The organism is Pseudomonas sp. CAM1A (genome assembly GCF_047501685.1).
Classification (GTDB): domain Bacteria; phylum Pseudomonadota; class Gammaproteobacteria; order Pseudomonadales; family Pseudomonadaceae; genus Aquipseudomonas.
In genome coordinates, this window is sequence record NZ_JBFNXP010000010.1 from 115343 (window position 1) to 173013 (window position 57671).

General features: G+C 64.1%; 49 protein-coding genes (2 of these 49 running past the window's edge). 15 read left to right on the forward strand and 34 right to left on the reverse strand.

Features of this window, described 5'->3' with window-relative positions; translation table 11 throughout:
- Positions 1-1010 carry the beginning of a UvrD-helicase domain-containing protein gene (locus ABZO33_RS21495; protein WP_414537687.1) on the reverse strand. It extends 1495 nt beyond the left edge of the window, so only the first 1010 of its 2505 coding nucleotides appear in the window; its start codon is at positions 1008-1010; the stop codon falls past the left edge of the window.
- A gap of 187 nt (positions 1011-1197) precedes the next feature.
- On the opposite strand from ABZO33_RS21495, the gene ABZO33_RS21500 reads away from it, so the two are divergent.
- On the forward strand, positions 1198-1896 hold the full coding sequence (locus ABZO33_RS21500) for a pirin family protein (RefSeq protein ID WP_414537688.1): 699 nt from the start codon (positions 1198-1200) through the stop codon (positions 1894-1896).
- A 107-nt stretch (positions 1897-2003) separates the two neighbouring features.
- Entirely contained in the window at positions 2004-2738 is a 735-nt protein-coding gene (locus tag ABZO33_RS21505; RefSeq protein WP_414537689.1) for a hypothetical protein, read from the forward strand.
- A 189-nt stretch (positions 2739-2927) separates the two neighbouring features.
- On the opposite strand, the gene ABZO33_RS21510 is transcribed toward ABZO33_RS21505, so the two are convergent.
- On the reverse strand, positions 2928-3392 hold the full coding sequence (locus ABZO33_RS21510) for a sterol desaturase family protein (RefSeq protein WP_414537690.1): 465 nt from the start codon (positions 3390-3392) through the stop codon (positions 2928-2930).
- Positions 3393-3465: 73 nt separating this feature from the next.
- Here ABZO33_RS21510 and ABZO33_RS21515 point away from each other — a divergent pair, with 73 nt between their 5' ends.
- A complete protein-coding gene (locus ABZO33_RS21515; protein WP_414537691.1) occupies positions 3466-4236 on the forward strand; it encodes a class I SAM-dependent methyltransferase in 771 nt (256 codons plus the stop codon).
- Between the two features lie 336 nt (positions 4237-4572).
- Entirely contained in the window at positions 4573-5286 is a 714-nt protein-coding gene (locus ABZO33_RS21520; protein ID WP_414537692.1) for an MgtC/SapB family protein, read from the forward strand.
- Here ABZO33_RS21520 and dksA read toward each other — a convergent pair.
- The 3 genes from dksA to ABZO33_RS21535 all read right to left on the reverse strand — a co-directional run bounded on the left by dksA (position 5283) and on the right by ABZO33_RS21535 (position 7680).
- On the reverse strand, positions 5283-5690 hold the full coding sequence (dksA, locus tag ABZO33_RS21525; protein WP_023633185.1) for an RNA polymerase-binding protein DksA: 408 nt from the start codon (positions 5688-5690) through the stop codon (positions 5283-5285). The two genes, ABZO33_RS21520 and dksA, sit on opposite strands and share 4 nt — an antisense overlap.
- Before the next feature lie 89 nt (positions 5691-5779).
- Positions 5780-7117 (reverse strand): dihydroorotase, encoded by a 1338-nt coding sequence (locus ABZO33_RS21530; RefSeq protein ID WP_414537693.1) that lies wholly within the window; start codon positions 7115-7117, stop codon positions 5780-5782.
- A 2-nt stretch (positions 7118-7119) separates the two neighbouring features.
- Positions 7120-7680 carry a carbonate dehydratase gene (locus ABZO33_RS21535; RefSeq protein WP_046855480.1) on the reverse strand — a complete coding sequence of 187 codons (561 nt, stop codon included), beginning with the start codon at positions 7678-7680 and terminating at the stop codon, positions 7120-7122.
- Positions 7681-7814: 134 nt separating this feature from the next.
- Between ABZO33_RS21535 and ABZO33_RS21540 the strand changes: the two genes are divergently transcribed.
- Positions 7815-8333: a GNAT family N-acetyltransferase gene (locus ABZO33_RS21540; RefSeq protein ID WP_414537694.1), complete on the forward strand. Its 519-nt coding sequence runs from the start codon at positions 7815-7817 to the stop codon at positions 8331-8333.
- 99 nt (positions 8334-8432) lie between these two features.
- On the opposite strand, the gene ppk2 is transcribed toward ABZO33_RS21540, so the two are convergent.
- Positions 8433-9242 (reverse strand): polyphosphate kinase 2, encoded by an 810-nt coding sequence (gene ppk2, locus ABZO33_RS21545; RefSeq protein WP_414537695.1) that lies wholly within the window; start codon positions 9240-9242, stop codon positions 8433-8435.
- A 241-nt stretch (positions 9243-9483) separates the two neighbouring features.
- Between ppk2 and ABZO33_RS21550 the strand changes: the two genes are divergently transcribed.
- The 3 genes from ABZO33_RS21550 to ABZO33_RS21560 all read left to right on the forward strand — a co-directional run bounded on the left by ABZO33_RS21550 (position 9484) and on the right by ABZO33_RS21560 (position 11094).
- Positions 9484-10116, forward strand: coding sequence for a hypothetical protein (locus tag ABZO33_RS21550; RefSeq protein ID WP_414537696.1), 633 nt, complete (start codon positions 9484-9486; stop codon positions 10114-10116).
- 97 nt (positions 10117-10213) lie between these two features.
- The gene (locus tag ABZO33_RS21555) at positions 10214-10426 is read left to right on the forward strand and encodes a hypothetical protein (protein WP_414537697.1); all 213 of its coding nucleotides are present in this window, start codon (positions 10214-10216) and stop codon (positions 10424-10426) included.
- A gap of 86 nt (positions 10427-10512) precedes the next feature.
- Positions 10513-11094: a LysE family translocator gene (locus ABZO33_RS21560; RefSeq protein ID WP_414537698.1), complete on the forward strand. Its 582-nt coding sequence runs from the start codon at positions 10513-10515 to the stop codon at positions 11092-11094.
- 43 nt (positions 11095-11137) lie between these two features.
- Here the strand turns inward: ABZO33_RS21560 and ABZO33_RS21565 are convergent, their stop codons facing one another.
- Together ABZO33_RS21565 and ABZO33_RS21570 are read right to left on the reverse strand one after the other, a co-directional pair.
- Positions 11138-11914, reverse strand: a complete 777-nt coding sequence (locus ABZO33_RS21565) for an AraC family transcriptional regulator (protein WP_414537699.1) — start codon at positions 11912-11914, stop codon at positions 11138-11140.
- 10 nt (positions 11915-11924) lie between these two features.
- Entirely contained in the window at positions 11925-12467 is a 543-nt protein-coding gene (locus ABZO33_RS21570; RefSeq protein ID WP_414537700.1) for a helix-turn-helix domain-containing protein, read from the reverse strand.
- Positions 12468-12621: 154 nt separating this feature from the next.
- On the opposite strand from ABZO33_RS21570, the gene ABZO33_RS21575 reads away from it, so the two are divergent.
- Both ABZO33_RS21575 and ABZO33_RS21580 read left to right on the forward strand, forming a co-directional pair.
- Positions 12622-13404 carry an aldolase gene (locus tag ABZO33_RS21575; RefSeq protein WP_198755041.1) on the forward strand — a complete coding sequence of 261 codons (783 nt, stop codon included), beginning with the start codon at positions 12622-12624 and terminating at the stop codon, positions 13402-13404.
- A 33-nt stretch (positions 13405-13437) separates the two neighbouring features.
- Positions 13438-14328 carry a dihydrodipicolinate synthase family protein gene (locus tag ABZO33_RS21580; protein WP_414537701.1) on the forward strand — a complete coding sequence of 297 codons (891 nt, stop codon included), beginning with the start codon at positions 13438-13440 and terminating at the stop codon, positions 14326-14328.
- Between the two features lie 416 nt (positions 14329-14744).
- Here the strand turns inward: ABZO33_RS21580 and ABZO33_RS21585 are convergent, their stop codons facing one another.
- The 16 genes from ABZO33_RS21585 to ABZO33_RS21660 all read right to left on the reverse strand — a co-directional run bounded on the left by ABZO33_RS21585 (position 14745) and on the right by ABZO33_RS21660 (position 41639).
- A complete protein-coding gene (locus tag ABZO33_RS21585) occupies positions 14745-14948 on the reverse strand; it encodes a hypothetical protein (RefSeq protein ID WP_414537702.1) in 204 nt (67 codons plus the stop codon).
- A gap of 86 nt (positions 14949-15034) precedes the next feature.
- Positions 15035-15574, reverse strand: a complete 540-nt coding sequence (locus tag ABZO33_RS21590) for a hypothetical protein (RefSeq protein WP_414537703.1) — start codon at positions 15572-15574, stop codon at positions 15035-15037.
- A gap of 183 nt (positions 15575-15757) precedes the next feature.
- Positions 15758-16090 (reverse strand): hypothetical protein, encoded by a 333-nt coding sequence (locus ABZO33_RS21595; RefSeq protein WP_414537704.1) that lies wholly within the window; start codon positions 16088-16090, stop codon positions 15758-15760.
- Complete coding sequence (locus tag ABZO33_RS21600) at positions 16090-31344, reverse strand: filamentous hemagglutinin N-terminal domain-containing protein (protein ID WP_414537705.1); 15255 nt, start codon at positions 31342-31344, stop codon at positions 16090-16092. Before ABZO33_RS21600 ends, ABZO33_RS21595 begins: the two co-directional genes overlap by 1 nt.
- A gap of 326 nt (positions 31345-31670) precedes the next feature.
- Complete coding sequence (locus ABZO33_RS21605) at positions 31671-31943, reverse strand: DUF3077 domain-containing protein (protein WP_062360275.1); 273 nt, start codon at positions 31941-31943, stop codon at positions 31671-31673.
- Between the two features lie 27 nt (positions 31944-31970).
- Positions 31971-32234, reverse strand: coding sequence for a hypothetical protein (locus ABZO33_RS21610; RefSeq protein ID WP_414537706.1), 264 nt, complete (start codon positions 32232-32234; stop codon positions 31971-31973).
- A 378-nt stretch (positions 32235-32612) separates the two neighbouring features.
- Positions 32613-33071, reverse strand: a complete 459-nt coding sequence (locus ABZO33_RS21615; protein WP_414537707.1) for an Imm42 family immunity protein — start codon at positions 33069-33071, stop codon at positions 32613-32615.
- Positions 33072-33414: 343 nt separating this feature from the next.
- On the reverse strand, positions 33415-34014 hold the full coding sequence (locus ABZO33_RS21620) for a hypothetical protein (protein ID WP_414537708.1): 600 nt from the start codon (positions 34012-34014) through the stop codon (positions 33415-33417).
- 167 nt (positions 34015-34181) lie between these two features.
- Positions 34182-34412, reverse strand: coding sequence for a hypothetical protein (locus tag ABZO33_RS21625; protein WP_414537709.1), 231 nt, complete (start codon positions 34410-34412; stop codon positions 34182-34184).
- A 485-nt stretch (positions 34413-34897) separates the two neighbouring features.
- Positions 34898-35494 carry a hypothetical protein gene (locus ABZO33_RS21630; protein WP_414537710.1) on the reverse strand — a complete coding sequence of 199 codons (597 nt, stop codon included), beginning with the start codon at positions 35492-35494 and terminating at the stop codon, positions 34898-34900.
- A 307-nt stretch (positions 35495-35801) separates the two neighbouring features.
- Complete coding sequence (locus ABZO33_RS21635) at positions 35802-36122, reverse strand: hypothetical protein (RefSeq protein ID WP_414537711.1); 321 nt, start codon at positions 36120-36122, stop codon at positions 35802-35804.
- 438 nt (positions 36123-36560) lie between these two features.
- The gene (locus ABZO33_RS21640; protein ID WP_414537712.1) at positions 36561-36779 is read right to left on the reverse strand and encodes a hypothetical protein; all 219 of its coding nucleotides are present in this window, start codon (positions 36777-36779) and stop codon (positions 36561-36563) included.
- Between the two features lie 23 nt (positions 36780-36802).
- Complete coding sequence (locus ABZO33_RS21645; RefSeq protein ID WP_414537713.1) at positions 36803-38512, reverse strand: ShlB/FhaC/HecB family hemolysin secretion/activation protein; 1710 nt, start codon at positions 38510-38512, stop codon at positions 36803-36805.
- Between the two features lie 180 nt (positions 38513-38692).
- Positions 38693-40111 carry a short-chain fatty acid transporter gene (locus ABZO33_RS21650; RefSeq protein ID WP_414537714.1) on the reverse strand — a complete coding sequence of 473 codons (1419 nt, stop codon included), beginning with the start codon at positions 40109-40111 and terminating at the stop codon, positions 38693-38695.
- A gap of 137 nt (positions 40112-40248) precedes the next feature.
- Positions 40249-40905, reverse strand: a complete 657-nt coding sequence (locus ABZO33_RS21655) for a CoA transferase subunit B (RefSeq protein WP_414537715.1) — start codon at positions 40903-40905, stop codon at positions 40249-40251.
- 35 nt (positions 40906-40940) lie between these two features.
- The gene (locus ABZO33_RS21660) at positions 40941-41639 is read right to left on the reverse strand and encodes a CoA transferase subunit A (protein WP_102685418.1); all 699 of its coding nucleotides are present in this window, start codon (positions 41637-41639) and stop codon (positions 40941-40943) included.
- A gap of 120 nt (positions 41640-41759) precedes the next feature.
- Here ABZO33_RS21660 and ABZO33_RS21665 point away from each other — a divergent pair, with 120 nt between their 5' ends.
- Together ABZO33_RS21665 and ABZO33_RS21670 are read left to right on the forward strand one after the other, a co-directional pair.
- Complete coding sequence (locus ABZO33_RS21665) at positions 41760-42665, forward strand: LysR family transcriptional regulator (protein ID WP_414537716.1); 906 nt, start codon at positions 41760-41762, stop codon at positions 42663-42665.
- Positions 42653-43474, forward strand: coding sequence for an aldo/keto reductase (locus ABZO33_RS21670; protein WP_414537717.1), 822 nt, complete (start codon positions 42653-42655; stop codon positions 43472-43474). The genes ABZO33_RS21665 and ABZO33_RS21670 overlap by 13 nt, the downstream gene beginning before the upstream one ends.
- Before the next feature lie 3 nt (positions 43475-43477).
- On the opposite strand, the gene ABZO33_RS21675 is transcribed toward ABZO33_RS21670, so the two are convergent.
- From ABZO33_RS21675 to ABZO33_RS21710, 8 genes are all read right to left on the reverse strand, one after another.
- The gene (locus tag ABZO33_RS21675) at positions 43478-46552 is read right to left on the reverse strand and encodes an error-prone DNA polymerase (protein ID WP_414537718.1); all 3075 of its coding nucleotides are present in this window, start codon (positions 46550-46552) and stop codon (positions 43478-43480) included.
- Entirely contained in the window at positions 46549-47967 is a 1419-nt protein-coding gene (locus tag ABZO33_RS21680; protein WP_414537719.1) for a Y-family DNA polymerase, read from the reverse strand. The genes ABZO33_RS21675 and ABZO33_RS21680 overlap by 4 nt, the downstream gene beginning before the upstream one ends.
- Positions 47968-47973: 6 nt before the next feature.
- Positions 47974-48594 carry a translesion DNA synthesis-associated protein ImuA gene (imuA, locus tag ABZO33_RS21685; protein WP_414537720.1) on the reverse strand — a complete coding sequence of 207 codons (621 nt, stop codon included), beginning with the start codon at positions 48592-48594 and terminating at the stop codon, positions 47974-47976.
- Positions 48594-49211, reverse strand: a complete 618-nt coding sequence (gene lexA / locus ABZO33_RS21690; protein ID WP_217869498.1) for a transcriptional repressor LexA — start codon at positions 49209-49211, stop codon at positions 48594-48596. The genes imuA and lexA overlap by 1 nt, the downstream gene beginning before the upstream one ends.
- Positions 49212-49272: 61 nt before the next feature.
- Positions 49273-50871, reverse strand: coding sequence for a hypothetical protein (locus ABZO33_RS21695; protein WP_414537721.1), 1599 nt, complete (start codon positions 50869-50871; stop codon positions 49273-49275).
- A 3-nt stretch (positions 50872-50874) separates the two neighbouring features.
- On the reverse strand, positions 50875-51636 hold the full coding sequence (locus ABZO33_RS21700; RefSeq protein ID WP_414537722.1) for a hypothetical protein: 762 nt from the start codon (positions 51634-51636) through the stop codon (positions 50875-50877).
- 147 nt (positions 51637-51783) lie between these two features.
- Complete coding sequence (locus tag ABZO33_RS21705) at positions 51784-52311, reverse strand: thioesterase family protein (protein ID WP_414537723.1); 528 nt, start codon at positions 52309-52311, stop codon at positions 51784-51786.
- A 267-nt stretch (positions 52312-52578) separates the two neighbouring features.
- Positions 52579-52989, reverse strand: coding sequence for an acyl-CoA thioesterase (locus tag ABZO33_RS21710; protein ID WP_414537724.1), 411 nt, complete (start codon positions 52987-52989; stop codon positions 52579-52581).
- Between the two features lie 194 nt (positions 52990-53183).
- Here ABZO33_RS21710 and ABZO33_RS21715 point away from each other — a divergent pair, with 194 nt between their 5' ends.
- Positions 53184-53849 (forward strand): HAD family hydrolase, encoded by a 666-nt coding sequence (locus tag ABZO33_RS21715; RefSeq protein WP_414537725.1) that lies wholly within the window; start codon positions 53184-53186, stop codon positions 53847-53849.
- Positions 53850-54306: 457 nt separating this feature from the next.
- Positions 54307-55035, forward strand: a complete 729-nt coding sequence (locus ABZO33_RS21720) for a DUF899 domain-containing protein (RefSeq protein WP_414537726.1) — start codon at positions 54307-54309, stop codon at positions 55033-55035.
- A gap of 13 nt (positions 55036-55048) precedes the next feature.
- Here the strand turns inward: ABZO33_RS21720 and ABZO33_RS21725 are convergent, their stop codons facing one another.
- Positions 55049-55930 (reverse strand): LysR substrate-binding domain-containing protein, encoded by an 882-nt coding sequence (locus ABZO33_RS21725; RefSeq protein WP_023631572.1) that lies wholly within the window; start codon positions 55928-55930, stop codon positions 55049-55051.
- A gap of 158 nt (positions 55931-56088) precedes the next feature.
- Here ABZO33_RS21725 and ABZO33_RS21730 point away from each other — a divergent pair, with 158 nt between their 5' ends.
- The gene (locus ABZO33_RS21730; protein WP_414537727.1) at positions 56089-56751 is read left to right on the forward strand and encodes an ankyrin repeat domain-containing protein; all 663 of its coding nucleotides are present in this window, start codon (positions 56089-56091) and stop codon (positions 56749-56751) included.
- Between the two features lie 8 nt (positions 56752-56759).
- Here ABZO33_RS21730 and pobA read toward each other — a convergent pair whose 3' ends face one another.
- A protein-coding gene (pobA, locus tag ABZO33_RS21735) for a 4-hydroxybenzoate 3-monooxygenase (protein ID WP_414537728.1) crosses the window boundary here: on the reverse strand, positions 56760-57671 show its 3' portion. It continues 276 nt past the right edge of the window; 912 of the gene's 1188 nt are visible here — the last part of the coding sequence; its start codon lies beyond the right edge, outside the window; it ends in the stop codon at positions 56760-56762.

Genomic DNA, 57671 nt, shown 5'->3' on the forward strand with positions numbered 1-57671 from the left:
ATCACATCGCTCAGTTCCTCGTCGCGCTGGGCGGCCAGCTGGGTTACCTGCACGCGCTTCTGCACATCCGGGTGGTCCGGGTCCAGCGGCTTGAGCAGCAGCGCCTCCTGGCGCAACGCGCCGACAAGCTGGGCGAAACGCGGGCTCTGGCCCAGCAGGTCGCTGTAGCACTGGTTGAGGTGCTGGCGCTGGGCATCGTTCAGGCGCAGGTCAAACGGGTTACTGTCAGCGTTCGCTTCGCCCCCTGCGGGCATCTCGTTGCCCAGTGTCTCGAACGCCCGCACCTGGGCAAAGCCCGGCAGGCTGCGCACCAACGGCAGGATGCGCGAATGGAATGTACGCACCAGCTCCCGACCCTGGGCAGGCGACAGTTCAAGCTGCCACAGGGCGAACACCTGCAGCAGGCGCCGGATGAAATCACGGCGCGACTCGCGGGTGAAGGTCACCACGGTCAGGGCATCGAGCTCGAAGCCCAGGTAGTGACGCAGCAACAGGATGCGCAGCACCAGCGAGGTCGACTTGCCGGCACCGGCACCGGCCACCACGCAGGTCGAGGGTGTGTCGCTGAAGATCAGCTTCCATTGCGCGGCGCTCGGTTGCGCTTCGGCAGGCAGGCGCCTGGCGACATCAGCCTTGAAGCGCTTTTTCAGCTCGGCGGTCAACGGCAGGCGCCAGTCATCGAACAGGTTGTCGTCCTGCCCCGGCACACCGGCATGCTCCGGGCGTGTATCGCGAATCACCAGGACCTGGCGCCCGGCCTCGAAACCAGCGACCCGGCCCTGCTCGTAGCCCTCACGCAAGCCATCGGCATGGCCGTTGCGCTGCCCCGTGGCGTGGCCGAGGAACCAGGAGTCGCGGTGCTGCGCCTGCAGGCGCGACAAGCCTCGGCCCAACAGACGGGCGGCCAGGCGGCGCAGCCAGGGCAATTGGGCGGGAGGGGTCAGGTCGGCCGGGGCCCGGGGATGCTCGTGCGGCACGGTCACTCCATTGAAAATCAGAACAGCCGGCATGTTCGCCTCATCCGCGTAAAAGTGCCAGCGAATGCTTATGGATCATGGGATTAGGCGATGAACCGCATGCGGAGTCGCATAATTAAATATCGTATTTATAGATGGTAACGAGCCGATATTTACGCTTTTTATCGATACTTAACACGCACATCATGGCCTCATTCCAGCGAATCAGAGGAGCACCACCATGCTGCAACTGCGACCCTTCGAAAGCCTTGGCCACGCCAACCACGGCTGGCTCGACGCCCATCATCATTTCTCCTTCGCCGAGTACCATGAACCGGCACGCATGCACTGGGGCAACCTGCGTGTGTGGAACGACGACCTGATCGCCGCCGGTGCAGGCTTTCCACCGCACCCGCACCGTGACATGGAGATCATCACCTACGTTCGCGAAGGCGCCATCACCCATCAGGACAGCCTGGGCAACAAGGGCCGTACCGAGGCCGGCGACGTGCAGGTCATGAGCGCTGGCAGTGGCATCGTCCACAGCGAGTACAACCTGGAGAAGGTCGACACGCGGATCTTCCAGATCTGGATCATCCCGGAAAACGTCGGTGACGCGCCCTCCTGGGGTACCCGCCCGTTCCCCAAGGGTGAACGTGGCGAAGGCTTCGTGACCCTGGCCAGCGGCCGCGAAGGCGATGACGACAGCCTGCGCATCCGCACCGACGCCCGCCTGGTAGCCGCGACCCTGCGCGCCGGTGAAAGCGCCGAGTACCGCCTCGATGAGGGGCGCCGCGGCTACCTGGTGCCGGCCAAGGGGCGGATCGAGGTGAACGGCTTGCAGGCCAATGCCCGCGATGGCGTGGCGATCGAGCAAGAGACGCTGCTCAAGGTGACAGCGTTGGAAGACAGCGAGATCGTGCTGGTCGATGTGGCCTGATCGGCTTGCCGACGCATGGCGATATCGCACTTTTTCGCGTTTGTACGCTCTATGCATGGCCAGGTCCCGCCGATCCCCGGTGGGACCGACTTTTCCAACCGGTGCCGATGGCCGTACGAAGACGTCTTCCTTTTCCTCGCCAACTGCTGCTGGCCGGCAGCCTGGCCTGCCTGGTCGCCTGCACCCAGCAGCAGGGCCGCGACATGCTCACCCAGTTTGGCAACGGCAAGCCCGACGAGCTGTTTCAGACCAGTGTCGACCGCATGGCCACCCTGGCCATGCGCGACAACCTGCAAAGCCTGTACCTGTTGATGAACAAGCTGTACCTGCGCAACCCCAACCAGTGGCGGCAATCGGGTTACCTCGACGCCACCACGGCGGCGCGGCAGATCCGCATCGCCATCGAACAGCGCCAGCCCCTGGCGCAGTTGGGCGAGCGCCGCGACCTGGCGGCCTTGAGCTACGCCCTGAGCCCGGAGTTTCGCGGCGACCGGGTGGGCGCGTTCATCTATGCCATCGGCAGCATGCTGGTCACCGCCCACGGCGGGCGCACCGAGTTCTACATGACCGACACCCTCGACCCGTTGTTCATCCACAACGCCGCGCGCAACATCGAAAAAGCCACCTGGATGCTCGGCCAGCGCCAGGATGCCAATGGCGTGCTCCTGCTGTTTTCCAACGAAATCTCAGAGCAAGGCAGCAACCTCAGCTTCGCCGTGGAGTTCGGCAAGGTCGTCGCCCGCCTCGACCTGCTGGCGCAGATGCTTGACGAGCGTTATCGGCGCATCGGCCTGAATTACGCGCAAAGCCTGTTGTTGATGAATTTCCTGCCGGTGCAATGAGCCACCAACAGTGCGCGGCTGCGCCGATCTAGTGTGGTGTTTTGCAAATACGACCAATAAATCGCGAGCGTTTTTTGCGCTCAGGCAAGGCGTCGCGACGAGTCGTAGCCCAGCTACGGCGAGGAGCGACAACGCCGCATGAGCGCAAAAAGCGCCGCGAGTTATGGTCGTTATTTGTGAAACACCACACTAGCAACCCCGCCGCCGTTTCAGCTGCTGCTTCAACACCCGCAACGGCGGCGCATAGAAGAACCCGAACGACACGCTGCCCTGGCGGCCCTGCACCGCATGGTGCAGGCGATGGGCCCGGTACAGACGCTTGAGGTAGCGGTTGACCGGCTTCGGCGCCCGCGGCCAATGGCGGTGGAAGAATCCGTCATGGGCCAGCACGTAGGCCAGCCCATAGCCCGCCACGCCGCCACCGACCCATTGCAGCGGCGCGTGCCCGGCCTTGCCCAGCATCACCAGGGCAGCGGCGATCAGCCCGAGCGCCAGCAGGTAGAGGTCGTTGGTTTCCAGCATGCCCAGCTGCGGTTCATGGTGCGAGCGGTGCAGCCACCAGCCCCAGCCGTGCATGACGTACTTGTGGGCCAGCGTGCCGACGCCCTCCATGGCCACCAGGGTGCCGAACAGCACGGCGAGATTGAACAACATGTATCGGTCCGGGGGGTTGGCAACGAAAGGCGCAAGCGTACCATTGCCGTCAGGTCATTCAGAGGGATTTTCCATGAAGGATGTACACGCCTCGGCCAGCACTGGCTACACCCGCCAGTCGAACAACTACGAGCAAGGTCGTCCGGACTACCCCGTCGCCTTGCAGGACTGGTTACGCGACACCCTGGGCATCGGCGCCGATACCCCGGTGCTCGACCTGGGCGCTGGCACCGGCAAGTTCACCCGCTTGCTCAGCGCACTGGCACCGCGCCTGACAGCAGTGGAACCGGTGGCCGCCATGCGCGCTCGCTTGCACGAACGGCTGCCCGACATCCCCGTGCTCGAGGGCACCGCACAGCACATCCCGCTGGCCGAGGCCAGCCAGCAGGTGCTGGTCTGTGCCCAGGCCTTCCACTGGTTCGCCGATGCCGCCGCCCTGGAGGAGATGCACCGGGTGCTGGCCCCCGGCGGCCGCCTGGGACTGATCTGGAACGTGCGCGACGAGACAGTGGACTGGGTGGCGCGGATCACCGACATCATCACCCCCTACGAGGGCGACACGCCACGTTTCCACACCGGGCGCTGGCGCGAAGCCTTCACCGGCAGCCGCTTCAGCACCCCGCAGCTGACCACCCTGCCCCATGTCCATGAGGGTGACCCACAGACCGTGATCCTCGAACGCCTGCGCTCGGTGAGCTTCATCGCCGCCCTGCCCCAAGCCGAACAAGACAAGGTGATGGACCAGTTGCAAGCCCTGATCGACAACCATCCTGACCTCCGGGGCCGTGAGCGCATCGCCTTCCCTTACCGCACCCAGGCCTACGTCTGCCAGCGCCTGCCGTAACAGGATTGTCATGATTCATGCCTTGACCCCACGCGGGTCGAGGCGTATGGTCCGCCGCGCATTCAAGCATCCCTCACCCAGGAGACCCCTGCATTGGACAGTAGCCCCAGTCGATTGCGACAGGCCCACACGGCGAGCTAGTCCGGCAGCGTTCCTGCCACTGTCTCGCCGTACACGGTAGACGGTGGTTTCATTCGGCCCTCCCTGGCTGAACATTCCTCCTCTTCTCCCAGCCCTGCCACCCGGCATGGCGCGTGGTCCTGCGCATTCCTCGTTTGCAATCGCGCCGTCAAGTCGGCGCCCATGCGGGCCATCGCCCGCAGAACGGAGTTCGCTATGGATTGGAAAATCTTCCTGCTGCGCGTCAGCGTGGCCCTGCTGCTCGGTGCCCTGATCGGCGCCGAGCGTCAACTGCGCCAGCGCCTGACAGGCCTGCGCACCAACGCCCTGGTCAGCACCGGCGCCTGCCTGTTCGTGCTGATGACCCAGGCCGTGCCGGGCATGGCGCCCACCGATGCCTCGCGCATCGCCGCCTATGTGGTGTCGGGCATCGGCTTTCTCGGCGGCGGCGTGATCATGCGCGACGGCTTCAACGTACGTGGCCTGAACACCGCCGCCACCCTCTGGTGCACTGCCGCGGTCGGCGTGCTGTGCAGCCTCGGGCTGTTGCTGGAGGCGTCACTGGGCAGCCTGGTGGTGTTGTGCGCCAACATCCTGCTGCGCGATCTCGCCCAGCGCCTCGACCGCCAGGACGTGCTGCCGGCCAGCGAAGTCGAGCAGCGCTACGAGGTGCGCATCGTCTGCCGCGCCGAGGACGAGATCCAGGTGCGCAGCCTGATGCTGCACAGCCTCAGCGACCCGGGCCTGCGCCTGCAGTCGCTGCACAGCGAGGACCTGGCCGACCCGGCGCGCCTGGAAGTACGTGCCGAACTGCTCGGTACACCACAGGCGCCGACCCAACTGGAGCGCCTGGTCGGCCGGGTAAGCCTGGAGAAAGGCGTCAGTTCGGTGCGCTGGCAGTTGCAGGCGCAGGGGCTGCCCTCTGATTAGACGTCGTCACGCACGTGCCGCTCGCGCAGCTCCTGGCGCTCCTTGGCCTCGACGCACAGGGTGGCAGTAGGTCGCAGCAGCAGGCGGCGCAGACCGATCGGCTCACCGGTTTCCTCGCACCAGCCGTAATCACCGCGGGCCAGACGCTCCAGCGCCTGGTCGATCTTGTCCAGCAGCTTCTTTTCCCGCTCCAGCGAGCGCAGTTGCCAGTGGCGCTCTTCTTCGGCGCTGCCGATGTCGGCGAGGTCGCTGTGCACCTCCTGCTCACGCAGGGCGCGGAACTCCTGTTCGATACGGCCCTGCAGCTCACCGCGCTGGGCCAGCAGCAGGTTACGGAAGAATTGCCGCTGCGGTTCGTTCATGTAGGCGGCGGCGGGTTGTTGCAACAGTTGCTCTTCAGTCATGGCAAGGTTCCGAAATGCTCGGCGCGCGTCGCGCCCCTTTCGCTGGCAAGCCAGCTCTCACAGGGGCTGCGCAGCGGCCCCTGGCTCAATCAACGGTCGAACATCAAGGGCAAGCCCTGGCATGGGTCACGCACCTGGCCCTGGTGCCAGGCCAGTTGCCCCGACACCACCGTGCTACGTACCACATGGTGAAAGGCGCGCTGCTGGAACGGCGTCCAGCCGCAGCGCGCCAGGATCGGGTCGTCCGCCACGGCCCGTGGCCTGGCCAGGCGCTCGACGATGGCGAAGTCCGCCCAGTACCCCTCACGCAGGAAACCGCGTTCGCGAATGGCGAACAGCTCGGCCACCGCGTGGCTGGTCTTGGTCACCACCTGGGCCATGCTCAGCACCCCTTCGCTGACCAGCTCCAGCGCCGCCGGCAGGGCATGCTGCACCAGTGGCAGGCCCGCTGGGGCACGGCTGTAGACCTGCTGTTTCTCCGCCAGGGTATGCGGCGCATGGTCGGTACCGATCACATCGATGCGGTCGCGGGCCAGGGCCTTGCGCAGGGCGTCGCGGTCGGTGCCGGTCTTGATCGCCGGGTTGCACTTGATCAGGTGGCCGAGGCTGGCGTAGTCGCTGTCGTCGAACAGCAGGTGGTGCAGGCACACCTCGGCGGTGATGCGCTTGCCGCTCACCGGGCCGGGCGTGAACAACGCCAGCTCGCGCACTGTGGTCAGGTGCAGCACATGCAGGCGCGTGCCGAAGCGCCGGGCCAGTTCCACGGCCAGGCTCGAGGAGCGGTAGCAGGCATCGGCATCGCGGATCAGCGGGTGCGCGGCCGGGGGGATGAACTCGCCGTGGCGCGCCCGCCACCAAGCCTCGTTCTGCAGGATGCTCGGCGTGTGCTCGCAATGGGCCAGGACGATGGTCGGTGCATAGACGAAGAGTTTTTCCAGCACCTGCGGATCGTCCACCAGCATGTCGCCGGTGGAAGCGCCCATGAACACCTTGATCCCGGCCACTTCGCAGGGGTCGAGGGCGGCGATGGTGTCGAGGTTGTCGCGGCTAACGCCGAAATGAAAGCCATAGTTGGCCCGTGAGCCCGCCGCCGCCCGGCGCTTCTTGTCGGCCAGCGCCTCCAGGGTCAACGTCGGCGGGTTGGTGTTGGGCATGTCCATGTAGCTGGTGATGCCCCCCGCCACCGCTGCCCGCGATTCGCTGGCGATACTGCCCTTGTGCGGCGCGCCCGGCTCACGGAAATGCACCTGGTCGTCGATCATCCCCGGCAGCAGCCAGGCGCCCTCGGCGTCGATCTCCAGTGCCGCCCGGGCGTTGTCGAGGCTGCCGCCGATCCGTTCTATGCGTCCATGACGCACCAGCAGATCGGCTTCGAATTCACGTCCCTCGTTGACCAGCCGCGCATTGCGCACCAATAGCGTGTCCATGCTCAGAACTCGTTCTGCAAGGCCTTGTAGCCCTGGACCAGGTCGATATTGGTGCGTGCCACGTCCTCGGAGAACTCCGAGGCCGACACGCTGACCGGCGGATAGCGCTCCAGGTCGGTATGCGGGCCGATGTGTTCGGTGGGCGGCACGTAGAAGCGCGGCGGCAGGTCGCGGCCATCGACCACCGAGTTGTGCCGCACCACGCTGCCATCACCGACCTTGCAGTTGAACAGCACGCTGTTGAAGCCGATGAACACCCGGTCGCCGACTTCGCACGGACCGTGGACGATGGAGCGATGGGCGATCGAGCTGTACTGGCCGATGCGCACCGCCGCGCCGGACTTGGAATGGATCACCACGCCATCCTGGATATTGGAGTTGGCGCCGATGACGATCGGCTGCATGTCGCCGCTGGCGTCCACCTCGTCGGCACGGATTACCGCATAGGGGCCAACGAACACGTTGTCGTGGATGATCACCTTGCCGCAGATGATGGCGGTGTGGTCGATATAGGCCGATTCGGCGATTTGCGGAAGATGGCCGGAGGGGTTTCTGCGGATCACGGTGAGGGTCCTGCCTGGGAGGAAGAGTGCAAATGTTACGTTATAACAATTACATTGCAACACCTTCCCGCCTCGATCTGGCAAACTCCACCTCCCTGCGCAACGACGCCACGCCCACAGGTCTTGCCCCCACCATGCTTGTCCGCCCCACCCGCATCGAGGATGTCCCCTTGCTCCTGGCCCTGGAACGCTCCGCCGCCCAGGCATTCCGACAGTTGCCGCACCTCGCCTGGCTGGCCGACAGCGACGTGATGGAGCAAGCCGAACACCTGGCATTCGTGAGCGAAGGTTGCAGCTGGGTGGCCGTGGATGACCAGGACCAGGCACTGGGCTTTCTCTGCGCCAGCGTTGCCGACGACGCCTTGCATATCCATGAGCTGTCGGTGCGGCAAGAGGCCCAGGGCCAAGGCCTGGGCCGGCGCCTGCTGGATCAGGCGCGGGATGCCGCGCGCCTCAAGGGCCTGGCCTGGCTGACCCTGACCACCTTCGACGGTGTACCCTGGAATGCCCCGTTCTATCAGCGCTACGGCTTCGAACGTCTGGCGGCGCGACAGCTGGATCAACGCCTGCAGGCCATCATCTGCGGCGAGCTGGCCCACGGCCTGAGCGATCGCTGTGCCATGCGCTTGGGCATTCCCTGCCGCCCCAGGTGATGTCAATTTGATAATGCCCGGCAGTCGACAGGCGCTTGGAAGTCCAGCTCAGACTGGCTGAGCGCAAGCCCGAAGCCCCTGCCCCGGTCCAGGCAGGCATCAGAACCGCTGCGCCACCATCTTGAACGGATACGGCTGCGCCTTGTACTTGCCGATCTTGCCGCGCTTGGGCAGCTCCACCTTGTGTTCCTTGCCGAGGTCCTTGTAAGGGATCTGCTGCAACAGGTGGCTGATGATGTTCAGCCGTGCCTTGCGCTTGTCTTCCGAGCGCGCCATGTACCAGGGCGCCCAGGACGAATCGGAGGCGGCGAACATGTCGTCGCGGGCGCGGGTGTAGTCGTCCCAGCGGTTGTAGGACTTGACGTCCATCGGCGACAGCTTCCACAGCTTGCGCCCGTCACTGATGCGGTCCTGCAGACGGCGGGTCTGCTCCTCGGCACTGACCTCGAGCCAGTACTTGATGAGGATGATCCCCGACTCGACCATCATCCGCTCGAACATCGGCACCACGGTGAGGAACTTGTGGGCCTGCTCGTCGCTGCAGAAGCCCATCACCCGCTCCACGCCGGCGCGGTTGTACCAACTGCGATCGAAGATCACCACCTCACCGGCCGCCGGCAGGTGGGTCAGGTAGCGCTGGGCGTACATCTGGGTCTTCTCGCGCTCGGTGGGCGCCGGCAGCGCGACCACGCGGAACACCCGCGGGCTGACGCGCTCGGTGATGGCCTTGATGGTGCCGCCCTTGCCCGCGCCGTCGCGGCCTTCGAAGACGATGCACACCTTCAGGCCCTTCTCCACCACCCACTGCTGGAGCTTGACCAGCTCCACATGCAGGCGCTTGAGTTCCGCCTCATAGGTCTTGCGTCCAAGCTTCTCGTCGACTTCATCCTTGCGCTTGCCCTTGGCCATCGCCTGCTCCTCTCTGCCTGCTTCAGGTCGCCCCGACGGCGCCGGGGCGGAACCAGCAGAGTATGGCTGAACAGCCACCATTTGCCGGTTGGCCGCCGGTCGTTGCCAGGGGCAGGCTTTGCCAAACAGCGCACAGCACGGGCGATATGTCGTCGTGCCACGATTGCGGCCGCTCTGGCGCGCGGGTTCTAATCCTGGCCTGCGCTCCACCCAGCAATTGGCAATACAAGGAAGCCTTACAATGGACAGGAAGATCATACCGCTGGCGCTGCTGGCGACCCTGGTCGGCTGCTCGGACAACCAGCAGCCCCGTGAAGCCGACCTGCGCCAGGCTGCCCAAGCCTACCTCGACAGCCAATACCCGCACTGTTTCGTGATCAGCGCCTTCCCCACCCGCACCCGTGACTTCGATGTCGAAGGGACCAACCAGGCGCTGCATGCCCTGGCCCGGGTCGGCGTGGTCAGCGAACGGGAGGTTGCCCGTACCGAAGTCCCTGAGCGCCTGTGGCAACCGGCACGCACCGACATCTACTACGCCTACGACCTCACCGACGAGGGCCGCCGCTACTACAAGGCCGATGCAAGGCACAAGGCGAACGGCGCCAGCACCGGCGGGCTGTGCTTCGGCAAGGCCCAGGTCACTGCCATCAACAGCGTCGGCAAGCCTACCGAACACGACGGGCGCAAGCAGGCGCAGGTGAGCTACAGCTACCAGGTCAACGAACTGCCGACCTGGGCCAGTGACGCGGCGGTCCAGGCCGGTATCGCCGGCCTCGGCCAGGCGGCCGCCAGTACCGCCAAGCCGCTGGAGGAAACCCGCGCCATGGTTCTCACGCCCCAGGGATGGGTACACGAGAAACTGCTGGCCAACTGATCAGGGTGTTAATCCTGGGAAAATCCGCGCACGCCATCCTTGCCTCAACCCGGCCGCCTGGCGGCCGTTTTCAAGGCAATCGATGGAGACCCCAGTGATGAAAACCCTAACCTGTGCACTCGCCCTGCTGGCAACGATCTCGGCCACCTCGGCCTTTGCCGAAGGCGGCGCCGACCGCCTCAAGGAACGCAGCGACCAATGGGCGCTGCAACGCCAGCAGGCCGAGCAGATCGCCAAGGGTGACGCCAAATCACCCGCCCAGCAGCAAGCCCAGCAGAGCCAAGACAGCGCCAACACACCCTCCAGCTGATAGGCCCCTTGGGCATTTTTGTTCAATACCCGCGCCACAGCCTCGGGCAGGATAGCCGCACTACCCTCGCCACAAGGAAACGCCCGATGAGCCTGACACTGTCCATGGCGGCCTTCGCCCTGGCCGCCTCCATCTCCCCCGGCCCGGTCAACATCGTCGCCCTCGGCAGCGGCGCGCGCCACGGCCTGCGGGCCAGCATCGGGCATGCGGCCGGCGCCACCCTGGGCTTCTGTCTGCTGCTGGTGCTGGTGGGGCTGGGCGTGCATGAGCTGCTGCTGCGCTGGCCGTTGCTAGGGCAGCTGTTGCATTGGGGTGGGGTGCTGTTCCTGCTGTACATGGCCTGGAAGCTGGCCAGCGACGACGGCGCGCTGGGCGCCGAGGATGGCAAGCGGGCGCCAAGCGCCTGGCACGGCGCGGCCATGCAGTGGCTGAGCCCCAAGGCCTGGCTGGCGGCCGTGGCCGGCATCGGCGCCTATACCGGCGGCGAGCAGCAGCTGTTGTGGCTGTTCACCTGGATCTACGGGCCGATCTGTTTCCTGTCAGTGGCCAGCTGGGCCTGGGCCGGCAGCGTGATCCGCCAGTACCTGGCCGAGCCATGGCGGATGCGTCTGCTCAATCGGGTGCTGGCGGGGTTGCTGGTGGCGAGCGCGTTGTACCTGATGGTATGAGGTTCCGGCCCTATCGCGGGGCAAGCCCCCTGCCACGTGCTATTCAGCCATTGCGATAGTGCCCCGGCGTGGTTGCCAGGTGTCGCTTGAAGGCCCGCTGCAGATGCGCCTGGTCGGCGAACCCCGCCTCCAACGCCACCTCGGCGATGGCCCTGCCTGCGCGCAACTGCGCCCGGGCATGCTGCACCCGCTGGTCGAGCAGGTAGGCGTGCGGCGATAGCCCGAAGCGCTTGCCGAATGCGCGGGTCAGGTAGGCCCGTGACAAACCTGCCGCAGCGCAGATGTCCTCCAGTGTCAGCGGATCCAGACGGTGGGTGCGAATGAACGCGGCGGCCATCTCCAGGCGTGGCTGCGACTGCGGTTGACGTGCCGCGCCGCCCTCGAGATAACCGGGCAGCTCTGCGAAAAACGTCGCCAGCCGCTCGGCCTTGTCCAGCGCCTCGCTGTCGAGCAGCCCGGCGAACAGCTCGAGCAACCGCCCGTACAGCACAGTCGACGTGCTCAATGTCGCTGCCGGCAGTTCGAACCCTCGGGCCTGCAACCACGGCAAATCAACGAACAGCATCAGGTAGGACCAAGGCTCGCCCTGGATCGGGTTGCAGGTGTGCACCACCCCTGGGTTCATGAGCACCGTGGTCCCCACGGCCACCTCATGCCGTGCATCTCCGGTCAGGTAGGTGCTGCGCCCGCCGGTGATCACGCCGATGGAAAAGCTCGCGTGGGAATGCGCGGTGTAGCACACCTGGCGGCCATCCCCGACCAGACGGGCCTCGACGAAGGGCAATGCCGGATCACGCCAGAACCGCGAGACCTCGATCATCGCCCCGCCCTCACCCTTCGCCGCCCTGCACCACCACCAGCAACTGCGCCTGGCACTCGCCGACCGAACGCAGGCGGTGCGGGGTCTGGGCATTGAAATGCAGGGCGTCGCCGGCCTCCAGCAGCACCCGCTCGCTCATGAAGTCGACCTCCACCTGCCCCTCGTGGACGAACAGGAACTCCTCGCCCTCGTGTTCCTTGAAGGTCGGGTCGCTGAACTCGGTCGGCGGCTGGATCAGAAACGGCAACAAGCTGCGCTGGCCAACCTGCGAAGTCAGCACCGCATACCCTGGCCCCTCGCCACCGCCCACCAGCGCCTGGCGCTCGCCGCGGCGCACCAGGCTGTAGCGCGCCTGGCCGTCATGCTCGCCGTCGAACAGTTCCTCGACATTGACGTTCAACGCCCGCGCCAGCTTCAGCGCCGCAGCGATCGACGGCGTGTTGAGGCCACGCTCGACCTTGGACAGGTAGCTCTTGGTCATGCCGGACTTCTCGGCCAGCTGCTCAAGGGTGATGCCCAGTTTCTTTCTCAGCAGTTTCAGTCGGATAGACATGTGAAGCGGGTTTCCCGAACAAACGCACTTGCGCATGACACTTTGTGTCATATATGATTATTTGTGTCATCTGATGGTTCGCCCCCTCACCGTCCAAAGCTCGGGGGCGAGCCAGCCCTGACATCCGTCATCACGCCACAGAGGAAAGATCCCCATGGCCAATACCCTTACCCTCAGCAAAGACCAGCTGGTGCAAAAGGCACTGACACAGATGCAAGGCTCGCTTGCCGATAATACGTGGACTGTGCGCGAAAAGCTGGCCCTGACCTGCCGAATTCTCTTCGATAACGGCCACGACTCGGGCCTGGCCGGGCAAATCAGCGCCCGTGGCCCGCAACCGGGCACCTTCTACACCCAGCAACTGGGCCTGGGTTTCGACGAGATCACCGCCGGCAACCTGCTGCTGGTCAACGAAGACCTCGAAGTGTTGGAAGGCGAAGGCATGCCCAACCCGGCCAACCGCTTCCACAGCTGGGTGTACCGCGCCCGCCCAGACGTCAACTGCATCATCCACACCCACCCCACCCACGTCGCCGCGCTGTCGATGCTGGAGGTGCCGCTGCAGGTCTCGCACATGGACCTGTGCCCGCTGTACGAAGACTGCGCGTTCCTCGAAGCCTGGCCGGGCGTGCCGGTGGGCAACGAGGAAGGCGAGATCATCAGCGCCGCCCTGGGCGACAAGCGCGCCATTCTGCTCTCGCACCATGGCCAGCTGTCCACCGGCACCAGCATCGAGCAGGCCTGCGTCTACGCCCAGCTGATCGAGCGCGCCGCGCGCCTGCAGTTGCTGGCGATGGCCGCCGGCACCATCAAGCCGATCACCCCGGAGCTGGGCCGCGACGCCCACGACTGGATCGACCGGCCCAAGCGCCACGGCGCCGCCTTCAACTATTACGCCCGGCAGGCCCTGCGCAGCCACGCCGATTGCCTGAACTGATCCCTTTACGCCTTGCTTGCGGAGCCTTGCACAATGACTAATCAATTCCACGGCATCATCGGCTACACCATCACCCCGTTCAGCGCCGACGGCGAACAGCTCGACCTGCCCGCGCTGGGGCAGTCCATCGACCGCCTGATCGCAGGTGGCGCCCACGCCATCGCCCCGCTGGGCAGCACCGGCGAAGGTGCCTACCTGAACGACAACGAATGGCAGCAGGTTGCCCAGTACAGCCTGGAGCGCATCGCCAAGCGCGTGCCGAGCATCGTCAGTGTCTCCGACCTGACCACCGCCGGCGCCGTGCGCCGCGCCCGCTTCGCCCAGCAGCACGGCGCCGACGCGGTGATGGTGCTGCCGGCAGCCTACTGGAAGCTCAGCGAAGCCGAGATCGTCCAGCACTACCGCGCCATCGGCGCGGCCATCGACATCCCGATCATGCTCTACAACAACCCTGCCACCAGCGGCATCGACATGCCGGTGGAGCTGATCCTGCGTATCGTGCGCGAGGTGGACAACGTGACCATGGTCAAGGAGAGCACCGGCGATATCCAGCGCATGCACAAGCTGCAGTTGCTCGGTGAAGGCCAGGTACCGTTCTACAACGGCTGCAACCCGCTGGCGCTGGAGGCTTTCGTGGCCGGTGCCACAGGCTGGTGCACGGCGGCGGCCAACCTGATTCCCGAGCTGAACCTGCGGCTGTACCAGGCGGTGCAAGCCGGTGAGCTGGAGCAGGCCAAGGCGCTGTTCTACCGCCAGTTGCCGTTGCTCGACTTCATTCTCAAGGGCGGCTTGCCGGCGACCATCAAGGCGGGCCTTGAGATGACCGGGTTACCGGTAGGCGAACCACGGCGGCCGGTGTTCGGGCTGGATGCCCAGGGCCGCGACCAGCTGAAGGCGCTGCTCGACGCTTTGCGTCAGGGCTGATGTAACCAATGCATCTGTGGGAGTTCGCTCCCACAGGCCATCTGCACGCTTGAGAACTCAACCTAGGCCAAGTGCCGCCGGCACATCTGTCACGCCAAGCCCTGCAGGAGCGGCCTTGTGTCGCGAAAGGGGTGCGAAGCGCCCCCAGGATTCGTGCATCAAGCTGATATCGCCGGGGCTGCTGCGCAGCCCTTTCGCGACACAAGGCCGCTCCTACAGAGCAAGGTGTAAGGCCTTAGGCTACGAGCCTTGCATCATCCATCAGCGCTGAATTGGCCTGGGGCAAGGGCTGGAAGGCGATAAAAGCGTGCTTCGGAAATGAACCACAGGGAACAAGGAACTTCGGACTCACTGAGCCCAATACTGGCTATCGAAACCAGGAAAATTCAACCGATGCATTGCACCCATCGCCGTTGTCACTCCTGCTCTTCCAGCGAGTTGTCCACGTACATCAACACGCACTTGCCTCCATCCTTCACAACCAGGCTGATCGGCTTGCTGGTCTCCCCACTGTCCAGCGACAGCTCGACCAGCAGTTGCTGATTCTCGAAAGACTGCAGCTCTCGGATCAGTTGTTCAATGGTTTTCCCGCGGTTTTCCCAGTCAATGCGCTCTGTCATTTGATCGCCTGTTCATTTCAGTGCTCATGTTGAAAACAAGCTCAGGTCACAACGCGTTTAGCCTAATCAGCCCGTGCCTGGGAACGTCATTCACGACAGTTTTCCTCGGGTGCAGTGCTCCCTTGCACAGGCACCGGCAAGGTCTGTTCGACCTGCGCCAGGCGCACCAGCTTGCGCACTTCGAACACACACCGCCACTGCCCTGTGCCCTTGCTGTTCCACGGTGTGTCGATACCCACCGTCACCTCGTACTGCTGCCCCGCCTCCAGTCGATAGACCTTGCTCTGTTCCGGGCAGCTGACCGAGCTGATACTGCTGTCAGCGGCGACAGACCGGTTGCTGGAGAACATGAACGGCACCGACGCAGGGACGCGATACTCCGTGACCACGGGCTGGTAAGGCCCGGCTGACGCCTGCCGAACACCACTGATGGCCGGTAGCGGCGGCATGACAGGGGGCGACATGCCAACCGAAGCGCTCTGCCTGGGAAACGCCGGATAAGCCAGGCTGACCTCACCGAAACCACGGCCCGCCATGGCCATCAGGTGCCTCACCTTGGGTACGCACGAACCTGCGAGGGCGTCGCCATGCACATCGGTATTGGTGGTTACACGTACCAACGCCATGTCGGCAGGTATACCCGCATCGCTATATGGGACAGAAGTAAAACCAGAGCAACCAGCGAGCAAACTCGCCAGCAAGGGCACCGCACTACGGCACATGTAACGTCCTTGAATACGTGGAATCAGCTCCGTCTGGGCATGAACAAATGTTCCGCCCAGCGCGCAAATTTCAGGTAGGCCCCCTGATCACACCTGTGGATCGGGCGAGCTATCCGGACCGTAGCTGAAGAAGGTCCTGACCTGCTCACCCCGTCGGTAGGAGAGCGTGAACGCGGTCCAGTGGTCTCCTCGCTGGGCGCCACTTTGTCGCAGTTGCTTTACCAGCTTGAAGATCACCGCGTTATTGAAGTCCGTTTCAACATCCGTGATCTCAACGCCATTTCGCTCAGCCGTGAGCTGTGTCTCAACCCAGCCCTCTCCTACTTTGACCTCGTACTGAAACGCGTCATAGCCGTCAACAATACCCTGATCGAGTATCGAGAAAAGCTCCTTAACAATGGCTAGGTCTTCAGTAATCATCATTCTTTTACCGGTGGCGTATTGGGTTCGTTGTCAAACATTCGCGTCGTCTTGCGCCCGTTGATCGTGTAGGTAACCTCCAGGGCGTCGGGCCTCACCACGTTCGGATTGCTGCGTATGAAGGAGACAGTGGTCGGGCCTACCGTTTTTGTCGGATCGTTCAGCGCACGCTTGATCTCGTGCTCATAGAAGACCTTGTAGGCTGACAGGTTGAAGTTCTTGTCCTGAGGGAAAAGGTTATAACCGTCACAGGTGCCGCCCTGACTACACGCCTGCGCATGACCTCCGACATCACTATCACGCCCCTGCTTGCCAGCGTCGGTCTGACGTGAGTCCCGAGGCATTTTCTCATTGACCGGAGTAAATGTCAGTTCCTCGACATGCCCTGCGCTGTTGGTGGTGAAATAGGTACCGTTGTCCAGCTCATAGCGCGTGTTGCCAGCCCTGGCACTGGACTCATTCAGCAAGTCGAACTCAGGCGTCCCCTTACCAGGATTTGCACTCACGTGCACGATCGGAAGATCATCAGGCACACCTGGAATCCGGCAAGGCCCGGTGTTGTGCACCCACGTTTTCAGCTCACCGACGTAGAAGGTATGCCCCACTTCCACCGTCAGGTTATAGGTCTTGCCGACCGGCGCGTAGAGCTCGACCGAATCAACACGTGTAGAGGTGTTCTCGCTTGCACCATCGCCCAGCGACTGCAGCAAGTCTCCCGGTTGCAACTGGCTCATCGGCACGAAATGACGCTGGGCCGGCACATAGAACGGATGACTTGGCGTCACCAACAGCGTTTCCTGGGTGACCTTACCAGCACGCGTGCTTTGCAGGTTCAGCTTGTAGATCGGCTGATCGGTGCGCACATGGGTGGCCTGAATCCTGGCGGCAAAAGGTTCGCCCCCGTTCTCCGGCTTGCTCCAGACGATATCGCCCACCTTGAGCGTTTCGATCGCCCGATCCCCAGTCGGCGTCGAGACCCGCGTACCGGCCGCAAAACAGCACGGTCCGACAGCGCCCTTCATTGCCGCCTCACGCTCGGCTAGCAGTTTCGCCACCTGGCCCAGCTTGCCAACGCGGTTGACGGCGACGAAATTCATGTAGAAGTTCGTCTGCCACTCCATCTCCACCCGCGCCGCATCCTCGGGCTTGCCCTGCAGCCGGAAGAGCCGTGCTTCTACTTCGGCATCCTGTTTTGCCTGGAGGAACGACTTGACCACTTCGTCAGGATGGGCCGCCGAGCTCATCAGCTCATGGAGCACGCCATTGGCCGTTTTCTCTGGCCGGGTAACGAGCCCCTCGCCCAACCCGTAGATGCCCTTGACCATATCAGCCAGGGCTTTTCCGATACCTTCACTGGCACCAACCGCATCGGCGCCCAGATCGATCTTGGTGAAGTCGAGGTTTTTCGTGTAGTACGCGGCGTAGTCCTTGTCCGCGCCAGGCAGCAGGTATTCGCCATACATCTTCGCGTCGTTGAAGGCCGCGCTGTGATTGGTCGAATAGCCTGTGAGCAAGCCAAGCATCTGCTCCGTCGTGTAGTGCTTCTCGGGTGTGTCGATTACCGGAACATCACCTACCACCGGGGCGACATCGAAGTTCTTCGCCAGCGGTGTGAGCGCCTGTGCCAGGTGCTTCATGGTGACCGGGTCGATCACCAGGCCTTCCTTGCTCAGCAATTCCTGCCACTGCTTGTCGGTGTGGTAGGCGAATGCCCGTGCCATGCGCTGTTCGGCTTCGGCGGGGCTGATGCCCAGTTCCTTGGCCAACGCCGCCGACTCTTTCTGGATCAGGCGGGCTTCCTCCGGGTGAGCCTGACGGTTGTACTGGTCGGCCATCTGCGCGACCCACGAGCCCTTGTTGATATCGCCACCGGCCAGGCCGGCAGAAGTCATGCCGACCAGTTCCGAGAACGCAGCACGCAATTCGGGCTGTTTCTGGAACAGGTCGTTGAGCACGCCGGCCATGGCCTGGCTCGCACCCGCCGCCACGGCACCGGTAGTGAAGTCGCCACCTGTTGCCGCCGAAATGGCCCCCCCGGCAAGTGCATGCAAGGCAGTACGCCCAATGCCACCTTCCTGCCACAAGGCCGTGTTGTTGCTGTCATTGGCCATCTGCTTGTCGGCGAAGGTACCAATGTTGTTGAAGGCCACGGCAGCGGCCACGGTGGCCGCCTGCGACACCAGCCCCTGAAGCAGGTTGTCGCTGAGGCTGCCGCCATTGACGGCAGTCTTGACCAAAGCCGAGGTCAGCCCGATGGCTCCAGCATGCAGACTGAAGCCCCCGATGCCCTCCAGGGTGCCCAAGTTGAAGCCGTTGGTTTTGCTGAATGCCGCATCACCGCCACCAAGCGCCGGGGTGATGAACTTCTGGGCAAGCCCGGCAACGGCCATGGCTATTGCAGCATTCTTCAGGCTGTCCTTGCTGAACGTTTCCTTGAGCGCCTTGCCCAGGTTGCCCTTGTTGTTGATGGTGCTGACCGCGCCGGTAGTCGCCAGGCTCGTGGCCCCGGCCAACGGCGCGCCTGTCAGCCCCAACCCCGCCGGGCCCATGGCCACGGCCATCAGAATGGCGATGGCCAGCTGCGCGGCCGGGCCAAGCCCTGAGTTGTTGTACTTGAAGCTGGTATGGATCTCTTGCACCTGGCGCCAGTCGACGCCGCCTTGCGCTTCCAGGTCCTTGAGCCAGGCCAGCTTCGGATCGGCCTTGACCATCGCATCGATGGACTCATGCACCGACTGCTGGTTGACCTGCCGCACATCCGCGCGAATCTTGCCGACGGCGTTGATCAGCACTTCGCCCTGGGCCACCAGTTCGCTCTGACGTAAGGTTTCGTCGGTACGCCCCTTGCCCTTCATGCTGAACCAGCCGGCGTTGGACTTGCTCTTCTCGTGACTCTCGTCGTGCAGGTCCTTGACCCCTTCGAAGGTGATGTCACCCCCACTGTCCAGGGTCAGGTCGTCGCCACTGGTGAGTTTGGCCACCTGGTAACGCTGGTCGCCGCCACTCTCCAGGGTGAGGTCGCCGCCGGTGGTGATTTCGCTGCCGACATTGCGCACGTCGGTGACTTCGTCGCGGCGGGTCTTTTTCTTGCCCCMACTGCCCTTGCTCTTCTTCTCGTACAACGAGTAGTCGCTGTCGGTCTCGGCCAGCAGTTCCAGCTGGTCGCCGGCATAGAGATAGGCTTCGTCGCCAGCGCTGACGCGACTGGAGATCAGCTTCAGGTCCTCGCCGGCGATCAGTGAAATATCGCCTGCGGCATTGACCCGAGTGCCGACCTGGCGGACATGATCCTCCTGGCGGGTGACTTTCTTGGTCTTGGAGTAGAAGTGCTCCTCGTTGGCCGCCGAGGACAGGGTCATGTCGTTGACGGCGCTGATGGCGATATTGCGCTTGGCGTCCAGCTCGCTGCCGATGGCGGCGAAATCATGGCCGGCCTTCATGTCGATATCGCGCCCGGCGCTGATCTGCGAGCCGAACTGCTGGAGCGAACTGCTGCGGTTGTTATGGCCGTTCTGGTAGCTGTAGGTCTGCTCGGCCGAGCCGATCAGCAGGTCGCGGCCGGTACGCACATCTACGTCGCGGCCGGCCTGGAGCATCCCGCCCACGTTCAGCAAATTACCGCCGATGCCTAATGTCAGGTCGTTGCCGGCCTCAATGCGTGCGGCATTGTCGAGCTTGCCTTCAATGACGAAGGGGCCACTGAGCAGCGTCTGGGTGCGTTCATTGATCAAGTCCCCGAGTACGGTGCTCAGCGCCACGTCACGCCCGCTGATGATGCCGCCGGCACCATTGAACAGGTTATTGCCTGCGAGCAGGTCGACCCGCCCACCGGCCTGGATCAACCCGGCGTTGACCAAATCCTTGCCGGCGCTGGCCGACAGGTTATTGCTGGCGCGCAAGGTACCGCTGTTCCTCAGGCTTTCGCCGGCAACCAGGTTGATGTCCTTGCCTTCGATCAGCGCGCCGGTCGGGGCCAGGCGGTCATTGGCGTGGGCCAGGTAGAGCACCGGCACCAGCACCTGCTCGCCGTTCACTTCATGCTTTTCGAGCCAGACGATGTCCTTGGTGAGCGCCGCCACCTGGGCGGAGGTCAGAGTGACGCCCAGCGACAGGCCCAGTTGGTCGCGGCTGGCCGCGGCGTTGTCCATCAGGTGGCGATACAGTGCCTCGTCGGAGGTCTGGCCATCGATGAAGCGCTTGCCGGTACGAGCGGTCACTGCCTGCTGGATCAGTTGCTGCTCGAAGTAACCGTCGCCCAGGCGTTTCCAGCTCTGGTCCGGGTCGTAGCCGAGGTTGCCGAGCAGGTAGTCCGAACTCATGAACTGCTTGAGCTCGGTGAGCACCGGGTCGGTCTCGACCAGGTACTTGTGCGGCTGCGGCGCGCGGCTGTTGCTCGGCAAGCCCTGAACCCTTGCGATGGTCTGCGGGCTGACCGCCGTGGTGGCGCTGGATACCGCCTGCGCCGCGGCCATGCGCACGTCCTGCGGCGCCGGCGCGGTACCGGGTTGGACGATCGCAGTGGTGGTGTTGCGTTCGAGCGGGACAGCGCCATTGCCACCGTCGGGGCGGGTAAGCTCGACCGCGGCCAGGCCGGGGCCGCTGACCTGGGTCTGCTCCAACGGGGKGCCGGCGCCGACCTGGGTGCGGCTCGGCAGGTTGTCCGGGCCCTGGGCCTGGCCCACCGCCGCGACACTGGCCACATCGGCACGGGTGTCCAGGCCGAGGCCCTGGCGCTGGTTGGCCGTGAGCTGGCGCTCGGTGCCCTGGACGGCGGTGATCGCGGCGATGTCCACCGTGCGCCCCTGGACCACCGGCAACGGTTGCTGGCGCTGGGCCAGGTCGATGCTGGCGCCGCCGAGGGTCCAGCCGCTCGGTGCTGGCGCTGCGGTGCTGGCAGCGACCTGACTGGCGGCCTCGGCGCTCAGGCGGAACAGGCCAGTGCCACCGGTGGGTAGGGTGAAGCCAGGCAGGGTCAGCGGGTTGACCTGGCGCTGGGCAAGATCAGGCGGCAACTGCGCGTTTATCTTGAATACATTGTTTCTGACCTGGCTGTCGGCCTGGGTGCTGGCGGCATTCAGCGCCTGACCGCTGTGGGTGGTGTTGCCACGGGTCACGCCATTGCCCAGGTTACGGCTGGCATTGATGTTCACAGCGCCACCGGCCTGGACCACCGCGTTGGACCCCGCTCCCGTGTTGGTGCGGGTTTCGCGGTCGTCAACCTTGGTATAGCCAAGGAATATTGCTGGAACGGCGACACCGGAGTTGGGGCGATAGTAAGGGTTGGCCTTGCCAGTGTCCTGGCGGTGCATCGGCACCGGCGTGGTGTAACTGCCGCTGTCGTTGTCGTACCACTCCTCCTGGTACATGAACTCCGTCTTGGAGTTGTATTTGGCGTACTCGGCTATTGCACCACCTGGCTTGACCAGGCTGTCCCAGACCCAACTGCGCTCGCTGTCGTTAGGGTTGCGGAACTGGCGGGTGCGCACCACGGTTTCGTTGGCCGCGCCCTCGTTGTTGAAGTCACCGGTGGCGATGTCGATGGAGCCACCGGCACTGATCGCGCTGTGAGTGTTCTCGAACGTGCCCGACTGCGCCTTGAACGTGGTGCCGGCGTTGATCGATGCGGCGGCTACGTCGGAGTGGAAGGTACGCCGGATCTCTTCGGTGAGGTAGTAGTAGAAGTCGTAATGGCGGCCCTTGCAGTTCAGGCACTGGTAGCTGATGGTGCCGGAAACCAACGTCTCGGGGGCCGAGAACGAATCGCGACGGTTCTTGATGATGTCGGCATACAGCGCCATCGCCCCGGCGCTCTGCAAGGTAGCGGACACGTTATCGACCAAGCTCGCCCGCCCCTGTGCAGCATTGGCCGCCACCATCAGCCCGCCGAGGCTGTACACGGTGGCGAAGCGGTTGGTGAAGCTGTTGGTCAGCAGGCGCATGTCGCCGCCGCTGGAAATCAGGCTCTGGCCACCGGCCACGCCTTCGTTGCGCAGCACCTGGCTGACCAGGTCGAGCTTGCCCGCACTGCCGATAGTGCCGTTATTGCCGACGCTCAAGGCGTTGAGGGTGAGGTCACGCCCCGAGGTGATGCGTCCCAGGTTGATGAGTGCCCCGCCGCTGCGCACCTGCACATCGCCGGCACCGGCGATGCGCCCGCCGCCCAACACCTGCACACCCGCAGCGCTGAGGCCGAGGTTGCCCAGGCTGGTGGCCTGCCCACTGCCGGCGTACTGGCCGGTGAGGGCCAGGTCGAGGGTGCCGTTGCTGGCGATCAGGCCGTTGTTGGTCCAGTTGCCGCCGCGGCCCACCAGGCTGGTGCTGGCCAGCAGCTGGCCGCTGCCGGTCAGGTTCAGCTCACCCACGTTGACGGTCAGGCGCGCGGCCTGCACCGCGCTGCTGTTGGTCCAGCTGGCGGCATTCAGGGTCAGGCCACCCAAGGTGACGATGTCACCGCCGGCATTGCCCAGGTTGGCCATGCCGATCTGCAGCTCCCCTGCCCCGCCATGCAACAGGCGGCCGCCGCCATTGAGCAAGCTGGCGGCCTGCAGGGTGAAGTCCTGGCTGGCGACCTCAATCACACCGTTGCGGTTGTCCAGCACGCTGCCCAGTTGCAGCGTGGTGTTGCCGGCACTGCCCAGGCTGCGCAACTGGCCGCCCTGGTTGTTCAGGCTGGCGGCGCTGAGGCCGATGCGGGTATCGCTCTCGACAATGCCGCCGACGTTGTCGAAGGCGCCACGCAGGGTGAAGTCCAGCGCCTGGCCGGCCAGCTGGCCAGCGGCGCCGTTGTCCAGGTCGGCGGCGTCGATGCTCACCTGGCCCAGGGCATACAGACCACCACCGCGGTTGTTCAAGTTGCCGGTATGGATCTCCAGCGTACCGGCCTGCGCGGCCAGGCGACCGCCGCTGTTGTCCAGGCCGCCCAGGGCGATCAGCTTGAGCTGACGCGCCTGTAGCGTGCCGCCCTGGCCATTGCGCAGCAGCCCACCGACCTGGGCATCGAGCAGCCCCTGCAGGCTGGCGATGATGCCGCCACGGCTGTCGACGCTGGCCGCCTTGAGCAGCAGGTTACCGTCCTGGGCGATCAGCTTGCCGCCCTGGTTGTCGATAGCGCCGCTGCTGACGTCGATGGCGCCCTTGGCCTGCACCATGCCGGCCTGGTTGCTCAGGCTCGCGGCCTTCAGGGTGATGGCGTCGGCCTGGCTGAAGAGCAGGCCGTCGCGGTCGTTGTGCAGCGCACCAGTGAGGTTCAAGCCCAGCGCCTGGTTGGCGGCCAGGGTGCCTTTGTCACTGTTGTCGAGGCTGGCGCCGTTGAGGTCGAGGTGGGTACGGCTGATCAGGCTGCCGCCCTGGTTGGTGATGGCCGCGCTGCCGCGAATCTGCAAGCCGCTGCTGGCCAGCAGCGTGCCCTGGGCATTGTCGAGCTGGCTGGCGAGGTCGAGGGTCAGGGTGTTCAAGCCGACCAGGGTGCCACCCCGGTTGTTCAGCGTGGTGGCCTGCAGGCTGAATGCGCCGCCTGCGTCCACGCGTCCGCCCTGGCTGTTGTCCAGGCTGCCGCCGCGCAGGTCGAGCTGCTGGGCGCCGGTGCTGGCGAGGTAGCCGCCACGGTTGTCCAGGCTCGCGGCCTTGATGCGCAGCTGGCCGAGGCTGACCAGCGCCCCGCCGGCGCTGTTGTCGAGGGCACTGGCCAGTGTGATGCCCAGGTCGCCGTCGCGGCTGGACAACGTGCCGTTGTTGCGGTTGTCCAGGCTCGCGGCATTGACGGTCAGGCCCTGCCAGCCGGAGATCAGGCCGCCCTGGTTGATCAGCGATGTGGCGCCCAAGGCCAGCTGCTGGCTGCTGATCAGCCGGCCATTGCTGTTGTCCACCGCGCGCGCGGCAAGGCTGAAGCCCAGCGGGCTGGAGATCTCGCCCTGGCGGTTGTCCAGGTCGCGCAGGTTGCTCAGGGTCAGCTGGCCCTTGGTGTGGATCAGGCCTGCGCGGTTGTCCACGTCGCCGCCGGCGATACCCAGCAGCAGCGCCAGGCTGCGCTCGCCGAGCAGGCGACCGCCCTGCTGGCTCAAGCTGTCCGCGCTCACTTGCGCGGCGCCCTTGGCGGAGATTTCACCGCCGGCGTTACGCAAGGTGGCCGCGCCCAGGGTCAGGCTGTCGAGGCTGCTGATCAGCCCGTTGCCGCCATTGTCGAGTGTCCCGGCGCTGGTCAGCGCCAGGTGCGTGGCGGCGAGCAGTTTGCCGCCCTGGTTGTCCAGGCCCGTGCTGGTGACGTTCAACTGCTGGCTGGCGCTGATCTGCCCGCCCTCGCGGTTGATCAGCTGACCGTCGATATCCAGGGTCAGGTCACCACGGCTGGTCACTGCCCCGCCGCTGGTGTCCAGGCGCTGCGCCTGCACCGACAGGCTGGCGGCAGCGATCTGGCCCTTGAGGCTGGTCAGGGCGCGCTCGACCACCAGGGTCAGGCCCTCCTGGCCGAGCAGTTTGCCGTTGCTGTTGTCCAGGGTCGTGGCAGCCAAAGCAAAGGCCTTGGCGCTGGAAATCTCGCCACCGCGGTTGTCGACGTCTGCGAGATGCTTGAGCAGCAACTGGCCGGGGGTGTTGATCAGGCCACCCTGGTTGTCGAGCTGGCCGTGGTTCAGGTCCAGCTCCACACTCGCATCGGAATACAACGTACCGCCGTGCTGGCGCAGGCCGCTGACGTTGGCAACCAGCGCCTGCTGGGTGGTGATGCGTCCGCCGCTGTTGTCCAGCAGGCCGGTGTCGATGCGCAGCTGGCCGGCGCTGGTCAGGCGCGCGCCGTCCTTGTTGTCGAAGCTGTCACTGCTGATGCGCAGATCGCCCTTGGCGCTGACCAGGCCCGCCTGCCCGTTGTCCAGGTGCGTGCCGCTCAAGGTGATCTTGCCATCGCCCAGCAGCTTGCCGCCCAGGTTGCTCAGCATGCCCTGGCTGGACACGACGAGATCGCCGGCGCTGGAGACTTCGCCACCGCCATTGCTGATGCTGGCAGCCGCCAGCGACAGCGCGTCCTCGCTGGCAATCTTGCCCTTGTCATTGCTCAGCGCGGCGCTCAGTTGCGCATCGATGCCCTGCTCAGCGCGCACCTCGCCCTGGGCGTTGTCCAGGCTGGCCCCACGCAGGGTAAGGCGGCCTTCGCTGGCAATCAGGCCAAGGCGGTTGAGCAGCGCCTGGTGCTCGACCGTCAGCGCCCCCTTGGCCTTGACCAGGCCACCGTCACCGTTGTCCAGGGTCAGGCCTGCGAGATGAACCGCGCCCTGGCCCGAGACTTCGCCGTTGCGGTTGTCCAGGCGGGCGGCCTTGACGTCGAGCAGGCCGGTGGCGGCCAGCAGGCCTTTGCCGCGGTTGTCGACGTTATCGGCGGTCAGGTCCAGCACGCCGCCGGCCTCGACCGTGCCGGCCTGGTTGTCCAGTTCGCCCAGCTGCGCGCGCAGGTCGGTCCTGGCCGACAGCTTGCCCTTGCCGTTGAGTACGTTGGCAGCCTCGAGCTGCAAGCGGCCCTCGGCCGAGACGACGCCCGCCTGGTTGTCGAGCCGGCCCTGCAGCTTCAGGTCGATCTCGCTCAGGCTGTTGAGCGTGCCCTCGGCATTGTTCAGGGCATTGGCGCGCACCACCAGGTGGCGGGCGCTGATCATGCCGGCGGCGTTGTCCAGTTGCCTGGCGATGCGCAGGGTCAGGCCCTGGCTGCCGAGCAGCTTGCCGGCGCTGCCGTTGTCGAGGCTGTCGGCAACCAGTTCGTAGCCCTGGTTGCTGTTGATCTGGCCGCCCCGGTTGATGACTTCGCCGAGGTTGCGCAGCAGCAACTGGCCCGGGCCGCGGATCAGGCCATTGCTGTTGTCCAGCCGGCCATGGTTGAGGTCGAGGCTGAGGTCCTCGATGCTGAACAGTTCGCCACCCTGCTGGTCGAGGCGGGAGATGCTGGCCAGTACCTGGCGCCCGGCAATGCTGCCGGCGGCCTGGTTGCCCACCGTGGTCGCGCCGAGATCCAGGCGCTGGCCACTGCTGAGCAGGCCACCCTGGCCGTTCTCCAGGGCACCGGTGCGCACCGTGCCGTTACCCTCGGCGGTGATGCGGCCCTTGTTGCGGTTGTCCAGGCTGGCGGCGGTCAGTTGCAGCTGGCCGTCGGTCTCCAGGGTACCGCCCTGGTTGTCCAGCGCCGTGGCGCTGGTGACGCGCAGGTCGCCCTTGCTGGTGACCTTGCCGCCCTGGTTGAGCAGCGTGACGCCCTCGAAAGTCAGGCTGGCGCCGCTGTCGATCAGGCCTTTGTTGTTGTCGACCACGGCATCGCGCAGCGGCTGGCCACGGTCCGCCAGGACCACCAGCAGGGAGCGCCCGGCGCCCAGGCTGCCGCCCTGGTTGTCCAGGCGCGCGCCACGCAGCTCGACGTCGCGGCCCGACACCAAGCCCTTGTTCTGGTTGACCAGGCGCGCCACGGTCAGGGCCAGGCGGTTGTCGGCGATCAACCGGCCGCCTTCGCTGTTGTCCAGTTGCTCGGCCTGCACCAGCACCTGCGCCTGGCTGGCCACCCGGCCACCTTTGTTATCGATGTCGCCCACCTGCAGGTCGACACCGGCATTGCCAACCACCACGCCACCGGCGCGGTTGTCGAGGGCGGTACCGCGCAGCGTCAGGCTGCCTTCGGCGACCAGTTCGCCGCCCTGCTGGCGCAGCGTGCCGACGCGTGCGTCGAGGTTGGCGCGGCTGGCGATACGCCCCTTGCCGTTGTCCACCTCGTCGGCCTCCAGGTCCAGCGCCGCAGTGGCGCTGAGCAGGCCCTCGCGGTTGTCCAGGCGTGGGCCTTTGAAGGCCAGTACGCCATGGCTGCGCAGCACGCCCTTGCGGTTGTCCAACGCATCGACGAACAGTTGTAACTGGCGGTCGGCGTGCACTACGCCGTTGTGGTTGTCGGTGCTGGCGCTACGCAGGGTGAGCAGGTCCTTGCCAGCGATCAGCCCGTCTCGGTTGTCCAGGCGGCCAAGTACCAGCTCCATCAGCCCCAGGGCGCGCACTTCACCGCCCTGGTTGTCGAACAGGCCGCCGACATGCGCCTGAATCCTGCCGTCGCTGGCCAGGTTGCCGCCAACGCGGTTGTCCAGGCTGGCAGCGCTGACCTGCAGGTCCTGCTGCGACAGCAGAGTGCCGTTGCGGTTGTCCAGCGCCCCTTGCACGGTGAGCAGGGCCGCCTGCTCGCCAATGATGCCGCCGTCGCGGTTGTCCAAGCTGGCCGACTCGATACGGGTGACCGCGCCGCTGGACAGTTCGCCACCGAGGTTGGCCAGCGCGCCGCTGACTTTTACGCTCAAGCCTTGCTCGCCACTGACCGTGGCGTCCTGGTTATCCAGGCTGGCCGCACTGACGTCGACCCGACGACCGCTGACCAGGCCATTGACGTTGCGCAGCACCTCGGCGACCCGCACCACCAGTGCCTGGTCGCTGCGTACGCTGCCATCGCCGTTGTCCAGGCTTGTCGCCACCAGTTCGAAGGCCTGGCTGCTGGAGATTTCACCACCCCGGTTGTCAACGCTGCCCAGGCGCTTGAGCAACAACTGGCCGGCGCTGCGGATCAGCCCGCCTTGGCTGTCCAGGTGGCCACCGGCAAGGTCGAGGGTCAGGTCGCTGTCGCTGGTCAGCTTGCCGCCGCCCTGCTGGTCGAGACGCCCGACCTCGACCACCGCGCCAGCGTGGGCGCCGATACGACCACGCTCGCTGTTGTCCAACTCGCCGGCCTTGAGGGTCAGCGTGCCGCCACTGGTCACGACGCCCTTCTGGCGGTTGACCAAGGTGTCGGCTGTCAGGCGCACCGGGCCCTTGCCGGTGAGCAGGCCCTTGTCGCTGTTGTCCAGGCGCTGGCCGCTGAAAGTAACGGCCTGGCCGCCGTTGACCACGCCAGTGCGGTTGTCCAGCTGACGGGCTTGCAGGGCGATATCGCCCTGGGCGGCCAGACGGCCGAGGCGGTTGTCCAGGTCGCCGCCGAGTGTCAGCACCAGGCCCTCCCGGGCCTCGATGACGCCGGCGTGGTTACCCAGGCTCGCCGCCTGGAAATCGAGTACCTGCCCAGAGATGCGCCCCTTGGCGTTGTCCAGCGCCTGGGCGATGCGCAGGGTCAGCGACTGCTGCGAGAGCAGCTTGCCGCCCTGGTTGTCGAGTGCCTCGGCGGTGACCGTATAGGCCTGGCCGCTGGATACCTCGCCGGCGCGGTTGTCGACCCTGGCCAACTGCTGCAACAACAGCCGGCCCGGCGCATTGATCAGGCCGCCCTGGTTGTCGAGCAGGCCGTGGTTCAGGTCAAGGAGCAGGTCCGCGCCACTGAACAGCTGGCCGCCGTTGGCCTGGCGCAGGCCGTTGATACGGGCGACCAGCGACTGGCCGGCGTGGATGCGCCCGGCGTCGGTGTTGTCCACCTGCCCGGCGTTCAACTCGAGCGCCTGTGCCGCGTAGATCTGCCCGCCGGCGTTGACCAGGCCCGCGGTGCCGACCTTTGCCTGGCCCTGGCTGCTGATCTGGCCTCGGTCGTTGGCAAGCGAGCCGCTGTTCAGTTGCAACCGCTCTGCGGCCACCACGGTGCCACTGCGGTTGTCCATGGCCCCGGCGCTGGCGGCCGTCAGCTGCCGGTCCCCCTGCAGATGCCCAGCACGGTTGTCGACGCTGGCCGCGCTCAACGTCAGGTCGGCGGCGCTGATCTCGCCACGCTGGTTGTCCAGCGCGCCGTCCAGGTGCAGCCGGGATCGCTCGCGCGCCTTCAGCTTGCCGTCGGTGTTGAGCAGACTGCCCGCCTGCAGGTCCAGGCCCTGGGCCGAGATCAGGCCCCGGGTGTTGTCCAGCAACTGGGCGACGCGCAGCGTCAGCCCCTGTTCGGACAGCAGCTTGCCGTCCTGGTTGTCGAAGCTGTTGGCCTCCAGCGTGAAGGCTTGCTGGCTGGAAATTTCACCATGGCTGTTGCCGACCGTGGCCAGGTTGCGCAGCAGCAAGGCGCCCGGGCTCTGCAGCGTGCCACCCTCGTTGTTCCAGTGACCACGGGTGAGATCCAGGGTCAGCCCCTGGGCGGCGCTGATGCGCCCCTGGCGGTTATCCAGGCCGTTGCTGGTCAGCAGCAGGCTGCCGTTGCCGGCGATGTGCCCCTGCAGGTTGACCAGGCTGCCGGCCTGCAGCACGAAAGCCTGCTCGGCCAGCAACTTGCCACGGCTGTTGTCCAGCTGGCGGGCGACCTGCAATTGCAGGCCACCACGGGCCTGCAGGGTACCGTCCTGGCTGAGCAGGGTCGCGGCGTTCAAGGTCAGGTCGTGGCCGGCGATCAGCCCGGCGCTATTGGCCAGCTGCCCGGCGATGCGCACCTGCAGGTCGTTGCCGCCGAGCAGTTTGCCGGCGCTGTTGTCCAGTTGCCGCGCCACCAGTGCATAGGCCTGGCCGGCGGAGATCTCACCGCGCTGGTTGTTGACCGTCCCCAGTCGTTGCAGGGTCAGTTGGCCCGGGGTGGTGAGCAGGCCACCTTCGCTGTTGTCCAGGTGGCCGTCCGCCATGTCCAGGGTCAGCGCCTTGGCGCCATGCAGCTGGCCGCCGCCGCGCTGGTCGAGCTGGCCAAGGCGTGCCGTGGCCTGGCCGTCGCTGGCGATGCGCCCGGCATTGCGGTTGTCGACACTGGCGGCCTGCAGTTGCAGGTCCTGCCCGGCTGCGACGGTACCGCTGCGGTTGTCCAGCAGCCCGGTGACGGCGATGTCCAGTGCCTGGCCGGCACTCAGCTTGCCGTTCTGGTTGTCCAGCTGGTTGGCGCGCAGGGTGTTGCGCGCCTGGGCCGACAGCTCGCCATCGCGGTTGTCCAGAGTCTGCGTAGTAATGCTTTGGGTCTGGCCGGCGCTGACCAGCCCGCCCTGATTGCCCAGCGACTGGGTGGCCTGCACCACCTGGTTGCGCCCCGCCAGCGCCCTGCCCTGGGCGCTGTTGTCCAGGTTGGCGACAGCAATATGGCTGTCCTGCCCGGCGCTGAGGGTACCGCCGCGGTTGTCCAGGCGCCCTTGCACCTGGACGGCCAGGTCGCGGCTGGCGACGATGCTCTTGCCGTTGCTGAGCAACTGCCCGCTGGCGACACTCACATCACCCACGGTGTTGCGGCTGCCGTCGGCATTCACCCCCGCCTCGATCACGCCGAGGTTGGCCAGGATGCCAGCGGCCTGAAGGCTGATCCGGTTGCCGGCGGTAATGGCCTGGTGCGAGGTCAGGTCAGCGCTGCTGCGCACCTCCACCTCAGCGCCGCCGTGTACCGGCCCTTGCAGGTCCATGCCTGCGGCCTGGAGCTTGACCGTGCCACTGGCGCTGGCCTGGGCCAGGCTCAGTTGGCCGTTGGCGTCCAGGCGGATATCGCCGCCACTGGCTGCCACATCCCCTGCCAGCCGCACACCCACACCCGCCTCGGTGCCCACCAGGCGAATGGCCCCGGCGTACATGCCGCCCAGGGCACTGGAGTCGATAGCCAGGGCCGGCGCGTCGGCGGCATTGCCGGCGCGCGGGGTCGCGGCCAGGGTCTGGGCGTCGACATCGTTGCGCCCGGTGATGACGTTCAGCTCACGGGCGCGCAACTGCGCGTTCAGGCGTGCCGAACGGGTGATGATGTCGAAGCGTTCGACGTTGTCGGCATTGAGCCCTGCCCCTTCCAGGGCGACACTGCCGCCATCGACCTGGTAGCCGCTGACCGCGCCACGGCCATCGAGCACCGGCTTGCCGGTGCTCAGGGTCACCTGGGGCGTGTTGATGAAGCCGCAGCCGTCGCAGGTGATGCCGTGGGGGTTGGCGACGATGACCTTGGCCGTATGCCCGGCCACTTCGGTGTAGCCGCGCAGCTGGCTGGCGTTGGCGCCGTTGACCTCGTTGAGGATGACGTTGGCCGCCGTGCCCTGCAGGTTCGGGTTGCCGAGGATGATCCCGCCCAGTTGGGTGGCCTGGGTGCGCTCGGTGGCGTTGTTGAGAATCAGCCCTTGCTGGCCGACGTTGTAGTCGCTGAACTGGTTGTGCGACAAGCCGCTGCCGTTGGGCGCGGCGATGTTGACGATGGGCACGCCATTGCCCGCCTGGCCGAGGCTGGTACCTGGCCCGCTGACCACCACGCCTTCGGCGGCCTGTGCCCACAGCGGCTGCCAGAACATGGCATTGGCCAGCAGGAACGCCAGGCCGCGCTTGGGCAGGCCGCAGAAGTGCTCACGGGGCTGAACTACGGCCGAGCGTTGGCGGGCCAGGAAGGCAAACAGGCGGACGTCCATGTCAAATCTCGTGGGTCAGGCATTCAAATGCACGCCCAGGCGCAAAGACGCCGGGCGAATCTTCTGCTTCAGCAAGTCATGTAGGGCTTGGAGCGTGGCTGCACAGGCGCTGCAAACTGGCGCGGATACTATGTGGCCATCATTTTGGCGTCAATTTGCCATCATTGGACTTTTCCTGGATTTTCTTGCCTGGCAAGCCAAGACCATTGAGATAGAGCGGTCGAGGCGAGATAAAATTTTTTCGGCATATCCGACTGGAGTGCGGCAGGGCCACGGAGTGGGAATTGCTGGCAATCCCACCCCGCAGGAGCAAGCGAGCCTTGCGGCTAATGCGCCATCCCCAATTCCGCATCATCCATCAGTGCCTTGGCCAAGGCACTTAGGTAGTGCGCAGCCCAGACCATCCGCGGGTCTTCGTCCATCACCCCGACCAAGGTCAGGTGCCGCACATAGTCCATCAGCTCCGACGCCTGTTCGCGGGCATGCTGGCAAGGGATGCCAGGCTCGATACAGAACAGCGGTTGGGCATCTTTGCCCTCGCCCTGGTAGAAACGGGTCTTGCCCGGCGTGAGCGGGGTCTTGCCATCGTCTGTGGTCATGATCGATCTCCCTGAAAACGTCGTCGGCTAGTGCAGCGTGCGGGGCTCGCCCGGCGCTTGGGCCAAGTGCTGCACCTGGGCCAGGGCGGATTCGAGCAACGTGCGCACCGCCTCCATCTCATGGGCGGCGGCCAGCATCAGGATCGCGCCGGGCGACCGGGGCTTGAGCTGCACGGCCTGGTTGGCCACCGTGAGGGCGCAAAAGGCGTACTCGATGGCGCGTACCAAGGTGTCTTCGAGGAAGTGGGCGTGGTCTTGGGGGGAAGGTGGATCGGGGACAATCTTCAGCATGTCTTGACTCCAACGTGTGAAATGGAGCCGCCAAGCTTTGCTGTCAAACAAGAGGGTGGCAGCTGTACGCGGGTTGACAGACCGAGACGTTGGCACTCGGCGCACACGGGGTGCCCACACGTACAGCCGCCATGAAAGCAAGCCTACGAGGGCAACGTCTACGGTCTGTCAAAACCGACCACTGAATTGGCAGTGGCTGGCCGAGACTAGAAGCCGAGGTGGCCTGGGGCAAGGGCTGAAAGGCGGTAAAAGCATGCTTCGGAAATGGACTACAAGGAATAAGGAAATTCCGATTCTTATCTTTGCTCCAGATGCAAAAAACCAGAAACGGCGAGGATGCCACAGCAAAGTCGCCTACGAAGCTGTCTCGGTTGAACGCTACAACCTACACGTTTTGAGCTGTTCGATGACAGCAGCTACGGTACCGGTCTCAAGTTTTAAACCTTCTACTGTACGGCCATCATCCCGTGACCAAACCAGTCGATCGCCATCCCGTTCCATTTTGAAATACAGCATGAAACCAGAATCTTCAGCTTCAGAAGCCGAAAGATCCGCGATTCCTGGTAGCAATTCGCCTCTCTCCCCCGAAAAGTAGGCCCTGGCATTGTCGAAAATCTCTCGATCCTCATACATTAGATCTGCAGTAGAGCCAGGCAACCGGATGCCGGAGAAGAAACTCAGCGCTGAACGCAGCTCCAACGCGTCTACAGCATCGAAAATACGCACTCCACCGGCATACACGCAAAGCACACCATTTCGCCAGCTATCACCCTGCACATTCCACGCATCAACTACCTGGAACTGCACGGCAAACCTATCAGGATCACCTGCAATCACTTGATTCTCACTCCCAAAAGTTTCTGCATATCCGTAGTTATCTGGTTACCGCATAGAGCGCCTCGGCTGTCACCAACACTACCGTTCCAAAAATAAAAGAAAATAAAAGGGGACAGATTTATTTTTTCTCACTCTGATTTCGACTTGCACCGATTCCAGCGCTAAACGTGCTCACTGACATCTCAAGCTTCAAGCTTCGTCGCCGTCTTGACCATGAAAAGGCAGCAATTAGAGTAGAAAAAATAAATCTGTCCCCTTTTCTGCTCCTTTTCTGCCAATAATTATCTCTTCCGGCAACCTTTGCGGCCCCTGAGATACAGTCTGAGCATACAACCTGCTCTGCCTACGCCTTATACAACGAACTAAAATGCTGACTGACAAGCCTACTCTGCAGCACTTGGAACAAAGAAAAATCCAAGCTATCAGACACCACCAGCCCTCGCCTCAGCCCAAAGGGAAAGTCCTCAAGCGTGGCGTACTCTCCTGGCACTAAAAACCTGAAGTAATCACCCATCGCAGCATCCCCACCATACCCTTCGGGGTAGTCTTCACCCGCACGGCTACCTTCCACGGCGTGATACACAAAGAACCCCTTGTTAAAGGCAAGGTTAGCCTCGCTATAATTCAGTCGTTCTTCCAGGTCATTTTGCAGTGCGCTTACCACACTGGCTTTCGACTTGCCTGACCAGCGCCAGGCGGAGTAAAGATCCACTGCAAAGCCACCCTGTTTGGCTGGCGGGTATTCAGAATATTCCTGGGACTCCTGCCAAATAAATTCGCTTATTGAGTCCAGCACCCCCTCTACCCCTTCCAGCCTCAGCAGTACCTCGGGAATGGCGCCGTAGCAATTATTCACCATGACTGCAATTCGACCGAGTTTATCCATGGCGAACCAAGTGAATACCGTTCCAAAACCAGGAATCCATTTCTCATTCAGCCTCATCGCCATGCCTCCAAAACAGACTTAACCCTTAGTTTTCAGGTAATACAACATTTACACTACCGACAAAATGATGTGCTCATCATTAAGCCCACGTACTCAGAAATCAGATCAGGTGGAATAGATCTGCCACCAGCCCAACTCTATTTTTCGAGGCACTTTACCAAGCCTCAAGCCCCTGCCTGCTCTACGGCATAGGTGGTGAAACTTTTCTTACCTTCTTCCAAATACAATCGCTTGCATCGGGGGCACCGGTAAAGTGTCATCGCAGTCACTTCAATCGCCTCATAGAATTCTTCCGAGGACATTGACCCCACATCCAGGCGCTCTGCAACCCGTTCGATAACAGACTCAGGCATCAATGTCATTTCATGATCTGACCAGCCCTGCGACAAAGTCATGACATACCCACATCTACACAAGAATTTTGGCATTCTGCTTTTCCACTGCCTGGTCTATCGAAGTGTACCATCGCTAGGTTACACTACTTAAGCTGTTACTCAAAAAGCATGACATATAACACTGATACCAGTGCCAATACCTAAACCCGCATTGGGTGTCCTGGGGTCCGTAAGCAAACTCCGCGAAGCATGCGGTCATATTCCATCCAGAAGCACCTGAAGCTTTCGTGGATCAGCAATGCTGCCGAAGGAATAAATCCACGCTACGGGTAGAGAGAGATCTGGCGATTTCACCTTCAGATAGAAACGAAAAAGGGGACAGATTTATTTTTGCCACTTTAATTTCGACGTGTTCCGCTTCCAGCGCTAGACATGCTCACTGACTTCTCAAGCTTCGTCGCCGCCTTGGCCATGCAAAGTCAGAAATTAGAGTAGCAAAAATAAATCTGTCCCCTTTTCAATCCTTTTCATCCCCTTTTCACTCCTCACTGCACAAACCTGAATTTCCAAAAATCGCCAAACTTAACCCAGTATCGCTCTGCATCCGGTATCAAAAAGCTAAAGTCCAAACACTCCGCACGCCAATCAGGATACACAAGATCCTCATGAGACCTCCCCGCATCCATGTGCAGATAGATCTTTCTATCAAAATTAACATAAAACATTGGCAGCCTTGCAGCTACCTGCCCTGCAAAATAATACGCCTCCGAATCCAACCCCTCGCCTGACACATAATAATCCTCAATCTTTTTGAACAAAGCTCTTACATCGCACCCCTCTACATCGAAAATCCTATCAAAATCCTCACTCAACAAAACGCCGTCTTCAAGCCAACTCACATACTGCAAAAAATTATCTGCCGTCAGCCGCAGAGTGCCACCCCTAAATTCTCTACACGCCTGCACATATTGCTCTTTGGTTATATCGCCCCGCCGAAGATAAGCCGCATAATCTTTTTCGGCATCAAGAGTAAAATTATACTTATAATCTAAAACCCAATAAAACCGCCCCTCGAGAATGAATAAGCATATGCTTTTTTCACCATTCCAAAGGCCCTCTAGCAATTCTGGACTAAACATCATTTATTAAACTCCTTCAAGAACTCCGATTGTGTGTACACCCTGGCATTACTTGAACCTTTCTCAAGCAGCGCCCCCACATTCTCGGTAGTTCCGGCGCAGCACCCAAGAAGGAGCAAAAAGGGGATATATTTATTTTTCACACTCTAATTTCGACTTGCCCTATTTCCAGCGCTAGACGTCCTCACTGACATCTTAAGCATCAAGCTAGATCGCCGTCTTGGCCATGCAAAGGCAGAAATTAGAGAAAAAATATCTGTCCCCTTTTCACTTGCTACCACCCCAGTTTCTACCAAATAACCATGCCCCCTTAAAACACCTCATACCTTAGCAGCTTAAACCCCGCCTGCTTCATAATTTCCTCTAAAGCAGATGAGCGATCTGTAGCATTTATATAAAGCAAGACCGTATAGTCCTGATAATCTTGCTCTACCGCACCACCATCAAAAGGATCAACATTCAGCTTTAAAACAAAATGCTCTGCATCACCCCCACCCAACATATAATAAATACCGCCCTGATAATAGCTATCTCTTTCCTCGAAAGCTTCCTTCAAGACTCGTTCTACATTAACTTTCGCCGAGAGAAGAGCTAAATCTTTCGCACCATATAGATCATATGCAACAGTCATTTTGGCAAGCTCACACTCGGTGCACGACTCGAGGCTGTCGCCGCAGAGTCATAAATCATGAAATTAACTTCGCGCCCAACCTGGGCGCTAAGCTTACTCGACAAATCCTTTAAACCAAGTGCCTGCAAGTCTCTCGAGCTCAACGGCCCTGTACGGGTTCCGCCACTCCTCTATCCCCAAGGATCGGGCACGTTGTAGATAGCTCTGAGCCAGTCAAGGCAATATCAAAATCACTCACCCTACCAACGTCAAATGCTTGCCCAGTTTTAAAGCTCTGGCCAGTTACAGCACTTCCTTGAAGAATTGGCTCTACATTGCCATAGCCAGCACGGGCCAAGCCATCTCGTGCATCTGCGCCAAAGCGTGCAAAATCATCTGCACTTGAAAAACCTTTGGGAAGTACAGCCCCTTTTGCACCGCTAGCGCCAAACCAGGATTTTATAGACTCAATAAACCCTCTTCCACCCCGCGCCAACCCACGCACAGGCCCTGCACCCGAAAGCACCAGGCCGGCCAGCTCAGCCTTCTCGAGCGTATCCAGCCGCTCAGCTCCAGCAGCAGCGCCAACCCGCGCTTGGGCAACCCGCAGAACTGTTCGCGCGGCTGAACTTTGGCCGAGCGTTGGCAGGCCAGGAAGGCAAACAGGCGGACGTCCATGTCAAATCTCGTGAATCAGGTAATCAGATGAAGAAGTCGAGGCGGAAGTAAACCGGGCGTTCCTTTTCGGTCAGCACGTCGGGGCGTTCCAGGCTGTGGGCGAAGGTCACGCTGGCCGCCATATGCTTGCCACGGGCGAACAATTCCAGCGAGTGGCTGCTGGCACGGCCGTGGTACTGGCCGTTGTAGCGGTCGTTGCGGATCACGCCCAGGTCGTAGCCCAGGCCCATCCCATATTCAGCCACCAGCGGCTGCAGCACCGGCCAGCTCACCGGGCGGGTCCAGCGCAGGTCGTTGCGCCAGTAGCCGCCGCTGTCACCGGACAGCGACTGGTCCTTCAGGCCGCGTACCGACGACAGCCCGCCAAGGCTGATGCGCTGCGGGCTGAACAGCACGTCTTCGCTGCGCTGGCCGGTGGCCAGGCTGGTGAAGCTCAGGCGCTCGCCAAGCAGTTCGAAGCCCTGCACATAGCTGACCGTGGCGCTGTACTTGCGGTAGCGCGCCACCGGTTGGCCCGGGCGTGGGTGGGCGTTGTCCTGGGCGTCGAAGGCGCCGATGCCTTCCTGAGTGCCCAGGTCGATGTTGACGAAGGCATTGCCCAGGCGACGGCCGTGGTTGATGCCGAACTGCGCCTCGCTCAGGCGGTTGCTGCTGCCCTCAAGGCGGCTGTCTTCGATGTAGTTGTTGGTGCGCAGGTGGGCCATGCCGGCATTGAGCGAGGTCTTGCTGGTGGCATCGCGGTGTACCACACGCTCGGCGCGCAGCTGGTGGTTCTGGCTGTCGCCGGTCTGCTTGAAGGCAAAGCCGTTGGCCTGGGCCAGGGAGCGGTACTCGCTCTCGCTGTAGCTGTAGGTGAAGTTCCACCACCCCCACGGCAGGTTGTAGAACAGCACACCGTTCTTCGAGCCCTGGGTGTGGTCGCTGACCACGTCGTGGCCACCGCGCAGCATCAGCTGGTCGGCCAGGCCCAGTGGGCTGTCCCATTCCAGGCCGAGGTTGAGCATCTGCTCGCCGGTGCTGCGCTGGCCTTCGTTGTTGCGCGACAGCGAAGCGCGCCAGGGCTTCTGCTGGGTGTTGCGCACCAGCACCTCGCTGCCGCCGACGGCCTTGCCGGGGGTCAGCTCCATCTGCGCTTTGTTCGACGGCAGGCGGTTGAGCTGGTCGACCATCTGCTCGACTTCGCGCAGGTTCAGGCGCTGCCCGACTTCGCCGGGGAAAACCATGGCCAGCTCGCGCTCGCTCAGGCCGCTGGCCGGGTCCGGGCGCAGCCCTTCCAGGCGCCCTTCCACCACCAGCACCTGCAGGTGGCCCGAGGACAGGTCCTGCTGCGGCAGGTAGGCGCGGCTGGTGACCAGGCCACGGCCCAGGTAATGGTCGGTGATCGCCTTGAGCAAGGCATTGAGCTGGGTGACGCCCAGGCACTGGTCGATGAAAGGCTTGAGCAGGCTGTCGCGGTCGGCGGCGGACAGGCTGTCGGCACCCTTGAGCTCGATGGTGTGGATATCGAAACAGCGGGTGTCTTCGGGCCGTTGCTGCTGGGTAGGTTGCGCGCTTTCGCCGGGCAGGTTGCGCAGGTCCTCGAGGCGCCGTTGCTGCTCTTCGAGCAGGCGGTTCTGGCGTTCGCGGATCAGGTCCTGGTCACCCGGTGAAACGGCCCAGGCCAACGGGCTGCACAATGTTGCAACAAATGCGAAGCGCGCATAATTGCGCGCTGAGTGAAGACGTACCGGCATACCTGTCCCTGGTGATCAACGCAAAGTGGCGCGCATAGTAAGTGGCCAGCATATTGACGTCAATTTGCCATCAGTCAGCTTTTTCGGAGACTCCGGTAGGAAGCTGCACAAGCGCCGATCCATAGCGCTTGTCCGCCCATCAGACACCCTCCCAGGCAGGCGTCTGATGGGCCTGCCTGATCAGGGCATTACAGGCGGGACATATTGCAACGTGGTGCCCAGTGCCCACAGCAACACCAGCACCAGCGGCACATGCACCAGCAACTGCACGAACGAGAAGCCGATCAGGTCACGCGCCTTGAGCCCCAACACCCCCAGCAGCGGCAGCATGTAGAACGGGTTGATCAGGTTCGGCAGCGCCTCGGCGGCGTTGTAGATCTGCACCGCCCAACCCAGGTGGTATTGCAGGTCGTTGGCCACCAACATCACGTACGGCGCCTCGATGATCCATTTGCCACCGCCGGACGGGATGAAGAAGCCGAGCACCGCCGAATACACGCCCATCAGCAAGGCGTAAGTATCGTGGGTGGCAATCTGGGTGAAGAACAGCGAGATATGGTGGGCCAGGGTCTGGGCGTCGGCACCCTTGACCTGGGTGAGGATGGCGGCGATCGAGCCGTACAGCGGGAACTGGATCAATACCCCGGTGGTGGTCGGCACGGCGCGGGCCACCGCGTCGAGGAAGCTGCGCGGGCGCCAGTGCAGCAAGGCACCGAGCATGATGAACAGCAGGTTGTAGGTGTTCAGCCCGGAAATCGCGGTGATCGCCGGCTTGGTGGCGAACTCCTGGTACAGCCAGCCGGCGGCCAGGGCCACCAGCAGCAGGATCAGGATCGGGCTGTACTCCAGCCATTCACCCGGGCGCGTGCGCTGGGGCGAAGGCGGTGCGCTGAAGCTCGGGTCCACTCCGCAGTCCTGCGCGCTGCGGGCGCTGTTCGGGCCGGGCGCGGTGGCGTAGGCGACGATCAGCGAGACGATCACCAGCGCGGCAAGCATCACCCCGGATTGCCAGAGGAAGATGGTCTCGGTGAACGGGATCACCCCGGTGATCGACAGGATCGACGGCGGCAGGCTGGCCGGGTTGGCCTGCAACTGCGCGGCCGACGACGACAGGCCCAGCGCCCACACCGCGCCCAGGCCCAGATAGGCGGCGGCGCCGGCGGCGCGGTAGTCCATCTTCAGGTCGGTGCGGCGCGCCAGGGCGCGCACCAGCAGGCCGCCGAATACCAACGACAGCCCCCAGTTGAGCAAGGAGGCGAGCATCGAGATCAGCGCCACCCAGCACACCGCCGAGCGGCCGTTTTTCGGCAGGCGCGCCAGGCGGTCGATCAGCCGGGCGGCGGGTGGCGAGCTGGCCACCACATAACCGCCGATGACCACGAAGGCCATCTGCATGGTGAACGGGATCAGGCTCCAGAAGCCGTCACCGAAGGCCTTGGCGGTGTCGGTGGGCTTGGCGCCCATGGCAAGGGCGCCGAGGGACACCAGCATCACCGCCAGGGCGGCGAACACCCAGGAGTCGGGGAACCAGCGTTCGGCCCAGTTGGAGCAGCGCAGGGCAAAGCGGGCAGAGCGGCTGTCTTGGATATCAGCGGCCACGATGTTTTCCTTTTTTTGATTGTTATAGGACTGAAACGGCGTCGCCCCATCGCGGGGCAAGCCCGCTCCCACGAGGGATGCGTGGTCCTTCGTGGGAGCGGGCTTGCCCCGCGATGGGGCGCTTGCAACGGTACTGCTTAGAAGGTCATTTCCTTGACATCGTCCGGCACGATCATCTTGCCGGCGGTCTTCGCGACGATTTCCTCGACACTCACACCCGGCGCGGTCTCGCGCAGGATGAAGGCGCCGTTTTCAATCTCCAGGTAGGCCAGGTCGGTCAGCACCTTGCGGATGCAGCCGGCACCGGTCAGCGGCAGGCTGCACTTGGGCAGCAGCTTGGATTCGCCATCCTTGGAGGCATGGGTCATGGTGACGATGATGTTGTCGGCGCCGGCCACCAGGTCCATGGCACCGCCCATGCCCTTGACCAGCTTGCCGGGGATCATCCACGAGGCGATGTTGCCCTCCACGTCTACCTCGAAGGCGCCGAGCACGGTGAGGTCGACATGGCCGCCACGGATCATGGCGAAGGATTGCGCCGAATCGAAGATCGACGCGCCACGGCGGGCGGTGACCGTCTGCTTGCCGGCGTTGATCATGTCGGCGTCGATCGTGGCTTCGGTGGGGAACTCGCCCATGCCCAGCAGGCCATTCTCCGACTGCAGCATCACTTCCATGCCGTCGGGCACGTAGTTGGCCACCAGGGTAGGAATGCCGATGCCGAGGTTGACGTAGTAGCCGTCCTTGAGTTCACGGGCGACGCGTTGCGCCATTTGTTCGCGGGTCAATGCCATGGTCAGGATCTCTTTGTTGTTCTTGAAGGCGGCGCTCAGGCCTTGACGGTGCGCTTTTCGATGCGCTTCTCGAAAGTGCCGACGATGACCCGGTCGACATAGATGCCCGGGGTGTGGATCTCGCTGGGCAGCAGCACGCCGGGCTCGACGATCTCTTCGACCTCGACCACGGTGATCTTGCCGGCGGTGGCGGCCAGCGGGTTGAAGTTCTGCGCGGTGTTGCGGTACACCACGTTGCCGTAGTGGTCGGCCTTCCAGCCTTTGACAATGGCGAAGTCGCCGGTGATGGACGCTTCGAGGATGTACTTGCGGCCGTTGAACTCGCGCACTTCCTTGCCTTCGGCAACCGGGGTGCCGTAGCCGGTGGCGGTGAAGAAGGCCGGGATGCCGGCGCCGCCGGCGCGCATTTTCTCGGCCAGGGTGCCTTGCGGGGTGAGCTCCACTTCCAGTTCGCCGCTGAGCAGCTGGCGTTCGAACTCGGCGTTCTCGCCAACGTAGGAGGCGATCATCTTGCGGATCTGCCGGTCCTCGAGCAGCACGCCCAGGCCGAAGCCGTCGACGCCGCAGTTGTTGGAGACCACGGTCAGGCCCTTGACGCCGCGGCGCTTGATTTCGGCGATGAGGTTCTCGGGGATGCCGCACAGGCCAAAGCCGCCGGCCAGCACGGTCATGTCGTCGGTCAGGCCCGCCAGGGCCTCTTCGTAAGTTGCTACACGCTTGTCCAGTCCGGCCATGCTCAGTCGCCTTTTGTAGTTGTTGGAACCGTACGGTCATCTTCACTGTAGCCGACTGATTTGTTAATTTTGTTTTCGTCATCGATTGATAACTTTTCCAAAACAAAGGGCCCGCCCCTCATGAACGTCAAGCAGCTGCGTGCCTTCGTCACCGTGGCCAAGTACCAGAGCTTCGCCCAGGCCGGCGAGCACCTGCACGTCTCGCAACCGGCCCTGAGCCTGACCATCAAGGCGCTGGAGGACAACCTCGGCGGCGCCCTGCTCACCCGCACCACCCGCAGCGTCAGCCTGACCCCCGAGGGCGAGGTGCTGCTGCCCCTGGCCAGGCGCCTGCTGGCGGATTGGGACGACACCGAGGAAATGTTGCGTCAGCGCTTCACCCTGCAACTGGGGCGGGTGTCGGTGGCCGCCATGCCGGCGTTCGCCGGCAACCTGCTGCCTCGGTCGCTGAAGGTGTTTCGCCAGCGCTACCCCAAGGTCAATGTCACCGTGCACGATGTGATCAACGAGCAGGTGCTGGAACTGGTGCGCCATCGTCGCGTCGAACTGGGCATCGGCTTCGAGCCTGAAAGCAGCGAGGCGCTGCGCTTTCACCCGCTGTACATGGACCGCTTCGTCGCCGTGGTGCCGGCTGACTCGCCCCTTGCCCAGCAGCCCCAGGTGCGTTGGCAGGAGCTGCTGGCCGAGGACTTCATCGCCCTGCAGCGGCCCTCGGCGGTGCGCCTGTTGCTCGAACAGCACCTGGCCGCCAACCATGGCAAGCTGGCGGTGGCCTTCGAGAGCCACCAGCTGTCGACCGTCGGCCGCATGGTCGCCAGCGGCTTGGGGGTCAGCGCGGTGCCGGCGCTGTGCATCGAGCAGATGCAGGAGCTCGGCGCCCGTTGCGTGCCGCTGGTCGAACCCACCGTGGAGCGGCGCATCGGTGTGATCGCCCTGGGTGATCACAAGCTGTCCAAGGCCGCCGAGGCGCTGCTCGATGTGCTGCTGACCCATACCCACCCACAGGAGGTGACATGCGTTACGTGAATCTGGCGGGCTCCCGCGTTCCGGCCATCGGCCAGGGCACCTGGTACATGGGCGAAGACCCGGGCCGCAGGGCCGCCGAGGTGGCGGCCCTGCAACAAGGCATCGACCTGGGCCTGGGCCTGATCGACACTGCGGAAATGTACGCCGAGGGCGGCGCCGAACAGGTGGTCGGCCAGGCCATCGCCGGGCGTCGCGACCAGGTGTTCCTGGTCAGCAAGGTCTATCCGCACAATGCCAGCCGACGCGGTGTGCCGACCGCCTGCGAGCGCAGCCTCCAGCGCCTGGGTACCGACTGCATCGACCTGTACCTGCTGCACTGGCGCGGCCAGTACCCGCTGGATGAAACGGTGGAAGCCTTCGAGCGGCTGATCGAGCAGGGCAAGATCCGCCGCTGGGGCGTGTCCAATTTCGACCTCGATGACCTGCGCGAACTGGATAACAGCGCCTGCGCCACCAACCAGGTGCTGTACAACCCGGCCGAGCGTGGTATCGAGTTCGACCTGTTGCCGTGGAGCCTCGAACAGGGTTTGCCGACCATGGCCTACTGCCCGTTGGCCCAGGCCGGGCGCTTGCTGCGCCATCCCGTGCTGAGCGAGATCGCCGAGCGCCATGGTGCCACGCCGGCCCAGGTGAGCCTGGCCTGGGTGACGCGGGGTGAGGGGGTGATCGCGATTCCCAAGGCGGTGGATCCGCAGCATGTGCGCTTGAATGCGGCGGCGGCCGACCTGGTGCTTGCCGAAGAAGACCTGCAGGCCATCGAGCAGGCATTCCCGGCTCCGACACGCAAGCAGCGCCTGGCGATGGTCTGAGGTCTAGTGGAAGTCCCGGCTGCGCACATCCAGCCCCTGCAACAGCGGGCTGATGTCTTCCAGGCGCCGGGCGATCAGGTGCCGCACCCCGCTCTCCTGCTCCAGCCGCCCGCTCACCTTGAGCAACTTCGAGCCTACCAGTTCGCGCCGTTGGCGCTCGGCCAGGTCGCGCCAGACCACCACGTTGACCATGCCATGCTCGTCCTCGAGGGTGACGAAGGTCACGCCACTGGCGGTCTGTGGACGCTGGCGCCCGACCACGATGCCGGCGACGGCGATGCTGTCGCCATGCTCGACCCCTGCCAGCTCCCTTGAACTGCGACACCCCAGCGCACGCAAGCGTGTCCGCAGCAGGCTCAGGGGATGTGGCCCGAGGGTGGTGCCCAGGGTGCCGTAGTCGGCAGCCAGGTCCTCAGCAATGCTTGGTGTAGGCAAGGCCACCGCCTGTTCGAATGCCGATTCGACCTCGGCGAACAACGGCAGTTGCGCCTGCACCGCCGCGACCTGCCAGCGCGCCTGGTGGCGGTCGCCGGCCAGTTCGCGCAATGCCCCGGCGTCGGCCAGGCGCGCCCGGGCCCGGCCATCGAGCCCGGCGCGCAGGCACAGGTCCTCGACATCCCGCCAGGGGCGCTGCGCCCTCGCCTGCTCCAGGCGCCGGGCATCGTCTTCGCTGAAGCCGCGGATCTGGCGCAGGCCCAGGCGGATGGCCAGTTCGTTCGCGCCCAGTGCCTCCAGGGTGCAATCCCACTCGCTGTGGAAGACATCCACCGGGCGCACTTCGATACCCTGGCGGCGCGCCTCCTGTAGCAACTGGTCGGGGCTGTAGAAGCCCATTGGCCAGCTGTTGACCAGCGCGCAGGTGAAGATCGCCGGCTCATGGCACTTGAGCCAGCTGCTGGCGTAGCACAACAGGGCAAAGCTGGCGGCGTGGGACTCGGGGAAGCCGTAGCTGCCGAAGCCCTTGATCTGCTCGAAGATACGCTCGGCAAAGGCCAGCTCGTAGCCATTGCGCAGCATGCCCACGATCAGCCGCTCGCGGTGCGGCTCCAGGCCGCCGTGGCGCTTCCAGGCGGCCATGCTGCGGCGCAGCTGGTCGGCCTCGCCGGGGCTGTAGTCGGCGGCGACCATGGCCAGCTCCATCACCTGCTCCTGGAACAGCGGCACGCCCAGGGTGCGCTCGAAAACGGCCTTGAGCTTTTCCGATGGGTAGGTGACCGGCTCCTGTTTGAGCCTGCGGCGCAGGTATGGGTGGACCATGTCGCCCTGGATCGGCCCGGGTCGGACAATGGCCACCTCGATCACCAGGTCGTAGAACTTCACCGGCTTGAGCCGGGGCAGCATGGCCATCTGCGCCCGCGACTCGATCTGAAACACGCCCATGGTCTCGGCCCGGCCGATCATGGCGTAGGTGGCCGGGTCTTCCTTGGGCAGGGTCGCCAGCGTGTACTCGCGCCCCCGGTGCCGGGCGATCAGGTCGAAGCAGCGGCGCAGCGCGCTGAGCATGCCCAGCGCCAGCACATCGACCTTGAGCAGCCCGACCATGTCCAGGTCGTCCTTGTCCCACTGAATCACCGTACGCTCGGCCATGGCCGCGTTCTCCACCGGCACCAGCTGGTCCAGGGGTTGCTCGGAAATCACGAAACCACCCGGGTGCTGCGAGAGATGCCGGGGGAAGCCGATCAGCTCGCCGGCCAGCACCAGGATGCGCCGCAGCGACGGACTCTGCGCATCGAACCCGGCCTCGGCCAACCGTGCGGCATCGGGAATGCGGTCGCTCCAGCGCCCGCAGCACTTGGCCAGGGCATCCACCTGGTCGGCTGGCAGCCCCAGCACCCGCGCCACGTCACGCACCGCGCCTGCGGCGTGGTAACTGCTGACCACCGCCGTCAGCGCGGCGCGATGCCGGCCGTAGCGACGGAACACGTACTGGATGACTTCTTCGCGACGGTCGTGCTCGAAATCCACATCGATATCCGGCGGCTCGTTGCGCTCGCGGGACAGAAAGCGCTCGAACAGCAGCCGGTGCTCCATCGGGTCGAGCTCGGTGATGCCAAGCACGAAACACACCACCGAGTTGGCCGCCGAACCGCGCCCCTGGCAGAGGATGCGCTGGCGGCGGGCGAAGGCGACGATGTCGTGGACGGTGAGGAAGTAGCTCTCGTAGCCAAGTTCCTCGATCAGCGCCAGCTCCCGCTCCAGCACCGCGTGGACCTGGTCGCTCGGGCCCTGGGGCCAGCGCTCGGGCAACCCTCGCCGGCACAACTCGCGCAGCCAGCTGGCCGGGGTCTGCCCCTCGGGTACCAGTTCCCGTGGGTATTGGTAGTTCAGCTGGGACAGATCAAAGGTGCAGCGTTCGACAACCTGCAGGGTCTGTACCAGCAGATCGTCAGGGTACAGCTCGCGCAACTGGTCGAGCGACCTCAGGTGACGTTCGCCGTTGGCGAACAGGAACCGCCCCGCCTCGGCGACCGCGCAATGTTCGCGGATGGCGGTCATGCAGTCCTGCAGCGCCCGCCGTCCGCGCACGTGCATGTGTACATCACCGCAGGCCACCAGCGGGATATCCAGTCGCGCTCCCAGCGCGCGCAGATAGGCCAGGCGCTGGGCGTCGTCGGCCCCGCGGTGCAGGTGCACCGCCAGCCACAGGCGCCCGGCGAACAGGGGTTGCAGCCAGGCCCCGGCGCTATCGTCCGGCTCGGCCACCCACAGCGCCAGCAAGCCCTGGTGATGGGCCTCGAGGTCCTCGACGAGCAACTGGTAGCTGCCCTTCTGCGCGCGCCGTCGGGCGCGGGTGATCAAGGCGCAGAGGTTCTGGTAGCCGGCAAGGTCCTGGGCCAGCAGGACCAGCTTCGGCCCCTGGTGCACCCGCACCTCACTGCCGACGATCAGCCGCACCTGATGCTGCTTTGCCGCCTGCCAGGCCCGGACGATGCCCGCCAGGGTGCATTCGTCGGTGATCGCCAGGGCCTGGTAACCCTGCTCGCGGGCGCGGCGAAACAGCTCGTCGGCACTGGAGGCGCCACGCTGGAAGCTGAAGTTCGACAGGCAGTGCAGCTCGGCGTAGCCCGGGGCGCTCATGCGAACCAGCCTTGCAGCCACAATGGCCCCGGGGCCGCGAGGTCGCGGAAGGCCCAGCCGCGCAGGCCATCGCGGGTTTCGATGCGGTAGTAGTCGCGCCGCACATCACCACCGTCCCACCAGCCGGATTCGATGCGCTCGGCCTGCCCAAGCAGTTGCAGGCCGCTCTCGGACAACGCCTGAGGCACCGGCAGCAACCAGCCGGGACGGCGACCCGGGGCCATCACCAAATGGCCCTGCCCACCCTGCTCCACACCTTGCCAGGCGCACTCGGGACGATGATCAGCCTCGGCGCGCAAGCCCTTGACCGCGTCATCGCCCAGCCGCGCGCGCAGGCGCTCGCGCAACTGGTCCCAGGGCTGGGCCTGCTGCGCACGCGGGTCGAACAGCGCCTGGTGCTGGGGCACGAACGGTGGCAGGTCGGCGGCCAGCAGCCGCAGGTTGCGCACCGGCGCCGGGATGCGCAGCGGCTCCAGGCGGCCACGGGCAAGCTCGAACAATAGCGAGGCGTCGCGTTCGGCAGCCAGCAGGCCGACCTTGAGCACGGTGTCATGGCCTTCGGCATGCTCCAGGTGCAGCTCGAAACGCTGTACGCCGCAGTCACGCCCGGCGAGAAAAGCCGCCAGGTCGTGGATAAGACGACGCAGGGGGAACAACAGCGCCTGGTGCGACTCGACGTCGAAGTTCAGCTCCAGCCGCGCCTCGAAACGGTCGGGCGGCTGGTAGAAATCCAGCCCCAGGCTACGAAGGCCAAGCAGTTGGTCCAGGTGCAACTGCACCTGGGCGCTGAAACGCCTGGCCAAGGCATCACGGGGCAGCGCCAGCACCTGCCCGAGGCGGCGCAGGCCCATGCGGATGAAGGCTTCGGCGGCCTCGCCGGGCAGGCCGACACGCTCGACGGGCATGTCGAGCAAGGCGGCGCGGGTCGCCTGCGGGCAGGTCAGCGCCAGGCCGTCGTGGCCGTTGGCAAGCATGCGCGCCGCCACCGGATTGCTGGCCAACACGATGCGCTGATGCAAGCCGAGTGCCGCCAGTTCCTGGCGCAGGCGCGCCTCGAACGACGGCCACGGGCCGAACAGCTGCAGGCTCGAGCCCACTTCCAGCAGCAGCGCACGAGGATAGTGCAGGCTGACCTGGGCGCTGAAACGGTAGGCCCAGGCCGCGAGCAACTGCTGCAACTGCTCGATACGCGCCGGCTCGACCTCGACACAGGTGAAACCGTCGGCCAGGGCGCGGGCGGCGGTCAGGGCCTGCCCGGCGCGCAGGCCCAGCGCACTGGCCGCCGGGTTGACCGCCCGCAGCACACGGCGCTGGGGCGGCCCGCCGAGCAGCACCAGCGGCGCCTCGGGGTCGTCGCGTTCGCGCAGGGCAGTGTCCAGCGCCAGCTGGGGTAACAGGATGCAGGCCCAGAGCATGGCGCATCACCCCTGCCCTGGGCTGGCAATCGGTGCGGCAGGCGGCAGGCCGCCCCGGCACTTGAGCACGCGCCACTGCGCCGGGCGCAGATCGAGGGCGATGCGCAGGGCGGCGGGCGATGGGTTCAGCGCGGCCTGTTGCGGGCGACAGGCGAACGCCAGGGCGTTGCCGGTTTCCGCGGCCACTTGCAAACGCCGCAGCGCACGATCATCGGCACGCTTCGGCCAGCACAACACCGCGGCGCAACTGCCCGAGCGCAGGCACTGCTCGGCCGCCCACAGGGCATCGCCGGCCTCGGCGTCGACCTGCACCAGCCAGCGCAGGTCGACCCCGGCAGCCTGCCAGGCCGGTGCATAAGGGATGAACGGCGGTGCCACCAACACCACCCGCTGCCCTTCCCCGCTCAGCCGGGCAAGCGTGGGCCAGAGCAACTGCAACTCACCACAGCCGGGGCTGGCCAGCAGCAGCTCGCTGAGCGACGCCGCCGGCCAACCGCCTTCCGGCAGCCGATCATCGAGGGCAGCATGCCCGGTGGGCTGCAGGCCCTGCGGCCGCGCCCGGGCCTGCCGCCCGCGCCATACCTGGCGCTGGTCGAGCAGCCGGTCGAGTTCGACCACCGCGCCCATCAGTCACGCCTCAGCAAGCCGCAGAACACGCCTTCGATGAAGAACTCGCGCTCGGGGCTCACGTCGATGGGGGCATAAGCCGGGTTGCGCGGCAGCAGGCGATAGCCGTCGCGGGTGCGCTGCAGGCGCTTGATGGTCACCTCACCGTCGAGCCGGGCGACCACGATCTGCCCGTCGCGGGCCTCGCCCTGCTGACGAATGCCGACCAGGTCACCGTCGAAGATGCCGTCGTCGACCATCGAGTCGCCGCGCACCTTGAGCAGGTAGTCGGGGGTACGCCGGAACAGGCTGGGGTCGAGCAGCAACTGTTCGTGGATGTCGAGGTCGGGCCCGATCGGCGCACCGGCGGCAACCTGGCCGAGCACCGGCACTTCGAGGATCTCAGGCCGGCGCAGGGGCTCGGCCAGGCGGATACCCCGCGCCTGGTTGGGCGTGACGTCGATGAAACCACCCTGGCTCAGGGCGGTGATGTGCTTGCGCGCCACGCTGCGCGAGGCGAAACCGAAGCGCTCGGCGATGTCGGCCAGCGAGGGCGGCTGGCCTTGATCGGTGATGCGCTCGCGGATGAATTCGAGGATGGCGCGGCGTTTGGGGGATAAATTGTCCATGGAGCACATTTGTACTCCTTTCCGCAAAAACTGAACAGACCCCTTCGTCGCCGGCCCTCCTCGCCCAGGCTCAGTAACGAATGGACAAGGCGATCGCCTCGTTTGGCGTCTGGTGTTTCTCCAGTAGCGCGAGCACGTCCTTCTTCAGTTGCGCCTGCTTGTCGATCAGCGGCAGGTCGCGGAACTTGTAGTCCAGGTCGGCATAGCTTTCCGAGACACCGGCATTGAGGTGGTTCTTGCCGAAGGTGTGCACGATGTGCTTGGACTTCCAGATGTCGTACTGGCTGAACACCTGCTCCGCGGGCAGGTGCTTGGCCACCGCGAACGGCAGCCGGGTCAGCAGGCAGTAGTTCATCTTGTACTTGTGGAACTGGTAGTGCTCCAGGGAGTGGACGAACGACACGTACCAGATGTAGGTGGCGATCACTTCGATATTGAACGCCTTGTCATTGGCCTGGCACGGCAGGTTGACATAGCGGCACAGCTCGGCGACCCAGTTGTTGATATAGGGCTCGGAGCCGTCGCGCAGCAGGTCGTCGTAACTGGCCGTGACGAACTTCAGCACCGCCGCGTAGTAGTCGCGGTACTGGGCGTTGAGCGCGTGCTGGCCATTGAGGTACTGGTCGAACGGGATGGCGAACTTGATCTCGAATTTCTGGGTCAGCGCCTGGTCTTCGGTGTCGCGCTTGTTGTACATGTTCAGGGCGTTTTCATAACCGACCTTGTAGAAGGTCTGCGCCGAGTAGTAGCCGATACAGCTGTACAGGAACTTGTCGGCGATACCGGTGGTTTCGCGCAACGACAGCGGCGATTCCTTGAACTGGTGGTTGAGCATCAGGATATAGGCGGTGTGCGGGTCCATCAGCTTGTGGAAGTTGCAATCCCTGGGCACCAGGTTGAACAGGAACGCCGCGCCCATTTCGGCAAAGAACAGGTGGTGGTGCAGGTGCGCGCCGAGGATGAAGAACACCATGGTGTTCGACATGAAGTACACCTTGGCCAGGTCCCAGTGCGGCTCGCCCGGGCCGACGCTGAAGCCGTCGCGCAGGGTGATGCGCATGCTGTCGGTGGCGAAATCCTGGGCGATGGAAATGCTGGCCACGTCGAACACCGAACTGGACAGGCGGATCTCGCGGGTGAAATCACGCATGTCGAAGGTCGACACGCCATCGACCGTCTGCAGGTAGTGGGTAATCTGCGACGACATCAGGAAGACTTTCAGGTCCTCGTCGGAAATCGCCGTCGGTTGCGGGAACTGGCCCAGTGGCACTTTGTAGTAGTCGCGGTTGGCCTTGATGATCGACTGGATGTAGTTGTGGTAGACCTTGTCTTTTCTCCAGCGATAGACCAGTTCGGCAGGCAGTTTCTTGGGGATGTAGCCCATGTGGTAATCAGTGCCCGGGATCGCCGTGCTCTCCATCGAGATGGAGTCGCGATTGTAGTGGCGGTAGCCGAAGTAACGTGGCAGCAGCCATTTCAACTGCACCCACTTCCAGGCCAGGAAGCTGGCGCTGAGGTTGATCGCGTACAACGACAGCAGCAACGGTACGAATTTTACGTAATACAGGCCGATGTACACATGCTTCAAGGGCTCGGCGCGGGTCTTGCTCATCAGCAGGATCACGGGGCTGGCGGTGATGAAAAACGCCAGCAGGATGACTTCCAACATGCTTCAAACTCCTTGTTCGATCGCTTTGTTCTTGTTGCGGCTTGCGCCGTAGCTGTACAGGCAGGCGCCTGTGAAAATCACGTTGACGACGCTCCAGGCGAGCGCGGCGTCGGGGCTGTACCAGGCCGTCAGGTCGAAGGCCGGCAGGTTCATCAGCGGGGTGTCGCCGGCGGTCGTGCGCACGAACAGGTAAAAGCCGAAGGTGTAGGCGCGGGCCTGGAAGTACAGGTCGGAGCGGCGCAGGAGCAAGGCGTAGGCCACCGGCGCCAGCAACAGCGGCAGGGCGTAGCCGAAGGTGGTGATCCGCGCCGAGTACAGGAAGCACAGGTTCCAGGTGGTGTAGAGCCAGGGCCAGTAGGCCGGGACGCGCACCACGAAATCACTGTGGCGCCCAGAGATCTCCCAGTGCTTGCGCGAGTACGGCAGGCAGACAATCAGGCCCACGGCGGCGACGATGTTGAGGACGTTGCCGGTCTGCCAGTCGATCACCGAGGCCTCGATGATATTCAGCACGATCACCACGTAGATGAGCTTGTAGATGAAGCCCTCGATCCGTGGTTTGTAGCGGGCATAGGCCAGGAAACACATAGGCAGCAGCACGCTGATGGTCTTGATGCGCATGAACAGGTTGGCGTTGGGTACCAACAGCGCCGGCAGCGACAGCACGAAGAAGGTCAGGCCCACCAGGCGGTAGCGCCTGAACAGCTCGGCGACCAGCAGGAAGGCGGCGAAAAAGGCCAGCATCAACAGCAATGTGTTCGGCATGAGGTGTTTCCCTACTCATTCATGGATCGACGTGGGGCAAGCGCGAACGGCGGGCACGGCAAAGCCTGCCGCACGCGGCGCCAGGCCAGAGCCTGGTGCCGTGGAGCAATAAACGGATGAAGGTGCTGGGCCGCGACGCGGCCGGGTTCAGGCCTTGCCGAGCACGTGGGCCTCGGCCTCAAGCCATTTTCTGATGGCTTCGGGCATCGGCGCGGTAGTGGGTTCGACCTTGAGCTTTTCGGCGATCACCGCGTTGGCGACCAGCCCTTTGCGGCCGACCCAGGCGCCCTTGGAGTAGCCAGTCACCACCACTTCGCCGGCACGGTTGAAGAAAGTGTACTGGAAGTAGGTCCAGTTCTCGTCGAGGCAGCAGATGCTGAACTCGGCGGTATACTGCTCGAACATGGAAAGTTGCTTTTTATAGACGACCAGATTACCGCCGAGCATGGGCTTCCAGCCCAACTTGAAAGCAGGAATGAGGATTTTCGCGCGCAGGCAAAGTTCCAGCATGAACAAATCGGCAATCGTCATGTAACGGCCATTGTTCATGTGTTTATTGATGTCGATATCGTTCGGCCAAACCCGCAGCGTGCGATGCAGCGTATCGGTCAGGGCCATCGGCGGTTTGAGGAAACCACGCAGAACAGCCAGCAACAGACGGATGTACAGATTCATCCGGTTATCCCTCCCTAGGATTTTTATTATCGTTCCCTGTTCGGTCACCCGTTGCTTTTCGGGTGGCCGCAAGCGGCGCGTTGCAGGCCTGCTTGTTTAATGCCGGAGCGGGGCGAAAGCTAACAGCTTTCATCAGGAGCAACCAGTGGCAACAGCCTCAATTAAACGGAAAAACGCAACTGAATAACCGGTCACGTTTGGACTTCATATCCAATTGATGCTGAAACGTTTGTTTGTTGATGAAGTATCCATCCGTTGTGATGCACATCAGTCTGTGGCGCTGCTCAATGCCCGGCGCAATGCCTCGGGCAGCTCAACCGGTTGCTTGCTTTCGGGGCAGACGCACACCTGGGTCATGCTGGCGCGGAAACACACTTCGCCACTGGCTCCGAACCCTTCTACGGCGAAGCTGAACGATGTGCGGCCGAGCGGCCCGCTGCTGACGTGCACGTGGATCAGGTCATCCCAGGCCATCGGCGCCAGGAACTCGATGGACAATGCCCGTGCCGGCGGCATGACGCCCATGGCGAACAGCTTGCGCAGGCCTTCGCCGCCCAGCTGGTGGGAAAGAAACTCGTGAATTGCCTCGATGACGAAGTAACTGATACGTGGCGTATAGACGATCCCGGCGGGGTCGCAATCGCCGAACAGGATCTTGCGGGTGGTGACGAAAGGCATGGGGTAAGTGCTCCGTGCTATGGATGCCTGGCAGCCGATAGTAACCGTTCAGGGTCTCTTGAGGCTGGAGCGTTTGCTCGGCAGCCCCGCGCCTGTGAGTCTTGTGCCGAAACGTGAAAGAACCGGCCAACTGCACTTTCCAATGCTGATGACATAAGATGCTGCTGAATGGTTTCTCCCCTTAAGGATGCCCGATGCTGACCGCCCTGCTGTTCGATCTCGATGGGACTCTCACCGATACCGACACCCTGCACTTGCAAGCCTTCCGCCAACTGCTGCACGACCACGATGGCCGCGAGCTGACCCAGGAGCAGTTCAACACCCAGGTCAGCGGCCGCTCCAACGGCCTGCTGTTCGCCGAGCTGTTCCCCCAGGCGGATGCCGCCCACCGCCAGGCCTTGGCTGAGCGCAAGGAAGCGTTGTTCCGCGAACTGTCGCCAACCCTGACACCGATGCCCGGCCTGCTGCGCCTGCTGGCACATGCCGAGCAGCACGGCATCGGCATGTGCGTGGTGACCAACGCGCCGCGGCTGAACGCCGAGCACATGCTCGGCGCCATGGGCCTTGGCGAGCGTTTCGCCCATGTCCTGGTCGCCGATGAGCTGGCACGGCCCAAGCCCGATCCCCTTCCCTACCTCACCGGGCTGCAGTGCCTGCAGGCCCAGGCCGGCCAGGCGCTGGCCTTCGAGGACTCGCTGCCTGGCGTCAAGGCAGCTGTCGATGCAGGCATCTTTACCGTGGGCCTGGCCACTACCCAGCCGGCCGAACGACTGCTGGAAGCCGGAGCACGGTTGGTGATCGAGGACTATGACGATCCACGGTTGTGGGACATCATCGCGCGGATGCAAGCCACGGCCTGAACGATGGTGCTTCTGGCATTGCGCATTAGGCCGAGTTGAGTCCTGCAAGCGTTCGAGCCGTTGCCGTTGCCGTTGCCGTTGCCGTTGCCGTTGCCGTTGCCGATCAAGAGGCTAGCGCCAGAGCCTGCGAGCGGCAGCTGCGCCAGCCCAGGCGCCGCCCGTAACTTCGCGACTTCAGGAGGCCGAACGCAGGTCTTGCGGAGGGAGGTGACGGGCATGGATGCCCGTCAAGCGCTGCGCCCCAGGATGGGGCGTTCAGCGCGGTCCTCCCGGGAGCAAGGCCGGAGTGAGGGGTCGCCTGAACTATCGCGCGCTTAGAAGCAAAAGCAGAGCGAGAGCGAGAGCGAGAGCGAGAGCGAATAGTGGATCAACCATTCGTCGATAACGGATAAAACCTGTCGAATTACCTAAAGGCCATCCGACTACGGGATGAACCCCCAAGCGTGGAGTCACGCCCATGAGCCATCCCACTCCCAAACACACCGTGGCAACCCGCAGCCAGTGGCTCGCCGCCCGGCACCAGCTCTGGCTGCACGAGAAAGCCTTCACCCATCAACGCGACGAGCTTGCCGCCGCCCGCCGCGCCCTGCCCTGGGTAGCGGTGGAGCAGGACTACCGTTTTCAGGGCCCGGACGGCGAACTGGGCCTGAGTGAGCTGTTCGCCGGGCGCAGCCAGTTGCTGGTCTATCACTTCATGTTCGCCGACGGCTGGAACGAAGGCTGCCCGGGCTGCTCGTTCCTGGCCGACCACTTCGACGGCGCCAACCTGCACCTGGCCCACCACGATGTTTCCCTGGTGGCGGTTTCGCGGGCGCCCTATGCCGAGTTCCAGGCGTTCCGCAAGCGCATGGGCTGGCACTTCCCATGGTTTTCCTCGCACGGCAGCCGCTTCAACCAGGATTTCGGCGTCACGGTCGCCACCGATGGCAGCGCCCAGTACAACTATGAACCCTACACCGGCGACGAAACGGAGCTGCCCGGGCTCAGCGCGTTCTACCGCGATAGCGACGGCAGCCTGTACCACACCTACTCCACCTATGCCCGCGGGCTGGACATCCTGGTCAACGCGTACAACTTCCTCGACCTGGCGCCCCTCGGGCGCAACGAGGACGGGACGATGGACTGGGTGCGGCATCATGATCGCTATGAGAATGCGAGTGACAAGCCGCATTGCTGCAAGGATTGAGTTTCCGGCGGGATCAGATCGCCTGCACCGCCAGCAACTCCGTCAACACCTCGGCCAGTGCCTTGACCATCACATCCGCCGTGGGCCGGTGCACGATGACGATCTCGTAGCTGTCCACCTCCGGCAGCCCCTGCTCGATGCCCAGCACCCGGTGCTCGAGCAGCGCCGCCCGCGGCGGCAGCAGGCTGATGCCCATGCCGTCGGCCACCGCCGCCTGGATACCGCTGAGGCTCGAGCTGGTGAAGCTGATGCGCCAGCGCCGGCCCATGCCTTCGATCGCGCTGATCATGTCATCGCGGTACAGCCCGCGTGGCGGAAAGGTCACCAGGGGAATCGGGTCGAGATCGAAGGACGGCATGCGCGCGCTGTCGATCCATTGCAGGCGCTCCGGCCAGCAGGCCACGCCCTCGCGGCTGTTGCGCCGCTGCTTGAGCAGCACCAGGTCGAGCTCGCCGTTGTCATAGGCCTGGCTGAGATCGCGGCATAGCCCGCTGGTGACTTCCAGCTTGACCTGGGGGTGCTGCCGGCTGAACGCGGACAGCGCATTGGTGGTGCGCCCGCCGACGAAATCCTCCGGCACGCCCAGGCGCACGGTTACCCCGACCATGGCCCCGGCCAACGCCTCGAGCATCTGGTCGTTGAGGGCCAGCATGTGCCGGGCATAACCGAGCAGGGTCTGCCCGGCATCGGTGGGCAGCACATCGCGGTTGCCGCGCACCAGCAGGCGATGGCCGACCATGTCCTCGAGGCGGCGGACCTTCTGGCTGATGGTCGACTGCGTGGAATGCAGGCGCGCCGCGGCGGTGGTGAAACTGCCGCAGTCAGCCACCACGACGATGGCGCGCAGCAGGTCGAGGTCGAACAGGGCCCTATTTGGTTTTACGCTGGCAGACATCTTGATATTCGACTTCTGAATGACAAGCCTGACTTCTATCACGGGCACCGATACCCGGCAACATGCGCAAATACACTGGGATCCATCCAGATTATTCACTTCTGCTACAAACACAGGCCCACTAGTGTGAGCCCTTGTCATATCAGGAGCCGACCACCATGCGCCTGCCGTTCACCGCCGTGCTGCTGACCCTGTTCACCAGCCTTGCCAGCCATGCCGAGACCCCCGCCATGAACACTGCGTTGCTTGATGCCGCCCGCCGCGGCGATGCCCCTGCCGTGCGCCAACTGCTCGACCGCGGCGTGCAGGCCGATACCCGCAACGACCAAGGCCAGACTGCATTGCTGGTGGCCACCCACGCCAACGAAGTGGAGACCGCCAAGGTGCTGATCGAGGCCGGCGCCGACGTCAACGCCAAGGACAACATCAACGACAGCCCCTACCTGTACGCGGGCGCACGGGGGCTGGACGACATCCTGCGCCTGACCCTGGCCCATGGCGCCGACCTGAAGAGCACCAACCGCTACGGTGGTACCGCGCTGATCCCGGCCGCCGAACGCGGGCATGTGAGCACCGTGCAGTTGTTGATCGCGGCCGGTGTCGATGTGGACCACCTCAACCGCCTGCACTGGACCGCGCTGCTCGAGGCGGTGATCCTCGGCGATGGCGGCCCGCGGCATGTGGAAATCGTGCGCCAGTTGCTGGCGGCCGGGGCGGACCCGCTAATTGCCGACAAGGACGGCGTGACCGCGCTGGAGCACGCGCGCCAACGCGGTTATCGCGAGATGGTTGCGCTGCTGGAAAACTCCCGGCGTCGCTGACCCGACGGTTACTCCACAGCCTCGAACGGCAGCCCCACATAGTTCTCGGCGATATTGACCAGCCCCGCCGCCGACCCCAGGTAGTACTCGCGATCGGCCGCCTGCATCTTGCGGTCCCAGTCATCCTGGTGCTCGCCGAAGTCATGCAAAAGCTGGGTCATGAACCAACTGAAGCGCTCGCCCTTCCACACCCGGCGCAACGCCATGGGCGAATACTGCGCCAGCAGGTCGGTGCGCCCCTCGCGGTAGACCTTGACCAGGATCCGGTACAGGTAGTTGACGTCCGAGGCTGCCAGGTTCAGGCCCTTGGCGCCGGTGGGCGGCACGATGTGGGCGGCGTCGCCGACCAGGAACAGACGGCCATGCTGCATCGGCTCGACCACCAGGCTGCGCAGCGGCGCGATGCTTTTCTCCAGCGCAGGCCCGGTCACCAGTTGCTCGGCCACCGCTTGCGGCAGGCGCGCCTTGAGCTCGGTCCAGAAGCGCTCGTCGGACCAGTCCTCCACCCGCTCTTGCAGCGGCACCTGCAGGTAGTAGCGGCTGCGCGTCTGCGAGCGCTGGCTGCACAGCACGAAACCACGCTCGTGATGGGCGTAGATCAGCTCATGGTTGACCGGCAGGGTATCGGCCAGCAGTCCCAGCCAGCCGAACGGATAGACCCGCTCGTACACCTTCAGCACGCTGGCCGGGATACTTTGCCTGGCCACGCCATGGAAGCCATCGCAGCCGGCGATGTAATCGCACTCCACCCGGTGCTGGCGACCGTCCTTGTCGAACGTCAGGTACGGCCGCGGCCCCTCGATGTCATGGGGCTGGACATTGCTGGCCGCATAGATGATCGGCGCCCCACTCTGCTCGCGAGCCTGCATCAGGTCGCGGGTGACCTCGGTCTGGCCGTAGACCATCACCGTCTTGCCACC

Coding starts and splice junctions, on each gene's coding strand:
- ABZO33_RS21500 (WP_414537688.1), top strand. CDS start 1,198: ATGCTGCAACTGCGACCCTTCGAAAGCCTTGGCCACGCCAACCACGGC.
- ABZO33_RS21505 (WP_414537689.1), top strand. CDS start 2,004: ATGGCCGTACGAAGACGTCTTCCTTTTCCTCGCCAACTGCTGCTGGCC.
- ABZO33_RS21510 (WP_414537690.1), bottom strand. CDS start 3,392: ATGTTGTTCAATCTCGCCGTGCTGTTCGGCACCCTGGTGGCCATGGAG.
- ABZO33_RS21515 (WP_414537691.1), top strand. CDS start 3,466: ATGAAGGATGTACACGCCTCGGCCAGCACTGGCTACACCCGCCAGTCG.
- ABZO33_RS21520 (WP_414537692.1), top strand. CDS start 4,573: ATGGATTGGAAAATCTTCCTGCTGCGCGTCAGCGTGGCCCTGCTGCTC.
- dksA (WP_023633185.1), bottom strand. CDS start 5,690: ATGACTGAAGAGCAACTGTTGCAACAACCCGCCGCCGCCTACATGAAC.
- ABZO33_RS21530 (WP_414537693.1), bottom strand. CDS start 7,117: ATGGACACGCTATTGGTGCGCAATGCGCGGCTGGTCAACGAGGGACGT.
- ABZO33_RS21540 (WP_414537694.1), top strand. CDS start 7,815: ATGCTTGTCCGCCCCACCCGCATCGAGGATGTCCCCTTGCTCCTGGCC.
- ppk2 (WP_414537695.1), bottom strand. CDS start 9,242: ATGGCCAAGGGCAAGCGCAAGGATGAAGTCGACGAGAAGCTTGGACGC.
- ABZO33_RS21550 (WP_414537696.1), top strand. CDS start 9,484: ATGGACAGGAAGATCATACCGCTGGCGCTGCTGGCGACCCTGGTCGGC.
- ABZO33_RS21555 (WP_414537697.1), top strand. CDS start 10,214: ATGAAAACCCTAACCTGTGCACTCGCCCTGCTGGCAACGATCTCGGCC.
- ABZO33_RS21560 (WP_414537698.1), top strand. CDS start 10,513: ATGAGCCTGACACTGTCCATGGCGGCCTTCGCCCTGGCCGCCTCCATC.
- ABZO33_RS21565 (WP_414537699.1), bottom strand. CDS start 11,914: ATGATCGAGGTCTCGCGGTTCTGGCGTGATCCGGCATTGCCCTTCGTC.
- ABZO33_RS21570 (WP_414537700.1), bottom strand. CDS start 12,467: ATGTCTATCCGACTGAAACTGCTGAGAAAGAAACTGGGCATCACCCTT.
- ABZO33_RS21575 (WP_198755041.1), top strand. CDS start 12,622: ATGGCCAATACCCTTACCCTCAGCAAAGACCAGCTGGTGCAAAAGGCA.
- ABZO33_RS21580 (WP_414537701.1), top strand. CDS start 13,438: ATGACTAATCAATTCCACGGCATCATCGGCTACACCATCACCCCGTTC.
- ABZO33_RS21585 (WP_414537702.1), bottom strand. CDS start 14,948: ATGACAGAGCGCATTGACTGGGAAAACCGCGGGAAAACCATTGAACAA.
- ABZO33_RS21590 (WP_414537703.1), bottom strand. CDS start 15,574: ATGGCGTTGGTACGTGTAACCACCAATACCGATGTGCATGGCGACGCC.
- ABZO33_RS21595 (WP_414537704.1), bottom strand. CDS start 16,090: ATGATTACTGAAGACCTAGCCATTGTTAAGGAGCTTTTCTCGATACTC.
- ABZO33_RS21605 (WP_062360275.1), bottom strand. CDS start 31,943: ATGACCACAGACGATGGCAAGACCCCGCTCACGCCGGGCAAGACCCGT.
- ABZO33_RS21610 (WP_414537706.1), bottom strand. CDS start 32,234: ATGCTGAAGATTGTCCCCGATCCACCTTCCCCCCAAGACCACGCCCAC.
- ABZO33_RS21620 (WP_414537708.1), bottom strand. CDS start 34,014: ATGAGGCTGAATGAGAAATGGATTCCTGGTTTTGGAACGGTATTCACT.
- ABZO33_RS21625 (WP_414537709.1), bottom strand. CDS start 34,412: ATGACTTTGTCGCAGGGCTGGTCAGATCATGAAATGACATTGATGCCT.
- ABZO33_RS21630 (WP_414537710.1), bottom strand. CDS start 35,494: ATGATGTTTAGTCCAGAATTGCTAGAGGGCCTTTGGAATGGTGAAAAA.
- ABZO33_RS21635 (WP_414537711.1), bottom strand. CDS start 36,122: ATGACTGTTGCATATGATCTATATGGTGCGAAAGATTTAGCTCTTCTC.
- ABZO33_RS21640 (WP_414537712.1), bottom strand. CDS start 36,779: ATGGACGTCCGCCTGTTTGCCTTCCTGGCCTGCCAACGCTCGGCCAAA.
- ABZO33_RS21645 (WP_414537713.1), bottom strand. CDS start 38,512: ATGCCGGTACGTCTTCACTCAGCGCGCAATTATGCGCGCTTCGCATTT.
- ABZO33_RS21655 (WP_414537715.1), bottom strand. CDS start 40,905: ATGGCATTGACCCGCGAACAAATGGCGCAACGCGTCGCCCGTGAACTC.
- ABZO33_RS21660 (WP_102685418.1), bottom strand. CDS start 41,639: ATGGCCGGACTGGACAAGCGTGTAGCAACTTACGAAGAGGCCCTGGCG.
- ABZO33_RS21665 (WP_414537716.1), top strand. CDS start 41,760: ATGAACGTCAAGCAGCTGCGTGCCTTCGTCACCGTGGCCAAGTACCAG.
- ABZO33_RS21670 (WP_414537717.1), top strand. CDS start 42,653: ATGCGTTACGTGAATCTGGCGGGCTCCCGCGTTCCGGCCATCGGCCAG.
- ABZO33_RS21675 (WP_414537718.1), bottom strand. CDS start 46,552: ATGAGCGCCCCGGGCTACGCCGAGCTGCACTGCCTGTCGAACTTCAGC.
- ABZO33_RS21680 (WP_414537719.1), bottom strand. CDS start 47,967: ATGCTCTGGGCCTGCATCCTGTTACCCCAGCTGGCGCTGGACACTGCC.
- imuA (WP_414537720.1), bottom strand. CDS start 48,594: ATGGGCGCGGTGGTCGAACTCGACCGGCTGCTCGACCAGCGCCAGGTA.
- lexA (WP_217869498.1), bottom strand. CDS start 49,211: ATGTGCTCCATGGACAATTTATCCCCCAAACGCCGCGCCATCCTCGAA.
- ABZO33_RS21695 (WP_414537721.1), bottom strand. CDS start 50,871: ATGTTGGAAGTCATCCTGCTGGCGTTTTTCATCACCGCCAGCCCCGTG.
- ABZO33_RS21700 (WP_414537722.1), bottom strand. CDS start 51,636: ATGCCGAACACATTGCTGTTGATGCTGGCCTTTTTCGCCGCCTTCCTG.
- ABZO33_RS21705 (WP_414537723.1), bottom strand. CDS start 52,311: ATGAATCTGTACATCCGTCTGTTGCTGGCTGTTCTGCGTGGTTTCCTC.
- ABZO33_RS21710 (WP_414537724.1), bottom strand. CDS start 52,989: ATGCCTTTCGTCACCACCCGCAAGATCCTGTTCGGCGATTGCGACCCC.
- ABZO33_RS21715 (WP_414537725.1), top strand. CDS start 53,184: ATGCTGACCGCCCTGCTGTTCGATCTCGATGGGACTCTCACCGATACC.
- ABZO33_RS21720 (WP_414537726.1), top strand. CDS start 54,307: ATGAGCCATCCCACTCCCAAACACACCGTGGCAACCCGCAGCCAGTGG.
- ABZO33_RS21725 (WP_023631572.1), bottom strand. CDS start 55,930: ATGTCTGCCAGCGTAAAACCAAATAGGGCCCTGTTCGACCTCGACCTG.
- ABZO33_RS21730 (WP_414537727.1), top strand. CDS start 56,089: ATGCGCCTGCCGTTCACCGCCGTGCTGCTGACCCTGTTCACCAGCCTT.